This is a genomic window from Saccharopolyspora shandongensis, from assembly GCF_900106995.1.
Classification (GTDB): domain Bacteria; phylum Actinomycetota; class Actinomycetes; order Mycobacteriales; family Pseudonocardiaceae; genus Saccharopolyspora; species Saccharopolyspora shandongensis.
In genome coordinates this window covers 77,306-132,749 of sequence record NZ_FNOK01000020.1, presented here as the reverse complement: position 1 = coordinate 132,749, position 55,444 = coordinate 77,306, and the positions used below count along the sequence as shown (strand labels likewise).

The 55,444-nt window shown below is 70.6% G+C and carries 54 protein-coding genes, 1 tRNA gene and 1 pseudogene (1 of these 56 only partly in view); 38 read left to right on the top strand and 18 right to left on the bottom strand.

Features of this window, described 5'->3' with window-relative positions; translation table 11 throughout:
* The 8 genes from ssd to BLW84_RS22095 form a co-directional block, all read left to right on the top strand.
* A protein-coding gene (ssd, locus tag BLW84_RS22130) for a septum site-determining protein Ssd (protein WP_093268127.1) crosses the window boundary here: on the top strand, positions 1-469 show its 3' end. 617 nt of this gene lie to the left of the window's left edge; 469 of the gene's 1,086 nt are visible here — the last part of the coding sequence; the start codon falls outside the window, past its left edge; the stop codon is at positions 467-469.
* 154 nt (positions 470-623) lie between these two features.
* Positions 624-1,793 carry a TadA family conjugal transfer-associated ATPase gene (locus tag BLW84_RS22125; protein WP_093268178.1) on the top strand — a complete coding sequence of 390 codons (1,170 nt, stop codon included), beginning with the start codon at positions 624-626 and terminating at the stop codon, positions 1,791-1,793.
* A complete protein-coding gene (locus tag BLW84_RS22120; RefSeq protein WP_177226627.1) occupies positions 1,787-2,587 on the top strand; it encodes a type II secretion system F family protein in 801 nt (266 codons plus the stop codon). The genes BLW84_RS22125 and BLW84_RS22120 overlap by 7 nt, the downstream gene beginning before the upstream one ends.
* The gene (locus tag BLW84_RS22115; RefSeq protein WP_177226626.1) at positions 2,584-3,285 is read left to right on the top strand and encodes a type II secretion system F family protein; all 702 of its coding nucleotides are present in this window, start codon (positions 2,584-2,586) and stop codon (positions 3,283-3,285) included. The genes BLW84_RS22120 and BLW84_RS22115 overlap by 4 nt, the downstream gene beginning before the upstream one ends.
* Before the next feature lie 34 nt (positions 3,286-3,319).
* Positions 3,320-3,529 (top strand): DUF4244 domain-containing protein, encoded by a 210-nt coding sequence (locus tag BLW84_RS22110; RefSeq protein WP_093268172.1) that lies wholly within the window; start codon positions 3,320-3,322, stop codon positions 3,527-3,529.
* Positions 3,529-3,912 carry a TadE family type IV pilus minor pilin gene (locus tag BLW84_RS22105; protein WP_093268124.1) on the top strand — a complete coding sequence of 128 codons (384 nt, stop codon included), beginning with the start codon at positions 3,529-3,531 and terminating at the stop codon, positions 3,910-3,912. Before BLW84_RS22110 ends, BLW84_RS22105 begins: the two co-directional genes overlap by 1 nt.
* Positions 3,909-4,256 carry an Rv3654c family TadE-like protein gene (locus BLW84_RS22100; protein ID WP_093268121.1) on the top strand — a complete coding sequence of 116 codons (348 nt, stop codon included), beginning with the start codon at positions 3,909-3,911 and terminating at the stop codon, positions 4,254-4,256. Before BLW84_RS22105 ends, BLW84_RS22100 begins: the two co-directional genes overlap by 4 nt.
* A 329-nt stretch (positions 4,257-4,585) precedes the next feature.
* Complete coding sequence (locus tag BLW84_RS22095; protein WP_093268119.1) at positions 4,586-5,257, top strand: bifunctional DNA primase/polymerase; 672 nt, start codon at positions 4,586-4,588, stop codon at positions 5,255-5,257.
* A gap of 103 nt (positions 5,258-5,360) precedes the next feature.
* On the opposite strand, the gene BLW84_RS22090 is transcribed toward BLW84_RS22095, so the two are convergent.
* Positions 5,361-7,739, bottom strand: a complete 2,379-nt coding sequence (locus BLW84_RS22090; RefSeq protein ID WP_093268116.1) for a DEAD/DEAH box helicase — start codon at positions 7,737-7,739, stop codon at positions 5,361-5,363.
* A 443-nt stretch (positions 7,740-8,182) separates the two neighbouring features.
* Between BLW84_RS22090 and BLW84_RS22085 the strand changes: the two genes are divergently transcribed.
* From BLW84_RS22085 to BLW84_RS22065, 6 genes are all read left to right on the top strand, one after another.
* Positions 8,183-10,558 (top strand): sodium-translocating pyrophosphatase, encoded by a 2,376-nt coding sequence (locus BLW84_RS22085; RefSeq protein WP_093268114.1) that lies wholly within the window; start codon positions 8,183-8,185, stop codon positions 10,556-10,558.
* A gap of 239 nt (positions 10,559-10,797) precedes the next feature.
* Entirely contained in the window at positions 10,798-11,400 is a 603-nt protein-coding gene (locus BLW84_RS22080) for a hypothetical protein (protein ID WP_093268111.1), read from the top strand.
* Positions 11,401-11,498: 98 nt separating this feature from the next.
* Positions 11,499-12,092, top strand: coding sequence for a hypothetical protein (locus BLW84_RS22075; RefSeq protein ID WP_177226625.1), 594 nt, complete (start codon positions 11,499-11,501; stop codon positions 12,090-12,092).
* A 179-nt stretch (positions 12,093-12,271) separates the two neighbouring features.
* A complete protein-coding gene (gene topA / locus BLW84_RS22070) occupies positions 12,272-15,127 on the top strand; it encodes a type I DNA topoisomerase (protein ID WP_425441734.1) in 2,856 nt (951 codons plus the stop codon).
* Between the two features lie 63 nt (positions 15,128-15,190).
* Positions 15,191-15,523 carry a hypothetical protein gene (locus BLW84_RS46380; RefSeq protein WP_143061050.1) on the top strand — a complete coding sequence of 111 codons (333 nt, stop codon included), beginning with the start codon at positions 15,191-15,193 and terminating at the stop codon, positions 15,521-15,523.
* Between the two features lie 63 nt (positions 15,524-15,586).
* Positions 15,587-16,810, top strand: a complete 1,224-nt coding sequence (locus BLW84_RS22065; RefSeq protein ID WP_093268165.1) for a DNA polymerase III subunit delta' — start codon at positions 15,587-15,589, stop codon at positions 16,808-16,810.
* Positions 16,811-16,927: 117 nt separating this feature from the next.
* On the opposite strand, the gene BLW84_RS22060 is transcribed toward BLW84_RS22065, so the two are convergent.
* Positions 16,928-17,167 (bottom strand): hypothetical protein, encoded by a 240-nt coding sequence (locus BLW84_RS22060; protein WP_093268106.1) that lies wholly within the window; start codon positions 17,165-17,167, stop codon positions 16,928-16,930.
* 70 nt (positions 17,168-17,237) lie between these two features.
* Positions 17,238-18,305 carry an alpha/beta hydrolase gene (locus BLW84_RS22055; RefSeq protein ID WP_093268103.1) on the bottom strand — a complete coding sequence of 356 codons (1,068 nt, stop codon included), beginning with the start codon at positions 18,303-18,305 and terminating at the stop codon, positions 17,238-17,240.
* Between the two features lie 168 nt (positions 18,306-18,473).
* Between BLW84_RS22055 and BLW84_RS22050 the strand changes: the two genes are divergently transcribed.
* Positions 18,474-20,807, top strand: coding sequence for a helix-turn-helix domain-containing protein (locus BLW84_RS22050; protein WP_093268101.1), 2,334 nt, complete (start codon positions 18,474-18,476; stop codon positions 20,805-20,807).
* 115 nt (positions 20,808-20,922) lie between these two features.
* Here BLW84_RS22050 and BLW84_RS22045 read toward each other — a convergent pair whose 3' ends face one another.
* Positions 20,923-22,227, bottom strand: a complete 1,305-nt coding sequence (locus BLW84_RS22045) for a hypothetical protein (RefSeq protein ID WP_093268098.1) — start codon at positions 22,225-22,227, stop codon at positions 20,923-20,925.
* 266 nt (positions 22,228-22,493) lie between these two features.
* Between BLW84_RS22045 and BLW84_RS22040 the strand changes: the two genes are divergently transcribed.
* Positions 22,494-22,567, top strand: a tRNA-Thr gene (locus BLW84_RS22040).
* A 9-nt stretch (positions 22,568-22,576) separates the two neighbouring features.
* Here the strand turns inward: BLW84_RS22040 and BLW84_RS49225 are convergent.
* The gene (locus BLW84_RS49225) at positions 22,577-22,927 is read right to left on the bottom strand and encodes a tyrosine-type recombinase/integrase (RefSeq protein ID WP_342743168.1); all 351 of its coding nucleotides are present in this window, start codon (positions 22,925-22,927) and stop codon (positions 22,577-22,579) included.
* Between BLW84_RS49225 and BLW84_RS50145 the strand changes: the two genes are divergently transcribed.
* Both BLW84_RS50145 and BLW84_RS22030 read left to right on the top strand, forming a co-directional pair.
* Positions 22,838-23,041, top strand: coding sequence for a hypothetical protein (locus BLW84_RS50145; protein WP_342743167.1), 204 nt, complete (start codon positions 22,838-22,840; stop codon positions 23,039-23,041). The genes BLW84_RS49225 and BLW84_RS50145 overlap by 90 nt on opposite strands.
* A 47-nt stretch (positions 23,042-23,088) precedes the next feature.
* Complete coding sequence (locus BLW84_RS22030; RefSeq protein WP_093268096.1) at positions 23,089-23,295, top strand: phage terminase small subunit; 207 nt, start codon at positions 23,089-23,091, stop codon at positions 23,293-23,295.
* Between the two features lie 119 nt (positions 23,296-23,414).
* On the opposite strand, the gene BLW84_RS22025 is transcribed toward BLW84_RS22030, so the two are convergent.
* Entirely contained in the window at positions 23,415-23,798 is a 384-nt protein-coding gene (locus BLW84_RS22025; protein ID WP_143061049.1) for a hypothetical protein, read from the bottom strand.
* 200 nt (positions 23,799-23,998) lie between these two features.
* Here BLW84_RS22025 and BLW84_RS46375 point away from each other — a divergent pair, with 200 nt between their 5' ends.
* The 3 genes from BLW84_RS46375 (at position 23,999) to BLW84_RS22015 (ending at position 25,039) form a co-directional block, all read left to right on the top strand.
* Positions 23,999-24,196: a hypothetical protein gene (locus BLW84_RS46375; RefSeq protein ID WP_143061048.1), complete on the top strand. Its 198-nt coding sequence runs from the start codon at positions 23,999-24,001 to the stop codon at positions 24,194-24,196.
* 20 nt (positions 24,197-24,216) lie between these two features.
* The gene (locus tag BLW84_RS22020) at positions 24,217-24,447 is read left to right on the top strand and encodes a hypothetical protein (protein ID WP_143061047.1); all 231 of its coding nucleotides are present in this window, start codon (positions 24,217-24,219) and stop codon (positions 24,445-24,447) included.
* Positions 24,448-24,517: 70 nt separating this feature from the next.
* Positions 24,518-25,039, top strand: coding sequence for a hypothetical protein (locus BLW84_RS22015; RefSeq protein ID WP_093268088.1), 522 nt, complete (start codon positions 24,518-24,520; stop codon positions 25,037-25,039).
* Positions 25,040-25,180: 141 nt separating this feature from the next.
* Here the strand turns inward: BLW84_RS22015 and BLW84_RS22010 are convergent, their stop codons facing one another.
* Positions 25,181-25,669, bottom strand: coding sequence for a pyridoxamine 5'-phosphate oxidase family protein (locus tag BLW84_RS22010; RefSeq protein ID WP_093268085.1), 489 nt, complete (start codon positions 25,667-25,669; stop codon positions 25,181-25,183).
* Entirely contained in the window at positions 25,666-27,084 is a 1,419-nt protein-coding gene (locus tag BLW84_RS22005) for an MFS transporter (RefSeq protein ID WP_093268083.1), read from the bottom strand. Before BLW84_RS22005 ends, BLW84_RS22010 begins: the two co-directional genes overlap by 4 nt.
* 158 nt (positions 27,085-27,242) lie before the next feature.
* Between BLW84_RS22005 and BLW84_RS22000 the strand changes: the two genes are divergently transcribed.
* A complete protein-coding gene (locus BLW84_RS22000) occupies positions 27,243-27,443 on the top strand; it encodes a hypothetical protein (RefSeq protein WP_143061046.1) in 201 nt (66 codons plus the stop codon).
* 56 nt (positions 27,444-27,499) lie between these two features.
* Here BLW84_RS22000 and BLW84_RS21995 read toward each other — a convergent pair whose 3' ends face one another.
* Positions 27,500-27,934 carry an Lrp/AsnC family transcriptional regulator gene (locus tag BLW84_RS21995; protein WP_093268078.1) on the bottom strand — a complete coding sequence of 145 codons (435 nt, stop codon included), beginning with the start codon at positions 27,932-27,934 and terminating at the stop codon, positions 27,500-27,502.
* Positions 27,935-28,031: 97 nt separating this feature from the next.
* On the opposite strand from BLW84_RS21995, the gene BLW84_RS21990 reads away from it, so the two are divergent.
* Positions 28,032-28,958 carry an SMP-30/gluconolactonase/LRE family protein gene (locus BLW84_RS21990; protein WP_093268075.1) on the top strand — a complete coding sequence of 309 codons (927 nt, stop codon included), beginning with the start codon at positions 28,032-28,034 and terminating at the stop codon, positions 28,956-28,958.
* Between the two features lie 195 nt (positions 28,959-29,153).
* Positions 29,154-29,612, top strand: a complete 459-nt coding sequence (locus BLW84_RS21985; protein ID WP_093268163.1) for a DinB family protein — start codon at positions 29,154-29,156, stop codon at positions 29,610-29,612.
* A gap of 9 nt (positions 29,613-29,621) precedes the next feature.
* On the opposite strand, the gene BLW84_RS21980 is transcribed toward BLW84_RS21985, so the two are convergent.
* Both BLW84_RS21980 and BLW84_RS21975 read right to left on the bottom strand, forming a co-directional pair.
* Positions 29,622-30,539, bottom strand: a complete 918-nt coding sequence (locus BLW84_RS21980) for a LysR family transcriptional regulator (protein ID WP_093268073.1) — start codon at positions 30,537-30,539, stop codon at positions 29,622-29,624.
* A 145-nt stretch (positions 30,540-30,684) separates the two neighbouring features.
* Complete coding sequence (locus BLW84_RS21975) at positions 30,685-32,052, bottom strand: MFS transporter (RefSeq protein ID WP_093268070.1); 1,368 nt, start codon at positions 32,050-32,052, stop codon at positions 30,685-30,687.
* Between the two features lie 123 nt (positions 32,053-32,175).
* On the opposite strand from BLW84_RS21975, the gene BLW84_RS21970 reads away from it, so the two are divergent.
* Positions 32,176-33,075: a LysR family transcriptional regulator gene (locus tag BLW84_RS21970; RefSeq protein WP_093268067.1), complete on the top strand. Its 900-nt coding sequence runs from the start codon at positions 32,176-32,178 to the stop codon at positions 33,073-33,075.
* Here the strand turns inward: BLW84_RS21970 and BLW84_RS21965 are convergent.
* A complete protein-coding gene (locus BLW84_RS21965; RefSeq protein ID WP_093268065.1) occupies positions 33,072-33,956 on the bottom strand; it encodes a LysR family transcriptional regulator in 885 nt (294 codons plus the stop codon). The two genes, BLW84_RS21970 and BLW84_RS21965, sit on opposite strands and share 4 nt — an antisense overlap.
* 87 nt (positions 33,957-34,043) lie before the next feature.
* On the opposite strand from BLW84_RS21965, the gene BLW84_RS21960 reads away from it, so the two are divergent.
* The 4 genes from BLW84_RS21960 to BLW84_RS21945 all read left to right on the top strand — a co-directional run bounded on the left by BLW84_RS21960 (position 34,044) and on the right by BLW84_RS21945 (position 38,281).
* Positions 34,044-35,213 carry an MFS transporter gene (locus BLW84_RS21960; protein WP_093268062.1) on the top strand — a complete coding sequence of 390 codons (1,170 nt, stop codon included), beginning with the start codon at positions 34,044-34,046 and terminating at the stop codon, positions 35,211-35,213.
* 182 nt (positions 35,214-35,395) lie between these two features.
* Entirely contained in the window at positions 35,396-35,728 is a 333-nt protein-coding gene (locus BLW84_RS21955) for an ArsR/SmtB family transcription factor (RefSeq protein WP_093268060.1), read from the top strand.
* Positions 35,725-35,958 carry a hypothetical protein gene (locus BLW84_RS21950; RefSeq protein ID WP_093268057.1) on the top strand — a complete coding sequence of 78 codons (234 nt, stop codon included), beginning with the start codon at positions 35,725-35,727 and terminating at the stop codon, positions 35,956-35,958. Before BLW84_RS21955 ends, BLW84_RS21950 begins: the two co-directional genes overlap by 4 nt.
* 166 nt (positions 35,959-36,124) lie before the next feature.
* Positions 36,125-38,281, top strand: coding sequence for an MMPL family transporter (locus BLW84_RS21945; RefSeq protein ID WP_093268055.1), 2,157 nt, complete (start codon positions 36,125-36,127; stop codon positions 38,279-38,281).
* Between the two features lie 59 nt (positions 38,282-38,340).
* On the opposite strand, the gene BLW84_RS21940 is transcribed toward BLW84_RS21945, so the two are convergent.
* Positions 38,341-39,024 (bottom strand): FadR/GntR family transcriptional regulator, encoded by a 684-nt coding sequence (locus tag BLW84_RS21940; protein ID WP_245761296.1) that lies wholly within the window; start codon positions 39,022-39,024, stop codon positions 38,341-38,343.
* A gap of 175 nt (positions 39,025-39,199) precedes the next feature.
* Here BLW84_RS21940 and BLW84_RS21935 point away from each other — a divergent pair, with 175 nt between their 5' ends.
* Positions 39,200-40,915 carry a 2-isopropylmalate synthase gene (locus tag BLW84_RS21935; protein WP_093268051.1) on the top strand — a complete coding sequence of 572 codons (1,716 nt, stop codon included), beginning with the start codon at positions 39,200-39,202 and terminating at the stop codon, positions 40,913-40,915.
* 112 nt (positions 40,916-41,027) lie between these two features.
* On the opposite strand, the gene BLW84_RS21930 is transcribed toward BLW84_RS21935, so the two are convergent.
* Together BLW84_RS21930 and BLW84_RS21925 are read right to left on the bottom strand one after the other, a co-directional pair.
* Positions 41,028-42,206, bottom strand: a complete 1,179-nt coding sequence (locus BLW84_RS21930; protein WP_093268048.1) for an NAD(P)/FAD-dependent oxidoreductase — start codon at positions 42,204-42,206, stop codon at positions 41,028-41,030.
* Positions 42,207-42,226: 20 nt separating this feature from the next.
* On the bottom strand, positions 42,227-43,153 hold the full coding sequence (locus BLW84_RS21925) for a zinc-binding dehydrogenase (RefSeq protein WP_093268046.1): 927 nt from the start codon (positions 43,151-43,153) through the stop codon (positions 42,227-42,229).
* 89 nt (positions 43,154-43,242) lie between these two features.
* Between BLW84_RS21925 and BLW84_RS21920 the strand changes: the two genes are divergently transcribed.
* Positions 43,243-43,887 carry a TetR family transcriptional regulator gene (locus tag BLW84_RS21920; protein WP_093268043.1) on the top strand — a complete coding sequence of 215 codons (645 nt, stop codon included), beginning with the start codon at positions 43,243-43,245 and terminating at the stop codon, positions 43,885-43,887.
* Positions 43,888-43,988: 101 nt separating this feature from the next.
* Here BLW84_RS21920 and BLW84_RS21915 read toward each other — a convergent pair whose 3' ends face one another.
* Positions 43,989-44,843 (bottom strand): helix-turn-helix transcriptional regulator, encoded by an 855-nt coding sequence (locus BLW84_RS21915; protein WP_093268040.1) that lies wholly within the window; start codon positions 44,841-44,843, stop codon positions 43,989-43,991.
* A 101-nt stretch (positions 44,844-44,944) separates the two neighbouring features.
* On the opposite strand from BLW84_RS21915, the gene BLW84_RS21910 reads away from it, so the two are divergent.
* The 4 genes from BLW84_RS21910 (at position 44,945) to BLW84_RS47610 (ending at position 48,536) form a co-directional block, all read left to right on the top strand.
* Positions 44,945-45,487, top strand: coding sequence for a YceI family protein (locus BLW84_RS21910; protein WP_093268037.1), 543 nt, complete (start codon positions 44,945-44,947; stop codon positions 45,485-45,487).
* 479 nt (positions 45,488-45,966) lie between these two features.
* Positions 45,967-46,554 carry a M23 family metallopeptidase gene (locus BLW84_RS21905; RefSeq protein ID WP_245761295.1) on the top strand — a complete coding sequence of 196 codons (588 nt, stop codon included), beginning with the start codon at positions 45,967-45,969 and terminating at the stop codon, positions 46,552-46,554.
* A 272-nt stretch (positions 46,555-46,826) separates the two neighbouring features.
* Positions 46,827-47,639 carry an SLATT domain-containing protein gene (locus tag BLW84_RS21900; RefSeq protein WP_093268031.1) on the top strand — a complete coding sequence of 271 codons (813 nt, stop codon included), beginning with the start codon at positions 46,827-46,829 and terminating at the stop codon, positions 47,637-47,639.
* 162 nt (positions 47,640-47,801) lie between these two features.
* Positions 47,802-48,536, top strand: coding sequence for a hypothetical protein (locus tag BLW84_RS47610; protein ID WP_177226624.1), 735 nt, complete (start codon positions 47,802-47,804; stop codon positions 48,534-48,536).
* Between the two features lie 136 nt (positions 48,537-48,672).
* Here the strand turns inward: BLW84_RS47610 and BLW84_RS21890 are convergent, their stop codons facing one another.
* Complete coding sequence (locus BLW84_RS21890) at positions 48,673-51,288, bottom strand: PEP/pyruvate-binding domain-containing protein (RefSeq protein ID WP_093268028.1); 2,616 nt, start codon at positions 51,286-51,288, stop codon at positions 48,673-48,675.
* Positions 51,289-51,446: 158 nt separating this feature from the next.
* Between BLW84_RS21890 and BLW84_RS21885 the strand changes: the two genes are divergently transcribed.
* A complete protein-coding gene (locus tag BLW84_RS21885) occupies positions 51,447-51,698 on the top strand; it encodes a hypothetical protein (RefSeq protein WP_143061045.1) in 252 nt (83 codons plus the stop codon).
* 173 nt (positions 51,699-51,871) lie between these two features.
* On the top strand, positions 51,872-53,488 hold the full coding sequence (locus BLW84_RS21880; RefSeq protein ID WP_093268023.1) for an MDR family MFS transporter: 1,617 nt from the start codon (positions 51,872-51,874) through the stop codon (positions 53,486-53,488).
* Between the two features lie 206 nt (positions 53,489-53,694).
* On the opposite strand, the gene BLW84_RS21875 is transcribed toward BLW84_RS21880, so the two are convergent.
* Positions 53,695-54,183, bottom strand: a complete 489-nt coding sequence (locus BLW84_RS21875) for an inorganic diphosphatase (protein WP_010308085.1) — start codon at positions 54,181-54,183, stop codon at positions 53,695-53,697.
* Positions 54,184-54,329: 146 nt separating this feature from the next.
* Between BLW84_RS21875 and BLW84_RS21870 the strand changes: the two are divergent.
* Positions 54,330-55,444: pseudogene (locus BLW84_RS21870) on the top strand (hypothetical protein); the annotation flags it as partial.

Genomic DNA, 55,444 nt, shown 5'->3' with positions numbered 1-55,444 from the left:
CGATCGAGACGGGCCGCCGACCGGGCTGACGCCGGAGGCGGTGCGAGCCGTGCTCGGCGCGGGTCGTCGGGCCGGCGACACCGTGGTCTGCGATCTGCCGCGCACCCTTCCGGCTGCGGCGGCGGCCGGGCTGCGCGACGCGGACCTGGCGATCGTCGTCGTGCCTGCCGAGGTGCGCGCCTGCGCGGCGGCAGCACGCGCGGTGGCGAGCATCCGGGAACACGCGGCCGGTCCCGTCCGGCTGGTGGTCCGGGGGCCCGCGCCCGGTGGGCTGCGCACGGCCGACGTGGCGCGAGCTGTGGGCGCGGAGGTCCTGACGGTCATGCGGCCTCAGCCGCGTCTGCCCGCGGTCCTGGATCGCTGTGGCCTCGCCGCGGCAAGTCCGGTGCGGCGGGGCCCGGTGGCCCGGGCCGCGCGGGAGGTCCTGGCCGCGCTCGGCCGCTCGGAATTGCCCGCCGTGGCTGGTTGACGGCAGGGAAAGCGCGCCGGTCGGGCGGCGCGGGAATCAGCTCTTTCGGTGCTCCATCAGAACGGAAGTGAGTCGAGTCATGTCCATGAGTCGTGTCCTGGAAATCGACCCGATCCCCGGCGGATCGGCGGAATCGTCCACTGTGGCCGATTCGATCGACGGCGAGTTGCTGGAGCGGGTGCGCAACCGGCTGGTCGGCAGCGGCGCCACGCTGACCTCGGCCGCCGTCGCGTCCGCGGTGCGGGAGGAGTCGGGCGGACTGGTCGCCGACGCCGACGTGCTGGCCGCACTTCGCCTGGTGCAGCAGGAATTCCGCGGGGCCGGCGTGCTGGAGCCGCTGCTGCGCGATCCGGCGGTTTCCGACGTGCTCGTCACCGCGCCGAACAAGGTGTGGGTCGACCGCGGCGAAGGGCTCCAGCGGGCGGCGGTGCGCTTCGCCGGCGAAGACGCGGTGCGCCGCCTCGCGCAGCGGCTCGCGGTGGCCAGCGGCCGCAGGCTGGACGACGCCCAGCCGTGGGTCGATGCCTGGTTGCCGCAGGAGAGCGCGTCCGGGCCGGTCCGGCTGCACGCGGTACTCCCGCCGGTTGCGGGCGAGGGCACCTGCATCTCGCTGCGGGTGCTGCGCCCGGCCGCGCACGATCTCGACGCGCTGTGCGGTTCCGGTGCCTTCGACGGCCCGACCGCCGCGGTGCTGCGCGAAATCGTCGCCACCAGGCTGGCCTTCCTGGTCGTCGGCGGCACGGCCAGCGGCAAGACGACGTTGCTGGCGGCGATGCTGGGCGAGGTCGCGGAATCCGAGCGCATCGTGTGCGTCGAGGAGGCCGCCGAGCTCTACCCGCGTCATCCGCACGTGGTCCGGCTGCTCACCCGCCCGGCGAACGTCGAGGGAGCCGGCGAGATCCAGGTCCGCGACCTGGTCCGGCAGGCGCTGCGCATGCGGCCCGATCGGCTCGTCGTCGGCGAGGTGCGCGGCGGTGAGGTGCGCGAGTTGCTGGCCGCGCTGAACACCGGCCACGACGGAGGCGGAGGCACGCTGCACGCCAACTCGCCGCAAGAGGTTCCGGCCCGGATGGAGGCACTGGCGGCGCTCGGCGGGCTGCCGCGCGCAGCCCTGCACAGCCAGCTCGCCGCGGCAGTCCAGGTGGTGCTGCACGTTCGCCGGAGTGCTCGGCGCGGAAGGCATCTCGCCGGGATAGGCGTGCAGCGGCGCAACGGAGACCTGGTCGAGGTGCTCCCGGCCTGGCAGTCCGAGAGCGGGTGGGGGCCGGGCAAGGACGCGTTGGCGGCGCTGCTGGCCGCGAGGGGAGGCGCGTTGCCGTGTTGATCCACGCGTTGGTCGTGCTGGCCGTGGCCGTTCTCTGTTGGCCGGAGATCAAGGCGCGAAACCGGCTCCGCACCGAGCCGGTGCGCGTTGCCGGGCCCTCGTTCAGGGGTGCCGCTCGGCTGCTCGCGATTCCAGCCGGCGCCGTCGCGGGCTGGGGCTTCGCCGGTCCGGCCGGTTCTTGCGCGGCTGTTGCGTTGTCACTGCTCGGCGCGAAGTACTGGCGAACGCAGCGGGACTGGCGACATCGGCTGGACCGGGCCGACGAGCTGACCGCGGGGTTGCGGCTGCTGGTGGCGCAGCTGCGCGCCGGGGCCCACCCGGCCGCGGCGGCGGAGGGAGCGGCGGCAGAGGCTGGTCCTGCGGTGGCCGGGATGTTCCAGGACATGGCCACCACGGTCCGGCTCGGCGGCGATGTCGCAGCGGTTCTCGAAGCGCACGACGGGATCGCCGAGCTGCGCGAGCCGCAGGGCCGGATGGCCAGGGCCTGGGCGCTGGCGGAGCGGCATGGCGTAGCGCTGGCCGACCTGCTCGATGCGGTGCGGCGCGACGTCGAGCGGCGCGCCGCGTTCCGGCGGGACGTCGAGGCGAAGATGGCGGGCCCGCGGTCGACCGCCGCCGTGCTCACCGGGCTGCCGATCTTCGGGTTGTTGTTCGGCGAAGCCGTCGGGGCGGGGCCGATCACCGTCCTGACCGGCGGGTTGCTCGGACAACTCCTCCTGCTGGTCGGAGTGGCCCTGCTGTGCGCCGGGGTCGGCTGGACGTTGCGCCTGACCAGGGCGGTGGTGCAGCCGTGATCGAAGTGCTGCTCGCGGCCGCGGCTCTGCTGCTGGTGCCGCTGAGCTCGGCGCGAGCGAGGCTCCGGTCGCTCGGCCCGCGTTCGCCGGCTCGCGGGCGTCCCCGGAAGTCCATTGTGGTCTGGGCTTTGCCGCTGGCAGTCGGGGCTGGTGCGGTGCAGGCGCTGGGCCCGGTCGCCGGGATCTCGATGGGGTTGGCCGCCGCCTTCGCCGCGCGCCGATGGTCGGCGCTCGCGGACCGGCGCTGCGACCGGACGGATCCGCTCGCGCTGGCCGCCGGCTGGGACCTGCTGGCGGCCGGGATGCGCGCCGGGCTGCCGGTGCCGGTGATCGTGCGCGCGGTGGCCGACGAACTCACCGGTGCGGCGCACCGAACTCTGCGCGAGGTCGCCGACCACCTCGCGCTGGGCGCGGATGCCGCGACCGGCTGGGAACCGGCGCTGCGGAACCCGGACACCGCAGAACTCGCGCGGGCGGCTCGACGCACCGCCCGGACCGGCAGTGCGCTGGCAGACGTGGCGGGCGAAATCGCAGCCCATGCGCGAGCTGCGGTCGCCGGGCAGGCCGAAGCACGCGCGCAGCGCGCAACCGTGTGGATCTCGGCGCCGCTCGGCCTGTGCTTCCTGCCCGCGTTCCTGTGCCTCGGGGTGCTCCCCGTGGTGGTCGGCATGATGCACCGCCTCGCGGTGCCCTTGTGAGTCCATTGTGGATCTGAACTGGAGGTTGATGGAGATGAATGCCCGTTCGAACCGGTGGACGGCGACGCGCCGGCTGCGCGCACTGCTGCACGGAGACGGCGGCATGAGCACCGCCGAATACGCGGTGGGAACTGTCGCCGCGGTGGCGTTCGCCTCGCTTCTCTACGACGTCGTGACCGGAAACTCGGTCAAGGACGCGCTCGCCGGGCTCATCGCCCGCGGGCTCGAAGGCGGCGGTACCTGATGGCCGCGCAGGTGGTTCCGGCGTCGCCCGGCGCCGGAACGGCCTGCCGCGACGCCGGGGCGGTCACGGTCGAGGCGGCACTGGGCATCTGCTCGGTGATCGCGGTGTTCGCACTGATCCTGACCGGGATCGGCGCACTGATCGGCCAGCTCCGCTGCACCGATGCGGCGGTCGAGGCCGCGCGGCTGGTGGCGCGCGGCGATCGGCCCCGCGCGGACGAGGCGGTCGACCGCCTCGCGCCCGGCGGCGCGTCGCTTTCGGTGCTGGTCGAGGGCGACCAGGTCAGCACCGAGGTGAGCGCCCCGCTGCCCGGCGAGTTCCTGCCCGGCCGCTGGCTGAGCGCGCGGGCGGTGGCGGTGCTGGAACCGGGGGTGGCGTCATGAGCGGCGACAGGGGAGCTGCCACAGTGGTTGCGGCGGTGCTCTCGCTGGCGCTGGTGATCCTGCTGTCCGTCGTCCTGCAGCTGGGTGCGGTCACCGTCGCCCGCCACCGGGCCGAAGGGGCGGCGGATCTCGCCGCGCTGGCCGCCGCCGCGTACGCGCCGCACGGCCAGCAGGTCGCGTGCGAGCGCGCGAACCGGGTCGCGAACGGGATGCGAGCCGAGCTCGCGGAGTGCAGGATGAACGGCTGGGACGCCCTCGTGACGGTCCGAGCCGATCTTCCCGCGTTCGTCCCGGGTGGGCGAAAGGCCAGCGCACGGGCTCGTGCCGGGCCGGAGGGCGACTGAACGGCGACCGATCGCTCCGGCCGCGACGAACGGTCGACGAGCGGTCGGGTGACCGGGATTTCACCCGAGCGAGCGGTCGTTCCGGCGCCGCTCGCCAGGATGATCTTTCGGTGCACGTGTTCCGGGCGGGAGCGTTCGTCGCGGCTCAGCTACCGGTCGTCGACTGGGGGTGTACTCGCCCGGTTCGAATGACGTTGATTAGTGGTGTGAGCGCAAGACCCAAGGTTCACGACAACGAGGTCGAGAATCAGGCGGCTGCCGAAGGTTCTGCCGGAGGTCCCCCCGAGCCGCCGGTCCGGCGCCCACTGTGGAACAAGGAGGCGGAGCAAATGCAACGGTCAGCGGACAGGTCGCAAAGCGCCTTCCGCGGCATCCCGGCCCATCCGGCCGGGCTGACCAGCAGCCGGATCGAACTTCGCGTGCAGGCAATCGGATTCGCCTCGCGAGGTTGGCCGGTGCTACCCGGAACCTACCCCGAAGGAGACGGCTGGACCGGCCGTCGCGGACGCCAGGAGACCGGCCTGCGGCCGGTGTACCGAGACTGGCAGGACCGCCTCGGCACCAACCCCGACGAGGTCACGTCCTGGTGGACGGAGCGGCCTTACAGCCTGCTGATCGCCACCGGAACCACGGTCGACGCCATCGAGGTCGACTCGAACCTCGGCCACCGTGCCGCGTCGGTGCTGCGCGCACTCGGCTTCCCGGTGCCGATCGTGGCCACCCCGGACGGCCGCTGGTACTTCCTGATGGCCGGTGGCGGCGAGCTCTACCCCGAGCTGGCCGACCAAGGCGGAATCCTGTTGCGCAGCAGCGGAAGCTGGGTGCCGATGCCCCCATCGGCCTACCCCGGCGGTGCGGTGCACTGGCGGGTCAAGCCGGAGGTCTGCGCCTGGCGGCTGCCCACCCCCGACTTCGTGCAGGATGCGCTCTGCACGGGTCTCGAACTCCTTGACAACAGCAGTTCCGAGAACGTGGCGGAATTTCTCGCAGCGGGCAGGTGACCGCCTGCCGACCGCGCTGGCGTCGACCGGATCGGCATCCGCGCCCCGGGCTCCCCGACACGACCGAAAGCGTCTCCTCCGAGCACGCACCAGCCCTTCGTGCTCAGCTCTCTTGTGGACGGTCGTGCAGCCCAGCCGATCCGCCGGCGCCGCCCCCGAGCGCGGCCGACACCGCATCGAGAACAGTCACCGCCCCCGCCTTGTCCAGCGGCTCGTTGCCGTTCCCGCACTTCGGCGACTGGACGCAGGACGGGCATCCAGCCGGGCAGTCGCAGGAAGCGATCGCTTCCCGCGTCGCGGCCAACCATGGGACCAATGCGGCATGACCGCGATCGGCGAATCCGGCCCCTCCCGGATGACCGTCGTGCACGAACACCGTTGCCTCCCCGGTGTCGGCGTGCAGCGCGGTGGAAACCCCGCCGATGTCCCATCGATCGCAGGTCGCGAACAGCGGTAGCAGGCCGATCGCCGCGTGCTCGGCGGCATGCAGCGCGCCGGGGATGCGCGCCGGATCCAGCCCGGCGCCCCCCGGCGCGCTGCTCACCAGCAGCTCGTCGCCGACCGTGTACCAGACCGCGCGGGTCATCAGGGTCTGCGCGGGGAGGTCCAGCGGAACCTGGTCCAGCACCGCCCCGGAGGGTCGTTTCCGCAGGTAGCCGACGACCTGCGAGGTGACTTCCACCTCGCCGAGGCAGACCGTGACGCCGCGCCCGGTGTCGTGCCGCTCGATGGTCCGCAGCACCGAGATGTCCACCACGTTGCGCGGCGAGGTCGTCCAATCGGGGCTTTCCTCGTGCACCAGCGCGATCCCGGTCTCCAGGTCCAGCTCGTCCACCACGAACGATTCGCCGCGGTGCAGGTACACCGCTCCCGGGTGCACCGTCCCGCAGGCCGAGTCCGGGTCCACGGTGCCGAGCATCCGCCCGGATTCGCCTTCCACGACGGCGATCGGATGCCCGCCGGCGCCCCGCAGCTCGACGTTCCGATGTGGACGCTCGCGGGAGGTCCAGAACCAGCCGTGCGAGCGCTTGCGCAGCACCCCGTCCGCCGTGAGCGCTGCCACGGCCCGGCGCGCCGGTTCGCCGCCGAAGACGCCGAAGGAGTCCTCGTCGAGCGGCAGCTCGGCGGCGGCGCAGGCCAGGTGCGGTTCGAGCACGTACGGATTGGTCGGGTCGAGCACCGTCGCCTCGACCGGGCGGTCGAGCACCGCGGCCGGGTGGTGCACCAGGTAGGTGTCCAGCGGGTCGTCCCGCGCGACGAAGACGACCAGGGCGCCGTCGCCGTCCCGCCCGGCGCGTCCGGCCTGTTGCCAGAAGGACGCGAGGGTGCCGGGGTATCCGGCGACCACGACGGCGTCGAGCCCGGAGATGTCGACGCCGAGTTCCAGTGCGTTGGTGGTGGCCACCGCGCGGAGCTCCCCCGAGAGCAAGGAACGCTCCAGCTCGCGGCGATCCTCGGGCAGGTAACCGCCTCGGTAGGCGGCCACCTTCGCGGCGAGCGATTCGTCCACATCGGACAGCGCGCGCTGCGCGAACAGCGCCGCCAGCTCCACGCCGCGCCGCGACCGGATGAACGCCAGCGTCCGGGCGTCCTCGATGACCAGCTCGGTCATGATCCGCGCCGCCTCGGTGCCGACCGCCCGGCGCACCGGGGCGCCGTTCTCGCCGATCATCTCGTCGAGCAGCGGCGGCTCCCAGAACGCGACCGTCCGGGCTCCGCGCGGCGACCCGTCGTCGGTCACGGCGCGGCACGAGACGCCGGTCAGGCGCTCGGCCAGGGATTCCGGGTCGGACACGGTGGCCGAGGCGAGCACGAAGACCGGGTCCGCGCCGTAGTACTGCGCGACGCGGCGCAGGCGGCGCAGCAGCAGTGCGACGTGCGAGCCGAACACTCCGCGGTAGGTGTGGCACTCGTCGACCACGATGTGGCTGAGCCGCCGGAAGAACCGCGCCCAGCGGCTGTGCCCGGGCAGCACGCCGTAATGCAGCATGTCCGGGTTGGTGAAGATCCACCGGCCGTGCGCGCGCACCCAGTCCCGCTCGACCTGCGGCGTGTCGCCGTCGTAGCTCGCCGCCCGCACCTCCGCCATGCCGAGCTCACCGATGGTGCGCAGCTGATCGGCGCCGAGCGCCTTCGTGGGGGAGAGGTACAGCGCGGTCGCGCGGTCGTCCTCGAGCAGCCGCGAGAGCACCGGTAGCTGGTAGACCAGCGATTTCCCGGAGGCCGTGCCGGTCGCGACGACCACGTGCTCGCCCGCCCGGACCGCCTCGGCTCCCTCGATCTGGTGCACCCACGGCTCCCGCGCGCCGCGCTCGCGGAACGCGTCCACCAGCCGCGGCGGGACCCACACCGGCCAGTCGGCGGTGCGGGCCGGGCGGGTGGGCAGGTGCGCGACATGGCGCAACGGTGTTTCGTCGGCCGGAATGCCGGCTACCGCGCGGTCGAGTAACCGCCGCCCCTTGTCCTGGTCCGCTGCGCGCACGCTAGCGAGCCTCGCACAACGCCGATCGCGCACCGCGCACGCGTTCCCGGTTCCCGCATCCGTGTCGGTATCGCTCGATCGGTTGGTTCTTGCCCCGGGACGGGGCGGTGGCGCTGACTCCGGCGGTGACCAGGTGGACCGTCGAGGTCGTGCGTCATACCCCATGTAACCCGTTTGGGCCAAATCAACCTTTGCCCAATTGGGTGATCAAGTACCCATCTGTATCGATTCTTTAGTAACAGAATCCCACGTCGTGACGAGGTGCGTATCACACCGTGAGGTAAGCCACTTGTGGCCTGAATAGACTCCCGAGCCACGACGTCGCCACGGACGGCCAGCAACCGATCACCGGCCGTACCGGGCGGGGCCGCCTACCGCGCACCGGAGCCCGTCGAGCGTTGCGGGAACCCCGGTGCTGAACCGAGCACAACCCAGGAGGACGGATGTCCCTGCTCACCCCGGTCCAGCACGGCTGGGCCCAGGGCGCTGCACCACCGAGCTCGCAAACCCGGATGGACCTCGCCCAAAAAGCCACCGGTATCGAGCTCGGCGGCGCCGACTACGTCGTCGTCGGCGCGGTGATGGTGATCGCCCTGGCCGCCCTGGCCTTCGGCTACGTCCTGATCAAGGAGGTGCTGTCCGCCGGCCAAGGCACGGCCAAGATGCAGGACATCGCCAAGGGCGTGCAGGAAGGCGCCTCGGCCTATCTGAACCGGCAGTTCCGCACCCTGGCGATCTTCGCCGTGATCGTGTTCCTGGTGCTGTTCGCGCTGCCCTCGGAGAGCACCGGCGAGACGATCGGGCGATCGATCTTCTTCCTGTTCGGCGCCGCGTTCTCGGCCACCATCGGCTACCTCGGCATGTGGCTGTCCACCCGCGCGAACGTGCGCGTTGCGGCGGCCGCCCGCGAGGCAGGTGAGGGGCGCGAGAAGGCGATGCGGGTCGCGTTCCGCACCGGCGGCGTGGTCGGCATGATCACCGTCGGCCTCGGCCTGTTCGGCGCCGCGCTGGTGGTGCTGGTCTACGCCGGCGGCGCCCCGCGCGTGCTGGAGGGCTTCGGCTTCGGCGCGGCCCTGCTGGCGATGTTCATGCGGGTCGGCGGCGGCATCTTCACCAAGGCCGCCGACGTGGGCGCCGACCTGGTCGGCAAGGTCGAGCAGAACATCCCGGAGGACGACCCGCGCAACGCCGCCACGATCGCCGACAACGTCGGCGACAACGTCGGTGACTGCGCTGGCATGGCGGCCGACCTGTTCGAGTCCTACGCGGTCACCCTGGTCGCCTCGCTGATCCTGGGCACCGCCGCGTTCGGCCTGCACGGGCTGCTGTTCCCGCTGATCGTGCCCGCGCTGGGCGTGATCACCGCGGTGATCGGCGTCTACATCACCAAGGCCCGCGCCGGCGAGAGCGCGCTGACCGCGATCAACCGGTCGTTCTACATCTCGGCGGGCATCTCCGCGGTGCTCTGCGTGATCGCCGCGCTGCTGTACCTGCCGAGCTCGTTCGGCGAGCTCACCGGCGTCTCCGAGGAGATCCGCGCCACCGGCGGCAACCCGGCGGTGATCGCGCTGGTCGCGGTGATCATCGGCATCCTGCTCGCGGTGATCATCCTCAAGCTCACCGGGTACTTCACCGCCACCGAGCACCGCCCGGTGCGCGACGTCGGCAAGTCGTCGCTGACCGGTGCGGCCACGGTGATCCTCTCGGGCCTGTCGGTGGGCTTCGAGTCCGCCGTCTACACCGCGCTGATCATCGGCGCAGCGGTGTTCGGCGCGTTCCTGCTGTCCGGTTCGCTGCCGGTGGCGCTGTTCGCCATCGCACTGGCCGGCTGCGGCCTGCTGACCACCGTCGGCGTGATCGTCGCGATGGACACCTTCGGCCCGGTCAGCGACAACGCGCAGGGCATCGCCGAGATGTCCGGTGACGTCGAGGGCGAGGGCGCGAAGATCCTCACCGAGCTGGACGCCGTCGGCAACACCACCAAGGCGATCACCAAGGGCATCGCGATCGCGACGGCGGTGCTGGCCGCGACCGCGCTGTTCGGGTCCTACACGGACGCGATCGGCGTCGCGCTGGCCGATGTGGCTGGGCAGCTGAACGTCTCCGAGTTCTTCGTCTACGCACCCAACGTGCTGGTTGGCCTGATCATCGGGGCGGCCGTGGTGTTCCTGTTCACCGGGCTGGCGATCAACGCGGTGTCCCGCGCCGCCGGGGCCGTGGTCTACGAGGTGCGCCGGCAGTTCAAGGACAAGCCGGGGATCATGGACGGCTCGGAGCGTCCCGAGTACGGCAGGGTCGTCGACATCTGCACCCGCGACTCGCTGCGCGAGCTGACCACCCCGGGTCTGCTCGCGGTGCTGGCGCCGATCGCGGTCGGCTTCGGCCTGGGCGTCGGCCCGTTGGCCGGCTACCTCGCCGGTGCGATCGCGACGGGCACCCTGATGGCGATCTTCCTGGCCAACTCCGGTGGTGCCTGGGACAACTCGAAGAAGCTGGTCGAGGACGGCTACCACGGTGGCAAGGGTTCCGAGGCGCACGGCGCCACGGTCATCGGCGACACCGTCGGTGACCCGTTCAAGGACACCGCTGGGCCGGCGATCAACCCGCTGCTGAAGGTGATGAACCTCGTGTCGTTGCTGATCGCACCGGCCGTGGTGACCTTCTCCGTGGGCGCGGACGCGAACCCGGCGGTGCGGTACGGCATCGCGGTCGTCGCGGTCGTGGTGATCATCGCGGCGGTGGTGGTCTCCAAGCGCCGTTCCACGGCGATCGCGGAGTCATCCACCACGGACGACAAGGCGGTCAACGGCGCGGCCTGACGCGTCGGCGGTGCGGCGAACGGACCGTTCACCTCTGCTACCGAGGCGGGCAGTCCGTTCGCTCCGATCGCGATAGCGGTGCGGATCTGGAAGGGCGCTGTCCCCGAGCGGGGCGGCGCCCTTTTCGTGCGCTGGGGTTTCGCCGGATGGGTGACCCCGCCTTCGGGGGCGCGGTGGGCGGTGGGGGAGAGTCTGTCAGCGCACGCCGAAGGCAACTCCGATCTCTGCGAGGAGTGCGCATGAAGATCCGCTCGACGTCCATCGCGGTGCTCGCCGCCGTCCCCCTGGCGCTCGCCGGGTGCGCGGCAGGCCCGGCCCAGGCCCCGGCTCCCGCCCCACCGCCGAAGGCGGCCGCCCCGAGCCCGGAGGGAGTCGCGTGGGCGGGCCGGATGTGCGGGCTGGTGGGTGGCTTCGCCGCCTCCCAGCAGCAGCTGCCGGGTGTGGACAAGACGAACACGGCCACGGTCAAGAAGACGGTGATCGAACGCATCGACTCGGCGGTGCGCTCCGCCGACGACACCATCAACGGCCTGCGGGGCCTCGGGCCGGCGCCGATCGCGGGCGCGGACGCGGTCAACGACGGCTTCCAGCAGGGCTTCACGCAGGTCCGCGACCTGCTGGGGTCGGCGGCCGAGAAGGCGAAGCAGGTCGATCCGACCAACGAGAAGAGCTTCCAGGAGGGCATGGCCGCGATGCAGCAGGAGCTGCAGAAGGGCCAGCAGCTGGACCTCAAGGACGAGCTGGCGGCGCTGGAACAGAACGAGGAGCTCAAGGCGGCCTCGCGGCAGGCCCCGGAGTGCAAGCAGTTCTTCACCCCGCCCCAGCAGCAGCCCCCGCGCTGACCGGTCGAGGGCCGTGAGCGAGCGCTCACGGCCCTTCGCGCGCTCCTCGTGGCGCAAAAGGGTGGATGTGCTGGCCAAGGTCGAACTGCTGTTCTAGCATGCGGGCCGTGGACCAGCTGTCCTTCTACTCGGCCGAGGCGCGGCAGCCAGACGTCGCCGACCTCGCGGGCATGCTGTGCGGTCCAGGGCAGGCGGTCGGTTTCGGCCGCGGCACCGCGGCCCGGCTGTCCGTGGTGGTCGACGCCGAATGGCGCGCCCGCACCCTCGTCGCGGCCTGCGCCGAGCGCGGCGTGGAGGCCGAGCTCGGCCGCTCCGAAGAAGGCCGCCCGCTGATCCGCACCGCGTTCCGCGCCGACCTCACCGGCCTCGCCGCCCGCTGGCTGCGCGGCGCCGTGAAGTCGGTCCCGCCGGACTTCGTCCCGGACGGCGCCGCCCTCCGGCTCTGGGCGCTGACCGCCGGCTCCGCCGAGCCCGCCGGCTACCGCCTCGGCCTCGACCCGCACGCGCCCGACACGCATTCGCCGCTGGTCGCGGCGCTGCGCGGCTGCGGCCTCCCGGCGAAGCCGGTCGGCCCGCGAGCCGGCGGACCGGCGCTGCGCGTGACCGGTCGACGCGGGCTCGCCCGCCTCGCCGAGCTCGTCGGTCCGATGCCCGATGGTGCGATCGAGCGAACGTGGCCGCTGGTGTCCTGACCGGTTTGACGCACATCACGCCAGGTCACGCAACGGAACACCACAGTCACCCGATACGTTCGTAGAAGAAGACGTGGACGAGTCTCAGCGTGTTATGTGCAACCCTGTGCCTTCCCGGCGTGCTGCGAATCGGCGCATAAGGGGCACACTGAGGAACTTGTCGGGTAGCACCGGGTGCAATGGAAGCCTCCGGAAGAAGAGAGCAGGTAAGCGTGGCTGGGTCGACACGGACGAAGAAGGCCGGCGGGACCGGCCGGGCTTCGGGGTCCCCCAACGGGGCTGGCTCCGCGGGTCGGCGCTTGGTGATCGTCGAGTCGCCTGCGAAGGCCAAGAAGATCGCCTCCTATCTTGGCTCGAACTTCATCGTCGAGTCTTCCCGCGGCCACATCCGGGACCTGCCGAAGAACGCCAAGGACGTGCCGGAGAAGTACAAGGGCCAGGCGTGGGCCCGGCTGGGCGTCGACGTCGACAACGACTTCGAGCCGCTGTACCTGGTGAGCTCGGACAAGAAGGCGACGGTCACCGAGCTCAAGGACGCGCTCAAGCAGGTCGACGAGCTCTACCTCGCGACGGACGGTGACCGCGAGGGCGAGGCGATCGCCTGGCACCTGCTGGAGACGCTGAAGCCGAAGGTGCCGGTGCGCCGGATGGTGTTCCACGAGATCACCGAGTCGGCGATCCAGGCGGCCGCCGCGAACCCGCGCGACCTGGACCACGACCTGGTGGACGCGCAGGAGACGCGCCGCATCCTGGACCGGCTGTACGGCTACGAGGTCAGCCCGGTGCTGTGGAAGAAGGTCATGCCGAAGCTGTCGGCGGGCCGCGTGCAGTCGGTGGCGACCCGGATCGTGGTCGAGCGGGAGCGCGAGCGGATCAGGTTCGTCCCGGCCGAGTACTGGGACATCTCCGCGACGATGGACGCCGGCGCGGACGCCTCGCCGCGTCGCTTCGGCGCGCGCCTGGTCAACGTGGACGGCGCGAAGCTGGCCACCGGTCGCGACTTCGGCCCGGACGGACGGCTGAAGAACGCCGACACGAGGGTGCTGACCGAGCAGGAGGCGCGCAGCCTCGCCGCGGCGCTCGGCGACGTGGAGCTGCACGTCTCCAGCGTCGAGGAGAAGCCGTACACGCGGAAGCCGTACGCGCCGTTCATGACCTCCACGCTGCAGCAGGAGGCCAGCCGCAAGCTGCGGTTCTCGGCCGACCGCACGATGCGCACGGCGCAGCGGTTGTACGAGAACGGTTACATCACCTACATGCGTACCGACTCGACGACGCTGTCCGAGACGGCGATCAACGCGGCGCGCAACCAGGCCCGGGACCTCTACGGCGACCAGTACCTGTCGCCGCAGCCGCGGCAGTACACCCGCAAGGTCAAGAACGCCCAGGAGGCGCACGAGGCGATCCGCCCGGCGGGCGAGAGCTTCCGCACCCCGGGCGAGGTCGCGGGCGAGCTGCGCAACGACGTCGACGGCTACAAGCTCTACGAGCTGATCTGGCAGCGCACCATCGCCTCCCAGATGGCCGACGCGAAGGGCACCACGCTGTCGGTGCGCATCACCGGCACCGCGACCAGCGGCGAGGAGTGCACGTTCGCCGCGTCCGGTCGCACGATCACCTTCGCCGGGTTCCTGAAGGCCTACGTCGAGGCCGTCGACTCGGAGGCCGGCGGGGTCGCCGACGACGCCGAGTCGCGGCTGCCGCAGCTGGTGCAGGACCAGGCGATCACCGCGCCGGAGCTGTCGCCGGACGGGCACACCACCAACCCGCCGCCGCGCTTCACCGAGGCCAGCCTGGTGAAGACGATGGAAGAGCTGGGCATTGGGCGCCCGTCGACCTACGCGTCGATCATCAGCACCGTGCAGGAGCGCGGCTACGTGTGGAAGAAGGGCTCCGCCCTAGTCCCCTCGTGGATCGCCTTCGCCGTGGTCGGGCTGCTGGAGAAGCACTTCGGCCGGCTGGTGGACTACGACTTCACGGCCGCGCTGGAGGACGAGCTGGACCGCATCGCCGAGGGGCGCGAGGAGCGGACCAGCTGGCTGTCCGGTTTCTACTTCGGCGGCGACGTGGGGCCGGAGGGCTCCATCGGTCGCGCCGGCGGGCTGAAGAAGCTGGTCGGTTCCGGGGTCGAGGAGATCGACCCGCGGGAGATCAACTCCATCCCGATGTTCAACGACGACGAGGCCCGCACCGTCTACGTGCGGGTCGGCCGCTACGGCCCGTACCTGGAGCGCACGCTCGCCGACGCCTCGTCGCAGCGCGCGAACCTGCCGGACGACCTGCCGCCGGACGAGCTCACCGTGGAGATCGCGGAGAAGCTGTTCGCCACCCCGATGGAGGGCCGCAGCCTCGGCACCGACCCGGAGTCCGGGCACGAGGTCGTCGCGAAGGAAGGCCGGTTCGGGCCGTACGTCACCGAGGTGCTGCCCGAGGGCAACAAGAACAAGCCGCGCACCGGCAGCCTGTTCAAGCACATGTCGCTGGACACCGTGACGCTCGACGACGCGCTGAAGCTGCTGTCGCTGCCGCGGGTCGTGGGCAAGGATCCGGAGTCCGGCAACGAGATCACCGCGCAGAACGGCCGCTACGGCCCGTACCTGAAGAAGGGCACGGACTCGCGGTCGCTGGAGACCGAGGACCAGATCTTCTCGATCACGCTGGAAGCGGCGCTCAAGATCTACGAGCAGCCGAAGCAGCGCGGTCGGCGGGCGGCCGCGGCCCCGCTGCGGGAGCTCGGCGAGGAGCCGGACACCGGCAAGCCGCTGGTGATCAAGGACGGTCGCTTCGGCCCGTACGTCACCGACGGCGAGACGAACGCCTCGCTGCGCAAGGGCGATGACGTCGAGTCGTTGACCATGGATCGCGCGGTGGAGCTGCTCGCGGAGCGGCGCGCCAAGGCCCCGGCGAAGAAGAAGGCGCCGGCGAAGAAGGCCCCGGCCAAGAAGACCGCCGCGAAGTCGACGGCTTCGAAGACGACGGCCGCGAAGACGACGGCCGCGAAGAAGCGGGCGAGTTCCACTTCGAAGTCCTCCTGATCCTGGTGTTCCGCCGCCCCGAGGCGGAAACTTCCGGTTATCGGAAGCCCCGGGGAGGCGGACATGCGGGATGCCTTGCACGGTCTCGACGGCACGCAGCCGTTGCCGCCCTGGCCGGTTCGTCAGGATGCCCTGTTCGGCACGTTCGCGGTGCCACAGCAGCGGGCCGCGCCGCCGCAACCCTGGACGCCGCCTACAACGGCGGAGGACGTGCGCAGGCCGATTCGACGCCGTCGCGCTCCGACGGCCAGCCCCCAGACACCTCGTCTTGAGCCGCCGGGGGAGAGGCCGCGCCGCACGCCGGGTGCGGTCGTGGGCTTCCTGATCGTGTTGGCCGTCGCGGTGCTCGTCGCCCTGGCGGTGCTGCGCCGGGTTCTCGAAGGGTTCTCCGGTTGACCGCAGGCCGGTCGGTGCCGCCCCGTACAGTCTGGGTGTTCGCGAAGTACTGGAGGCGACGTGATGCAAACCGACGCTCCGGACGTGCCCGGCACCGGGGTGTGGGCGGAGGTCGTCGGACAGCCCGACGCGGTGCGGACGCTCTACACGGCCGCGCGCGCTGCTCATCGCCAGGTGCGGGGCGAGCCGGTTCCGCCGGGTTCGATGACCCACGCATGGCTGTTCACCGGGCCGCCCGGTTCGGGCCGGTCGATCGCGGCTCGCGCTTTCGCCGCCGCTTTGGAGTGCTCCGATACCGAGCAGCCGGGCTGCGGGCACTGCCCGGCGTGCCGGACGGTGCTGCACGGCACGCACGCCGACGTTCGGCTGGTGGCGCCCGAAGGACTGTCGATCTCGGTCGCGGAGATGCGGGCTCTCGTGCAGGCCGCGGCGCGGCGTCCGACCACCGGCCAGTGGCGCATCGTGCTGATCGAAGATTCCGACCGCCTCACCGAGGGTGCGGCGAACGCGCTGCTCAAGGCGGTGGAGGAGCCGCCGCCGAGGACCGTGTTCCTGTTGTGCGCGCCGTCCGATCACCCCGAAGACGTGTCCGTCACGATCCGCTCCCGGTGCCGCGTGGTGCAGCTGCGCACGCCGTTGGCCGGCGCGATCGCAGAGGTGCTGCACGAGCGCGACGGCGTGGACGCGGAGCTCGCGCAGTGGGCGTCGTCGGTGTGCGGCGGGCACATCGGCCGGGCGCGGCGGCTGGCGACCGACGAGGAGGCGCGGGAGCGGCGCGAATCGGTGCTGCGGATCCCGATGGGGCTGCGCCGGTTCTCGGACGTGTTCACGGCCGCCACCGGGCTGGTGAAGCTGGCCGAGACGGAAGCGGTCACCGCGAACGAGGACCGCAACGAGGCTGAGAAGGAAGAGCTGAAGACCGCGATGGGCGCGGGCGGCACCGGCAAGGGCACGGCGTCGGCGACCCGCGGCGCGAACGCGGCGCTGAAAGAGCTTGAGAAGCGCCAGAAATCCCGCGCCACCCGTTCCCAGCGCGACGCGCTGGACCTGGCGCTGGTCGACCTGGCGGGCTTCTACCGGGACGTGCTGGTGGTGCGCACGGGTTCGACGGCGCCGCTCAACCACCCGGATTTCGAGCGCTCGGTGGCGAAGGCGGCCGGGGAGTGGACGTCGGAATCGGCGCTGCACCGCCTCGACGCGGTCCTGGAATGCCGCCTCGCGCTGACCCAGAACGTGAAGCCCATCATCGCGGTGGAGGCCATGCTAGCCACCCTCTACACCGGCTGATTCCACAGTGGACGTTCCGGGTTCGATGCGGTCGAGTGCCTGGTAGAACCTGGTCAGGTGCGCGCTGCCCCGCCAGGACGGCTCGAAGGACGTGGCGCAGGACGAACGGCGGGCCCGTCATGGCCAGTACCGGAACGTGAACGTCGCCAGCAGGAGCAGGAACAGGATTCCCAGCACCACGAGGCATCCGGCACCGTCGGTCTTCTTCGCGCGGAGCTCGACGCGGCCGCCGGGCGGCGTGCCCGGATGGTGGTGGTCGTAGTGCTCGATCTGCTCCTCGGCTCCCGCCGACTCGGTGAGCCAGGGCGTCCGGTAGTCGCATTCCTCGCACCAGTAACGGAATTCGTCGTCGGCCATGCCGTTCCCCCCGTGATGCGCTGGTCGGTCGGACGCCTCCCCGCCGCCCGACCGACCAGACCCCCGGTCATCAGGGGTGCTGAAGGCGTTGCATGATCAGCGAGACGTAGTGGTCCATGTCCTTCTGCAGGCAGGGCACCGAGGCGTGCTTCCCGGTGCAGCCCGGCGCCCACGTGCTGCCGTCGCCGTAATCCGCGAAGTAGTGCGGGATTCCGGCGGTGTTCAGGTTCGCCGCGGTCACCAGGTTGGTGTCCCTGGCCACGCTCTCGACGATGGCTTGGGGCGGGTTGACGGTCAGGTCGCCGCCGTTGCCGGTGTACATGGCCACGCCCATGCCGCGCAGCGACTCGACGTGCTGGGCGGGGCTCTGCGCGTTCCACACCACGTCGAGGGGCCAGACCGGCGAGCCGAAGATCGCGTCGGCCGCGACGGTCGGCGTGCCCGAATCCGGCAGCAGCTCGGTGCCGATCACCGCCGCCCGCTGGGCCTGGTTGAGCAGGTCGAGGCCGCCGGAGAAGCTGCCGACGTAGCTGAACAGCTCCGGCCGGTGCTCGGCGTAGTGGAACGCGCCGAACCCGCCCATCGAGTGGCCGACGATGGCGCGGCCCTCCCTGTCGGGGATGGTCCGCAGGTTCGCGTCGATCAGCGGGATGACCTGGTCGAGGTGGAAGTTCTCCCAGTTCTGCGGGCCCAGCCCGCCGGGGTTCACCCAGTTCGAGTACCAGCTGCGAACCCCGTTGGGGTGCACCGTGATCAGCGGCGCGTCCTTGGTCGCCTGCTCGGTGATCTGCTGGTTGACCTGGGTGTTCGCCCGGTCGGGATTGCCGTGCAGCGAGTACAGCACCGGGTAGCGGTCGGCGTTGCCGCCGTAGCCCTCGGGCAGGGTGACCATGATGTCGTGTTGCCCCGCGGTCTGGCCCGGCAGCAGCGTGGGGTTCGGAACCTGGTCGGAGGTCACGGAGAAGACGAACGTCCGCTGGGCGTCGTCGACCCACTCGGGCTGGCGGACGACCGTCAGGCCGAAACCGTCGTCGAGGCGCGGCGGTTCGGTCTCGGCGGTGGCGATGGGAGTCGATGCCGCGGCCAGGCCGGCCGCCATCGCGACGGCCCACCACAGCGATTTCCGGAAACGGGTCATGCGGTTCCCCTGTCGAAGGCTGACCTCGCCGCCTCGGCGAGCGCCGGCCGCCAGGTTCCGGCCAGCACTGCAGATCATGTTGTTCGCGCTGGTCAGCGGGCCAGGGCACGAACCGGCCAAATACGGCCGGTCCGCCCGTTGTTCGCGCTAAGGTCCCCGAGCCAGGACATGCCCGACTCGAGAGGCGCCGAAGTGACGAGCCGGTTCGGTCCGCTACTGCGTCAGCTGCGACGTCAGGCGGGATTGACGCAGGAGCAGCTGGCGGAGCGATCCGGAGTCGGCGTGCGGACCATCCGCCGGCTGGAGAACAACTCGCCCACCGATCCCCGCATCGGCACCGTGAAGCTGTTGGCAGACGCACTGGACCTCGCGCCGGACAAGCGCCGGGAACTGCTGGCCGAAGTCGGCGACGTTCCGGCCGAGGACGCCGCCGAGACTCGGGAGGCGGCGGAGCCTCTCGTGCCGCGCGATGCGCTGACCGAAGCCGCCGATCAACTCGCGCAGGTGGTCGCCGCCCGCTGGCGGCGCGAGGAGGAGCAGCGCCGGATCCACGACCCGTTCCCACTGCCGGTGCGGTGGCAGCCGGTGTCCGCGGACCTGACCGACCATTCCGACAACATCCACCGCGTTCCGCCCGGATCCACGGCGGATCCGCTGGATCTGACCGGCGACCTGACCGAGATCGCGGACGTCTACCGGCGAATCCCGTCCGGCCGGTTGGTGGTGCTGGGGCGCGCCGGATCCGGGAAGACGATCCTGGCGCTGCGCTTCACCCTGGACTACCTGCGGACGCGCGACGGCGCCGACCCGGTGCCGGTGGTCTTCAGCGTCGGATCGTGGGACCCGGCGGTCACCGCGCTGCGGGACTGGCTGATCGACCAGCTCCTCCGCGACTACCCGGGCCTGGTCGCGAGCGCCCCCGGCGGGTCGACGCTGGCCGCCGCGCTGGTCGAAACCGGCCGTGTGCTGCCGGTTCTCGACGGGTTCGACGAGATCGCCCACGGCCTGCACCAGAGCGCGGTGGAAGCACTCAACACCACGTCGCTGCCGCTGCTGCTGACCAGCCGCCCCGGCGAGTTCGCCGCGGCCGTCGAGGCGACCGCCCTGGCCGGAGCCGCCGGCGTCGAGCTGGTCGAACTCGGCCGCGCCGACCTGATCAACTACCTGCCGCGCACCACGCGTCGGGGCACCGCCTGGGATTCCGTCCTGGACGAGCTGCGCGAACGCCCGGACAGCGAGGCGAGCGCCAACCTCGCCGCGGTGCTGAGCACGCCGCTGATGGTCGGCCTCGCCCGAACCGTCTACAGCGAGTCCGGAGCGGATCCGGCGATCCTGCTGGACACCACCCGGTTCCCGACGCCGGAGGCCCTCGAAGACCACCTGCTGGCCAGCTTCGTGCCCGCCGTCTACCGCCCGCGGCCGTCCACCGGGCGCCGGGACTGGGATCCGGACCGGGTCCGGCACTGGCTGGGCTACCTCGCCAACCACCTGGATCGTCTCGACACCGGCGATCTCAAGTGGTGGCTGCTCGGCACCTCGCTGCGTCGCTCGTCGCGCATCCTCGCCGTCGTGCTGGCGTCCGCGTTGGTCACCGCCGTCGTCGATGCGCTCGTCGTCCTGTCCTCCAACGCGATGCAGTACGGAATCGGGTTGGCGATGGTCGACGGACTGCTGACCGGGGCCGAACTCGGGCTGGCCTTCGGGCTGCTGTACGGGCTCCTGGTCGTGTACGGCGGGGTCGGATTCGAGCCGTCCCGGATGCAGGTGCGGTTGCTGGGCCGGAGCGGGCGAACCGGCCGACGCGCCCGCACCGCGGGCATCAGGTTCGGGGCCGGGCTGTTGGGCGGGTTCGTGGTGGCGCTCGGGTACGCGCCCGTGAGCACGTTCATGCGCACGGTCCGCAGCGAGTCACCGTTCCCGGACGACGTGGCGGTCAAGCTGACGCTCGTCAACTTCCTCGTGTTCGGGCTCATCTTCGGCCTGGCGCTCGGGACGGGGCTCGCGCTCGTGTCCGTGCTGGAGACGCCCCTCGACATCAACTCCGCCGCCACCCCGATGGGCATGCTGGCCGCGAACCGTTCGGCGGTGGTGCGCCAGACCGCGCTGTTCGCGCCCCTGGCCGTGCTCCTGATCGCCGTCGGCGGACGGCTGGTCGTCGATCTCCTCCAGGGTTCGCTGGGCCCGCTCAGCTGGCCGCTGCTCGACGGGCTCATCGTCGGCGCCGTGGGCGGGATCAGCGGAGCGATCGCCTACGCCGCGGCGTTCACCGCCTGGGGGCAGTGGGTTCTCCTGGCACGCGTCTGGCTGCCGGTGACGGGTCGGCTTCCCTGGCAGGTGACGGCTTTCCTGGAGGACGCGTACCGCCGAGGAGTGCTACGCCAGGCCGGCGCCGTCTACCAGTTCCGGCACGCCCGGCTCCAAGCCCACCTCGGCCGTGCCTACCGAGCCCAGCACGCCACGCCGGCGCGCCTCGGCCCAGCCACCGATCGCTCCGCTGTCTGAACCGTTCGTCGGGCCGGGCTGGGTGCCAGGCTGTCGGGCCTCATGCGTGCCCACGTCTGGTTCTGGAACGGACCCTGAAATCGGAGCTTCGGTCGCGTGAGCCGTCCAATTTCGCCTAAAATTGGGACTTCCGGCGTCGCTCAAGCGGGATCACGTAGTACGAGCTGCTGGTCAGGGCGAGCGGCGGAACGTCCGGGAGGTGGGCCGACGGGCCGGTCCCGGCCGGCGGCGCGACCGCCGCCGAGCCGTCGCAGTCCACGCCGCCGGCCGGAGCGCCGGCGCGGACGATCTGCTCGCCGAAGGTGATCTGCACCAGCGAAGTCGGCAGCCCCACCGGGTGGCCGCGCAGCAGCTGCAGGTCGAAGAGCTTCGCCGCCGCCCGGACCTCGGTTCCGACGACGTCGTGCCGGAGCTCCCCGACGCTCATCCGCAGCACACCGGCGTCCACGATCCGCCGGCCCAGCCCGGGCAGCGGTAGGTCCAGGTCCGGATGCGCCGCATCGAGCACGCCGAGTTCCTTGCCGCCCTGGCTGACCCGCAGCACCGGCGCCTGGTAGTCCACAGTGGACGTCGAGGGGGCGCCGGTGGCCGTGGCGATCAGTCGGGGCTCGCCGACGACGTCGACGCGGATCTCCTGGGAGGTTCCGGCGAACAGTCGAACGCTCGCAACCTGCAGCGTCGAGGTCGACTGCACGGCCTTACCGGTCTGCCCGGCGACGGACACCAGCTGCACGTTGGAATGCGCGTTGACGACGTCCGGCACGTGCAGCAAGGACCCGGTGCCGTCCGCGGTAGGTGCTCCGCTCAGGAGCCCGTCCAGCGACAGCCCGCCGGGCAGCGCGTTGACCGCCGAAGCGCTGCCCAGCGACATCTGGGCATCGGCGATCGGCGACACGCACGGCCCGACCTGCTCGTCCCAGCGCGCATGCACGCTGCCGTCCAAGCCGCCGAGCTTGACCAGCTGATCCGCCGGCGACGCGGGCATGGGGAGCCCGCCGCTGGTCGGCGCGGCGTGATCGGGCAGCGCGGTCTGCGCCAGCCCGGTCGGCAGCTGCGGCGTCTTGCCGAACAGCGCCACGCCGAACGGCGAGGCTTCGGCGATGGCCCGCTCGTGGGCGAAGAAAGCGGTGGAGTTCGCCTGCGCGATCGCCCGGCCCATCCCTGCCTCGGCCACGGACTGCTTGGGCAGCTGCTCCTCGAACTCGGGATCGTCGATGACGGAGTCGGTCGGCACGGTGTCCGGCAGGATGCGCACGATCCCGACCATGGTGCCGGCGTCGGCGACGATCGGACCGGGAACCGGGGTCGGCTCGGACGCCGGAGGCTGCCCGGGGTTCTCGGGCGCGGGGATCGGCGTGGTCGGCGGCGTGCTCTGCGCGAAGGCGGCAGGCAGGGACAACCCGGCCAGTGCCAACCCCACGGCGGAACACGTGCTGAAGCGGCGAAACGCCCGCATCCGGCGACCTCCCGGTCGAGTGACAGGAATCACTGCCGATCCAACGAGTCGAAGCCGACGAGGTGACGGAAGAAGTTGACGAGAGCGCCCGGCAAGAGGTGGCTTCCCGCCGAAGCCGGAGCATCGGAGCTGCCCAGCTAGGGCGCTGACCAGGGCAAACCTGGAGGGTGTGGACCGGTGGGGGTCGAGAACGCCCTCGGGTCCGGGCCAGCTACACTTGACCACGCAACGCCGCCTTAGCTCAGTCGGCTAGAGCGACGCACTCGTAATGCGTAGGTCAAGGGTTCGATTCCCTTAGGCGGCTCCGCAGCGGTCAACCCGCTGACCTGCGGCGGGAGAAGAGATCGATGATCTCGGCTCCCGCCGCAGTGTCGTTTTCGTGGAGCAGATATGGAGCAGGCTCCGGCTCCGATTTCGAGATCTCGGGTGGCTGGCCGAGGACGGCGCGCACCTGGTCCCACTGCGTGTCCGCCAGATGTGCGTAACGCTCCGTGGTCGCTACCGAGGCGTGGCCCAGCAGCACGGACAAGGTTTTGATCGACACTCCGTCCTGAACGAGCCAGGACGCGTAGGTGTGTCGCAGGTCGTGCGGTGTCACGCCTACAAGACCTGTCGCCTTGACGATCGGATTCCACGGGTCGCGGTCGTCGACTTCGACGTCCATCACGGCAACGGCACGCAGGACATCTTCTGCGCGGACCCGAACGTGCTGGCCGTCAGTCTGCATCAGGACCAGCTCTTCCCCGCGGACTCGGCTGCACGAGAACGGAACCGGTGAGGGGATCGGCGCCAACCTCAACATCCCGCTGCCCCCGGGTTCGGGCCATGGCGATGAACAGGTTCATCGAGTCGTCGCGGCCGAGTAGCCAGATGTTCGCTGCGCTGGTGTCGGCGATGAGCGATCTGCTTGTGACCGACGGCGCGCGGCGCCGGGTGCGAGTGGAGATCGAGCGGGAGCAGGCGGCGCCGAGCACGGGGGTGTCAGCGTTGGAGGAGTACCGCAAGCAGCTGGGCGGCTCTCCGAAGATGTGACGCACTCGATGGCAGGCATGACGAGCAGCGCTCATTTCGTGTGGGCACGCAGCAAAAGTCCTGTGACGCGGTGCGCCACAGGACTTTTATTGGTCTGATTCCCCGGCTGAGATTTTGGGTCAGACCTGCGGAGTCATCGCCCAGGCGTCGGCCGAGGACCCGTACGTGTGGACGTTTCCGCCCTTGGACGCACGGAAGCTGCCGCTCTGGATCCAGAACGTGGACGGGCCCTGGATGCCGAAAACGTTGATCTGCTCGACATTGTTGCTGGAGCCCAAGTTGTTGAAGTCGCGGCACTCACCAGCGTTCACGATGGTCGTTGTCATCCCGCCCCGCGAAGGGAACTCCACGTAGGACGCGTAGTTGCCCTTCGAGCACACGGTAAGTGAACCGGCGCCGGCGGCCGAAGCGGGCGCCGTGAGGCCCAGCGCGGCGCCCGATGCCAGGACTCCGACAGCCATAGCCGAAAGACTTGCTCGCTTGAGAATCTTCGCCAAAGCCATGACTTTCTCCGTTTCAGGTTTTCAATGTCGAGTCACTATTTGTGCGGCCGCATGGGAAGGGTATCCCGGCAAGATCAACTTCTCTACAGGTGTGTACGAATCTGCCCAAATGGGCACGAATGTGTTTCCTTCCAGGGTGTTGCCGGACTTTTCCAGGGTCGCGCTGTACGTGTCGTGATGGCGAGGGGAGGTGATTGCCCGTGACAGCTCTTGATGACTCTACGTTTGCGCCGGTTCTGATCGGCCTCCAGGAGGTGCCGGAACGCACGCTTGGCTGGGAACTTCTCGCCTGGACGGCGGACTTTCTGAGGCAGCCCGATGGGGAGAACGCCGGGCAGCCCTGGCGGTTCACCCGGGAGCAAGCGCCTTTTTCTTTTGAACTGGTTCGCCGTGGATGAGCGGGGTCGTTTCGCGGCGGTTGACGAAGTACGACCACATCGGCATCGGTAAGGAAACCCGCGACAGCAAAAGGAAAATCGACGCCGCGGTCACGGCGGTCCTTGCGTGGATGGCGCGCCAGGAGATCGTGAAGAACCGCGGTGTGGCCGCGGTCGGCCGGCCGTTCCCCACGATCCTGACTCTCCGGGCACCCGCGATGCCCGTTCAGGCAGTGGGTTTGGGGTGGGTGATCGTTTTTGCCGACCGCTGACAACCGTCGCGGTTCCGGCACGTCTGTGTGATCAAAGAGCCGAAAAACTACCTGGTTGCAGGAGAGACAGATGCGCAAGATCAGTCGTATGGCCGTTCTGATTCCCGGTGGGTTGCTGGCCGCGGCGGTGTTGGTGAGTGGGTGCACGTCCCTGGCTGGGCAGTCGGCATCGACCCCGCCCGGGCCGGCGGTGGGTGTCGCGAGTGCCGGGGGTGCGGCCAACTCCGAGATGGGTGTCGTGGCCTCGGGCATCCACGCCGTCGACATTGCTGTTGATCTGGAGTTCGCTGAGAACAATGGGGGCTGGATGGTCTCCTACGTCGAAGGCAAGTGGGATGACTCCTCCATGGGGGCACCTCATCCGGTGAGCGCTGGCGGGCCCACTCTGGTGGCTGCGTTGGCTGCGGATGTTGAGTTGCTCAGCCCGTTCGAAGGGGCTGAGCCGACCGCTGAGCCCCAGCTCGACTCGGAGGGGCTGGGGGTGGTGCCGATCGCCTTGGACGACTTCGTCCAGCAGGGCAACCAGTCGGCCAAGATCTGGTTCGATGAGAGCGGTCAGGTCATCAAGATCGTCGCGCGGTACCAGCCCTGACCCGGACTGCCGCCGAACGACGCCTAAGGGCGTTTCCGGTCAAGAAGCGCACTGATCTCTTTGGGCGGGCGGACCGGATAGCTCGACGCCCGTGGTCGGCTCGCCGGGTTCGGGCGAGCCGACCGTGCTTGGGCGCTTGGTTCAGCTGGTTTTCTCTGGTTGCCAGATCGTGCTGTGGAGGTCTGTTCCTCGGACCAGTTGGATTCGCCAGGGGGTTATTCGGATCACCGCGTACTCCGGGTCTTCCGGGCCTCCTCGCCAGTAGTGGATCGGGTCGTAGCCCACTCCTCGCGGGCCTCCTCCCACGTACACGTTCCAGGCGTGGAGCTTGGACTCCTCGTCGTCCGCCCAGGCCGACGTGCTGTCCACGAAGACCGCGTTCTGGCGCGGGTTCCAGTACGAGTACATCGTGTGCGGGTTGTTCGCGAGGTGCGCCGTTTTGATCGGGGTCTTGTAGGCCGCGAGCCAGCCGACCGGTTGCCCGTCGACGACTTCCCAGACCGGGAGCAGGACCCTGGCCCGGGGGCGGTGCCTGCTGTCGACGGTGATCATCGTGGCGTACTTGATGTCGCGGATGTAGCTGTTGAACGTGTCCTGGAGGTCCGCGAAGTCGCTGGTCCTGGTGGTCATGACGGGCTCCTGTGCGTGGCGAGGATCTTGTCGTCGCCCAGCTCGGTCGCCGGACGCTTGCGGGGCCGCAGCCCGAATGCGCTGATGAGGCCGGCGATCAGCGCGGCCGCGAGCGGAACGACGAGGGCCGCGTGGTAACCGTCGAGCATCGCGGCCGGAGTCCCGGAGGCCGTGGCGGCGATGTTGACGGCCGTCACGGTCGACAGCCCGAGCGCGGCACCGAACTGGAACGACGTGTAGAGGAGACCGCCCGCCAGGCCTTGGTCGGCCTCGTCGATCCCGTCGGTCGCGACGATGGTGAGCGGGCCGTACACCAGTGAGAACGCGAGGCTGAGCAGGATCAGGCCGGGGAGCATCATCAGGTACGTCCAGTCCGCGCCGACCGGCAGGAACAGCGCGTACGCCAGCGCCGCGAGCAGCAGCCCGCCGAAGGTCACCCGGGCATTGCCGAACCGGTTGACCAGCTTGGGGGTGAGCGTGGGCGATAGGACGGCGTCGAGGCCGATGACGATCATCGCGAAGCTGGTCTGCAACGTCGACCAGCCGCGCAGCTCCTGCAGGTACAGCACCACGAGGAACTGGAATCCGAAGAACGCGCCGACGAAGAGCACCCCGATGGCGTTGGCGCGGACCACCGCCCCGGAGCGGAAGATGCCCAGCCGGACGAGCGGCGCGGCGACTCGGCGTTCGATGGCGATGAAGGCGGCGAGGAAGGCCAGCCCCGCGGCGAACGTGCCCAGCGTCCAGCCGATTCCGGTGTGCGTGGCGCGTTCGACGCCGAGGACGAGCAGCACGATGGCGGCGGTGATGGTGATGCCGCCGGCCAGGTCGATGCGCTGGCCGGTCCGTTCGGGGCGCCGTGACTTGGGCACCAGGGTGAGCGCGGCAATGAGGATCAGCAACGACATCGCGACCGGGGCGAAGAACACCCACCGCCAGTGGATGGAGGTGAGCAGTCCGCCGACGACCAGGCCGATGGAGAAACCACCGGCCGCGGTGCCGGAGTAGATCAGCAGGGCTTTGTTGCGTTGCGGGCCTTCTTCGAAGCTGGTGGTGATGATGGACAGCCCGGCCGGGGTCATGAAGGCCGCCGCGACGCCGGTGACGAATCGGGCGACGATCAGCATCCAGCCTTCGGAGGCGAGTCCGCCGAGGCCGGAGAAGAGCAGGAAGACGGCCAGCCAGAAGACGAACATCTGCCGCCGTCCGAAGAGGTCGGCGGCCCGGCCGCCGACCAGCATGAATCCGCCGTAGCCGAGGACGTAGGCGCTCATCACCCACTGCAGTTCGCCGGTGGACATCCCGAGTTCGGCCCTGATGGCGGGGAGGGCCACGTTGAGCATCGCCACGTCGATGCCTTCCAGGAAGATCGCCCCGCACATGGCGAAGAGCACTCCCCAGTCACGCGCACGCATCTGAATTCCTCGTTCTCGTTGGAAAAAACCTGGTATCACCACGATCTGCCGCGGCGTGCGGGCGAACAACGGCGAAGATCTCGACGTTCGTTCAACCGGGCTTACCGGTCTCCGGCTATCGCTTCCTCGCGCCAGGTGCCTGACACGTGGCGGCGAGCATGTGCACTGGCAGCGGCCGGAAGGCAGATGATGACGGCGAAGATCCCGCCCGGCAGGGCTTCGTGGTGGTTTCCGCGGGCGTGAACGGGATCAACGCGACCGGCTGCCACCTCCTGGACGACCGGTCTGCGGGCGCGCTCCTGACCGGCCGGCAGCGGCTTCCGGACGTGGTGCGGGCGGAGTTCGCGCGGCCGCGCTGAGCCGCCCGAAGAACCGCAGGACGGCTCACCGGACTGCGGTTCTCCGACGAACCGTGCTACGGGGCGACGGGGCGCTCGAAGAAGGTCTCGAGCACGACGGTGGCCTGCGTGCCGCTGACTCCTTCGATCGCGTACATGCGACGCAGCACGTCCTGGAGTTGCTCCGTCGTCGAAGTCCTGACCTTGACCAGGATCGAGGCGCTGCCCGCGATGACGTGCGCTTCCTGGATCTCCGGAATGGCCGAGAACTGGTCGCCGGAGTCGCCCACCCACTTCGTCGAGTCCACCATCACGAAGGCGAGCACGCCCCGCCCGATCGCTGCGGGATCGACTTCGATGGTCGTCCGGCGAATGACGCCTCGCTCACGCAGCTTGCGCACGCGTTCGTGCGTTGCCCCTGCGGACAGCCCAACGGCCTGCCCGAGCTCCGCATACGGCCTCAAGGCGTCCTGCTGGAGGATGGCGAGCAACTGCCGATCGACGTCGTCCAATGGATCTCCTTCAGTGAACATCTTGATATGCCGAATCTCATTCTGCATAGTCTGAGTCAGTCAGATCAACATTCGGTTCGATGGTGAGGGTGGCAGCATGCTCGGCGAGCGACCGCAGTTGTACGAGATCCTCGATGACCGGTTCCGCACGGGCATGTGTCACGCGGGCGACTCGAAGCTGGAGACCCTCTTCGAAGGCTGTCGCTGGGCCGAGGGGCCCGTCTACGTCCCGGCCGGGCGGTACCTGGTGTGGAGCGACATCCCCAACGATCGCCTGCTCCGCTGGGACGAGACCACCGGCGAAGTCGGCGTCTTCCGCTCGCCCGCCGGTCACCCCAACGGCAACACCTTGGACGGCGAGGGCCGCCTCGTCACCTGCGAGCAGGGCAACCGCCGCGTCACCCGCACCGAGCACGACGGCTCGATCACCGTGATCGCCGACCGCTTCCAGGGCAAGAGGTTCAACAGCCCGAACGACGCCGCCGTGAAGTCCGACGGCTCGATCTGGTTCTCCGACCCCGACTTCGGGATCATCACCGACTACGAGGGGCACCGCGCCGAGAGCGAGATAGGCGCGTGCAACGTCTACCGCGCAGACACCGCGAGCGGCGAGGTGCGCCTGGTCGCCGACGGCTTCCGCGGACCCAACGGCCTGGTCTTCTCCCCCGACGAGAGCCGGCTGTTCGTCTCGGACAGCCGGGCCAACCACATCCGGGTCTTCGACGTCCACGACAACGGCACCCTCACCGGCGGCGACGTCTTCACCGAGTGCACGATCGGCAACTTCGACAACATCCGCTTCGACGACGGCGGCCGGCTCTGGGCCGCCGCCATGGACGGCGGCGTGCACTGCTACGACCCGGACGGCACGCTCGTCGGCCGCCTCCTGGTCCCCGACGTCGTCGCCAACATCCGCTTCGGCGGCGCCAAGCGGAACCGCATGTTCATCGCCGCCGACACCGCGCTCTACTCCGTCGTCATGTCCGTCACCGGCACGCCACCGCTGCCGATGGCACGCCCGTGAGGCGACAGGCGGAGCGTTCCTGCTCGTGAGCGGTTTGGAGCGCTACGGCAGTCCAAAGCGCTCACGAGTGCCGGCGAGCCCGGTTATTCGTTCGACTTCGCCCGTCGGGGCGGGAAAGCTGGGGACGTTCGGCGAACGGAGGGGGTTGCGGTGGTGGAGCGGATCGATCCGCCGGTTGTCGGTGGTGAGCGGGAGATGTTGCGGGCCTACCTCGACTTCCACCGGGCCACCCTGGCCGTGAAGTGCGAGGGGCTGTCCGACGCCGACCTGCGGCGGCAGTCGATGCCGCCTTCGACGCTCTCGCTGCTCGGCCTGGTGCGGCACATGGCCGAGGTGGAGCGCACCTGGTTCCGGCGGGTGATCAACCGGGAGGACATTCCCCTGGTGTGGTCGGACGACGGCGACTTCCAGGCCGCCTACGACGCGAGCGCGGCCACGCGCTCGGAGGCGTTCGACGCGTGGCAGGAGGAGGTTGAGCACTCGCGCCGGATCGAGGCCGCCGCCGATTCGCTCGACGTGACCGCGCCCCAGCCGAGGTGGGGCAAAGACGTGTCGCTGCGGTTGGTGATGCTGCACCTCATCCACGAGTACGCCAGGCACAACGGCCACGCCGATTTCCTGCGGGAGGGCATCGACGGGGTCGTCGGGGCCTGAGCACGACCGTCAACCGCACGTGCGGGACAGGACCGCCCGCGCCGCCTTCCGCAGGGCGGCGACGAACGGCTTGTCGTGGTTGGCGGGCATCCAGACCAGCGCGGACGTCCACGGCTCCAGGTCGGTGACCTCCACATAGGACACTCCCGGTCGCGGGTACAGCTCCCGGCCGACCGCCGGTGGGAAGAGCAGCCCGCCGCCCATGGCGATCACCTGCAGGCCGCTCTCGAAGTCGCCCATCGCGTGCGAGCTGTACCGGGCGGGACCGCCGCCCGGGCGCGGGTCGACGGCCCAGAAGTCCTGGTACACCTTGGGAATCCGGTCCGACCAGCCGATGTGCTCCCGGTCGGCGAGGTCGGCCAGCGCCAGCGGACCCTCGGCGGCCAGCGGGTCGTCGGCGGGCATCGCCGCGCACCGCGGGCCGCTGTCCAGCGGAAGCGCCCGGATGCCGTTCGGGACCGGCAGGAACAGGAACGCCGCGTCCACGTCGCCGCGCGAAACGGCTTCGGTGGCATCGAATCCGGTGCGCAACACCTGGACGTCCAGCCGCGGCAGGCGGCGCCGGAGTTCGTCCAGGATCGCCGGAATCGGCGGCAGCGAGGTGATCGCCTCGAACGAGCCGATCACGATCCGCCCGGAGCCGGCCTGCGCGTCGGCCTCTCGGCGCAGCTCCTGCATCGCGCCCACGACCGCCCGCATCCGTTCCAGCATCGCCTCCCCGGCGGCGCTCAGCGCCACTCGGGGGGAGGTCCGGTCGACCAGGGCCACCCCGAGGTCGCGTTCCAGCGTCTTGATGTGCCGGGAGAACGTGGGCTGGGCCATGAACGCGCGGGTCGCGGCGCGGCCGAAGTGCAGTTCTTCCGCCAGGAGCAAGAACAACCGGATCTGCTGGATGCTCGGGTACTCCGAACCGCCCAGCCTCGCCATAGCCGTGAGGCTATCAATCCGTCGCGAAGCCGCATCGAAGATCTCTTCCGCCGCCGGCCTCGCACGCGAAAGACTCCACCTGCCACTTGGGGGGAAGGTGCGGGGGCCCCGGTCGGACACCTGCTGACCGGGGCGCCGTCGCTGCTCACGCCGGGATCGGTTCCCGGCGCCTGCCGGTCCTGAGGCTGAAGGCGCTGATCGAGGTGGCGATCAGGGCCGCGGCGAAGGGGACGGCGAGCGCCGCGCGGAAGCCGTCGAGCGGCGTTCCGGGCGCGGCGACGTTGACTGCGGCGGCCCCGGCGAGGCCGAGCGCCGCGCCGAACTGGAACGAGGTGTAGAGCAGGCCGCCGGCGAGGCCCTGCTCGGAGTCTTCGACGCCGTCGGTGGCGACGATCGTCAGCGGGCCGTACACGAGCGCCAAACCCACGCCGAGCATGATCAGGCTCGGCGCCATCGCGGCGTACGTCCAGTCCACGCCGAGCGGCAGGAACATCGCGTACCCGAGCGCGGAGAGCAGCATGCCGCCGAAGATCAGCCGGGCGTTGCCGAACCGCCGGACCAGCCAGGGCGTGAGGGTGGGCGCGAGCACCGCGTCGAGGCCGAGCGCGATCAGCGCGAAGCTGGTCTGCAGCGTCGACCAGCCGCGCAGCTCCTGCAGGTACAGCACCACCATGAACTGGAAGCCAAAGAATCCGCTGAACAGCAGCATTCCGATGGCGTTGGTGCGCAGCAGAGAAGCGCTGCGGAAGATGCCCAGCCGCACCAGCGGCGCGGTGGCGCGGCGTTCGACGGCGACGAACGCGGCCAGCAGGGCGCCGCCCGCCGCGAATGTGATCAGCGTCGATTCGATGCTGGTGTGCGTGGCGCGTTCGACGCCGAGGACGAGCAGCACGATGGCGGCGGTGATGGCGACGCCGCCGGCCACGTCGACGCGTCCGGCGCGACGCTCCGGCTGCGGTGACTCGGGCACCAGGGTGAGCGCGCCGACGAGGATGAGGAACGACATCGCGACCGGCGCGAAGAACACCCACCGCCAGCCGATCGCGGTGAGCAGTCCGCCGACGACCAGGCCGATGGAGAACCCGCCCGCCGCCGTACCGGAGTAGACGAGCAGGGCTCTGTTGCGTTGCGGGCCTTCCTCGAAGCTCGTGGTGATGATGGACAGCCCGGCGGGCGTCATGAAGGCGGCGGCGACACCCGTCACGAATCGGGCGACGATCAACATCCAGCCATCGGAGGCGAGCCCGCCCAGGCCGGAGAAGAGCAGGAAGACGGCGAGCCAGCCGATGAACATCCGGCGACGCCCGAACAGGTCCGCCGCCCGGCCGCCCACCAGCATGAACCCGCCGTAGCCGAGGACGTAGGCGCTCATCACCCACTGCAGTTCACCGGTGGACATGCCGAGTTCGGCGCGGATGGCGGGCAGCGCGACGTTGAGCATCGCGACGTCGATGCCTTCCAAGAAGATCGCCCCGCACAGGACCATCAGCACGCCCCAGTTGCGCGCAGTCATCTGCGATTCCTCAAAGGTGTGGGGAATTTCGGATGACACCAGCCTCGATCCGCCGCGCGCCGGGAACAACGGCGAAGAACTCGACGTTCGTTCAACCAGGCTTACCGATAGGGAGGGTGGCGCATGGAGCGCGATGAACTGGAGTGCTTCCTGATCCTCGCAGAGGAGCTGCACTTCGGTCGGACCGCCGACCGGATGCGCCTGTCGCGGGCCAGGGTGAGCCAGCTCGTGCAGCGCCTCGAACGCCGCGTCGGCGCGCCGCTGTTCGCCCGGACGAGCCGCCGCGTCGCGCTCACCCCGCTCGGCCGCCAGCTCCGCGACGACCTCGAACCGCACCACCGCGCGATCGACGCCGCCCTGGCGCGTGCCGTGTCGAAGGCGCGGAGCATCAACGGCGTGCTGCACGTCGGCTTCTCCAACCCGCTGGCCGGCGAGATCGTGTTGAAGGCTGCGGAGGCCATGCACACCGAGCACCCGGAGCTGGCCGTGGAGATCTGCGAGGTGCCGATGGCGGACCCGTACGGCCAGCTGCGCAGGGGCGAGTTCGACGTGCAGCTGACGGAGTTCCCGGTGCGCGAGGACGATCTGAGCGGGAGCCCGGGCCTGTTCACGGAGCCGCGCACGCTGGCGATCGCGGCCGATCACCCGCTGGCCGACAAGGACGCCGTGTCGGTGGAGGACCTCGCCGAGGTGCCGCTGCTGACCATCGACGGCGCGCTGCCGGACTACCTGCTGGAACACCACGTGCCGACGCACACGCCGAGCGGCCACCCGATCGGCCGCGGCCCGGCGGTCACCAACATGCAGGAAGCGCTGATGCTCGTCGCGGCGGGCAAGGGCGCCTTGCTGTGTGCGGCGCACACCGCCACCTACTTCGCCAGGCCCGGCGTCTCGTACGTGCGGTTCATGGACGCCGATCCGGTCGGCTACGGCCTGGTCTGGCGAGCGGCCGACAACAGCGGAGCGGTGCAAGCCTTCGCTCGCACCGCCAACGCGGTCGCGCGGGAGCTGGCGAGCCGCTAGGCGTCGGCGAGGACGTCGGCGAACGCCAGGACGCGGGCGGTCGCCGCGGCGCGCGGCCAGACCAGGCCGAGGACGGAGTCCGGCAGGCCGGTGACCGGGACGAACGCGATGTCCCGGCGGCCGTGGGAGATCGCGCACGGGCGGCAGAGCAGCATCGCGCCGCGGTTGGCGGCGGCGCGGGTGATGCCTTCCTGCAGGGTGGTGATCGTGCTCGCGCGCGGGATCGGGCGGCCACTCGGCGTGCGCGGCGGCGTTTGGGCGTCGCGCCAGTAGGGCGGCGCCGGTTCGGCGGGCGCGATGAGCTCGGACTCGGCGAGCTCTTCGGCCGAAACCGAGTCCAGGGCGGCGAAGCGGTGCCGCAGCGAGACCGCGATGTTCGGCTGCTGGCGCGAGAACGTCGGGCCCACCACGAGATCCGGCTCCTGCACCGGCAGCAGCACGATCGCCGCGTCGACCTCGCCGCGGCGCAGTGCGCCGAACGGATCGCTCAGCGGGATCTCGGAGATTTCGGTGGCGCAGCCGGGAAATCGCGACTCGAAGGCGTCGATCCGGGCCATCACTGGCTCGGAGACCTGGCCCTGGAAGCCGAGGCGCAGCACGCCCTGCACGCCTCGGGCCTCGGCTCGGGTCCTCTCGACGACGTCCTTGAGGCCGTCGTACGCCGGGCGGAGCTCGGCGCGGAAGCGCTCGCCGAGCGCGGTGAGGCGGACTCTGCGGTTGGTGCGGTCGATCAGCCGCGCGCCGAGCCGGTTCTCCAGCGAGCGCAGCAGCTGGCTGACCCGGCTCTGCGACACGTAGAGGCGTTCGCCGGCGCGGCCGAAGTGCAGTTCCTCGGCGAGCACCAGGAAGCACTCCAGCTCCCGCACCTCCAAGCCGCCCATGTCCCTCCTCCGCTCGATGAGCACAGCTAATCCAAGGATGAGGACTTCGGCGTTGTTCCCGGTGAGCGGGCCGCCGAGGCTGTGACCATGACAACGACCGACACCTCGACCCCGCCCGTGGTGCGGGGCTGGCCCGCCGTCGCGGCGGTCGCCGCGGCGACGTTCTCCGTGGTCACCACCGAGATGCTGCCGGTCGGCCTGCTCACGTCGCTCGCCGCGGAGCTCGGCGCGTCGGAAGGCGCGGCGGGCCTGACGATGACGGTGCCCGGCCTGATCGCGGCGTTCGCCGCGCCGCTGCTCACCGTCGCCGCCGGGCGGCTGGACCGGCGGTGGGTGCTGGTCGCGCTGATGGCCTTGCTGGCCTCGGCGAACCTGCTCTCGGCGATGACACCGAACCTGCCGCTGCTCGTCGCGCTTCGGGTGCTCGTCGGCGTGTCCATCGGCGGGGTGTGGGCGATCGCGGCGGGGCTGGCCGTGCGGCTGGTGCCGGAGCGGTCGGTGGGCGCTGCGACGTCGCTGATCTTCAGCGGGATCGCGGTGGCCTCGGTGCTCGGCGTTCCGGCGGGGACGTTCATCGGCGAGCTCGGCGGCTGGCGCGCGTCGTTCGCCGTCATGGGCGTTGTGTCGCTGGTGGTGGCGGTTGCGCTCGCGGCGCTGCTGCCGCCGTTGCCCGCCGAGAAGCCGATGCGCTTCAGCGTCGTGCCGCAGTTGCTGCGCAGCGGCGCGGTGCGGGTCGGGCTGTTCGTCATCCTGCTGCTGGTGTCCGGGCATTTCGCGGCCTATACCTACGTGCGGCCCGTGCTGGAACAAGTGTCCGCTGTGGACGCTGGATTGATCAGTGCGCTCCTGCTGGCGTACGGATTGGCCGGAGTGGCGGGGAATTTCGCAGGTGGTGCGGCGTCGGCCCGCGATCCGCGTCGCACGCTGCTGCTGATCTCGGCGGTGCTCGCGGCGGCGGTGTTCGCGCTCGGCCTGCCGCTCGGCGTCGCCGGTGCGACAGCGGCGCTGCTGGTCTGGGGCGTCGCCTACGGTGGTGTTTCGGTGAGCACGCAGAACTGGCTGCTCGCCGCGGCGCCGCACGCCAGGGAAGCGGCATCGTCGCTGTTCGTGGCGGTCTTCAACATCGCGATCGCCCTGGGAGCCCTGCTGGGCGGCCGGATGGTCGACGCGGTCTCCCCGCCCAGCGCCTTCTTCCTCGCCACCGCCCTGGCCCTGGCCGCGCTGCTCGTGACCGCCGCCGGACGCACGGCCCGGTGACCCTGACCGGGCCCGGAGGCGCTCTGAGCTCCTGATGGCGTTTTCGCGCGAAGACGTCATCCGCAGGCGTGGCGAACGCCGTTTTCGCGCGAAAGCGGCGACCGCCCTGGTGACCCGGCCCTGGTTGCATGACAGTCCCACCTGCCATGCGAAAGTATCCGCTGACGGATCGGGGTGGGTTGATGGACAGCGAGGAGCTGCTGGCGTTCCTCGGTGCCGTGGGGCATGCGCAGCGCCTGCGGATCATCGCCGAGCTCGCCGACGGGCGGCTGTACGTGAGCGAGCTCGCGCGTCGGCTCGGCATGTCCCGGCCGCTGCTCTACATGCACCTGGAGCGCCTGGAGAAGGCCGATCTCGTCGCGGGACACCTGGAGCTGTCCGCCGACGGCAAGGCGCTCAAGTACTTCGAACTGCGTCCCTTCGAATTTCGCCTCGACGTGGCCACCATCCGCGCGGCGGTGCGGGAGTCGGGCGACGAAGCGGGCTCGAACGACGGGAAGGGGACCCGGAAATGACCAACGCCGTGGTCGGCATCGCGATCGTCCTGATCATCGTCGCCGGCATCACGATCGGCTTCATCGCCTACTTCCGGATGCTGCGCCACCGGGCCGACGCCGAGGCGATGGCCGAGTACCGCGAGTTCGCGGCACGGGCGACCGCCGAGCAGCAGGAGTTGCGCCAGGAGATCGCCGAGATGAACGGGCGACTCAAGGAGGTCGAGTCGCTGCTGCGCAGCGTCGGCTGACGGGCAGCTTTTCCCAGCGGGAGGGCCGTTTTCGGTCCTTCCGCTTTTTGCTGTGCCCGGTTCGGAACGGCTCGTTTGACCTCGCTATCTTCCACCTGTAAGTCTGCTCTTACAGGCGTAAGGATTCGAGGAGCTGGGGCGAGTGGGGAAGTCGAGGACCGTCAGGGTGGCGAGGTGGAGCGCGGAGCATCCGGTGCGCGCCCTGATCGGCTGGTTCGTGTTCGTGGCCCTCTGCCTCGGCGCGGGCTCGCTGGCCGGCACGAACAGCGCGACGGTGGCCGACCACTGGGTCGGCGAGGCAGGGCGCGCCGACGCGATGGCCGCGGCCGGCGGTCTGCAGCGCAAACCGATCGAGCAGATCACCATCGCCGCCCGCTCCGGCCCGCTGGACCAGGCCCGCGCCGAGGCGGCGGCCGCTGAGGTGGCGAGCCGGATGGAGGCGTTGCCCGCGGTGGAAACCGTTGCGCCGCCGGTGCGTTCGGCGGACGGCTCGATGCTGCGGGTCGAAGTGACCATGAAGGGGCCCGACGAGGCGGCCGACGAGCAGATCGATTCGCTGCTCGCGTTGACCGAGCAGGTGCAGCAGCGCCACCCGTTGTTGCTCGTTGCGGAGACCGGCAACGTCTCCACCAGCGCGGGGGTCGATCAGCAGCGCGGCGACGACCTGGCGCTGTCCGAGGCGATCACCTTGCCGGTCACGCTGATCACGCTGCTGGTCGTCTTCGGCTCGGTCCTGATGGCCGGGGTGCCGCTGCTGCTCGCCCTCTCGTCGATCGCGGCGGCCATGGGCTTGTCGATGCTGGTGTCGCACGTGGTGCCGGACGTGGGCGTGGGCAACAACATCATCCTGCTGATCGGCATGGCGGTCGGCGTCGACTACGCGCTGTTCTACCTCAAGCGGGAGCGGGAAGAACGTGAGCGGGCGGACGGCCGACTGGGTTCGGCCGCGATCGTCGGCCTGGCTGCCGAGACCGCCGGGCGGACCGTGGTCGTCTCCGGCATCGCGGTGATCGTCTCCGCCGCGACGCTCTACCTGGCCGCCGACGTGATCTTCTCGTCGCTGGCCACCGGCACGATCACCGTAGTGCTGGTCTCGGTGGTCAGCTCGGTCACCGCGCTGCCCGCGCTGCTGGTGGTCCTAAGCCGGCGCGCCGAGCGCCGCGCCAAGCCCGCGAAGCTTAAGAAGGTCCGAAGTGGACGGATCTGGGACGCGATGCTGCGCCCGGCGGCGAAGCGCCCGGTGCTCACGCTGTGCGTCTCGGTGGGAATCCTGCTGCTGCTCTCGCTACCGGTGCTCGGCATGCAGATGCGGGTGCTCAACCAGGACAGCCACTCCCGGGAGATCCCCGCGATGCGGACCTTCGACCGGATGACGGCAGCCTTCCCCGAGCTGCGGACCCGGCACGGCGTCGTCGTCCGCGCCGCACCGGCCGATGCCGGGGCGGTGCGCGCCGCGCTGGCGGATCTCGGCCGGCGCGTCCAGGGCGATCCGCTGTTCATGGCACCTGCGCAGCCGCAGGCCTCGTGGGACGGGCGGGTGAGCATGCTGCAGATCCCGGTGCCGTTCAAGACGAGCTCGGCGGAGGCGGCCCGGTCGTTGACGCACCTGCGGTCCGACTACGTGCCCGCGGCCTTCCGCGCGCTGCCCGGGGTCGAGGTCGCGGTCAGCGGGGACGTCGCGCACGACGTCGACTACCTGGCCCACCAGAACGGCAAGCTGCCGCTGGTGATCACCGCGTTGCTGGTGCTGACGTTCGTGGTGTCGGTGGTCGTGTTCCGCTCGGTGGTGATCGGGCTGGTCGGGGTCGCGCTGAACCTGCTGTCCGCGGCGGCGTCGATGGGGCTGCTGGTGATCTTCTTCCAGTTCGGGCTGGCCTCGACGCTGTTCGGCTTCGATCCCAGCGCCACCAGCGCGATCGGTTCGCGGGTGCCGCTGTTCCTGTTCGTCATCCTCTTCGGGCTGTCGATGGACTACCAGATGTTCGTGGTGAGCCGGATCAGGGAGGCCGCGCTGCGCGGCGTCCCCACCCGGCAGGCGGTCCTGCAGGGCGTCGGGCAGTCGGCGAAGGTCGTGACCAGCGCGGCGATCGTGATGGTCACGGTGTTCGCCACCTTCATGTTCCTGCACCTGGCGGAGATGAAGCAGATCGGCTTCAGCCTGGCGGTCGCGGTCCTGCTGGACGCCTTCGTGATCCGAGTCCTGATCCTCCCGGCCGCCCTGTCCCTCCTGGGCCGGGCGACCTGGTGGCCGTCCCGGTTGATGCACCGCACCGACCCGCCGACCACCCCGATCCCGGTCCGGCAGACCGATCCGGTCGGGTAGCGAAGGCTCGTGAGCACTTTGGAGCGCTATGACGCTCCAAAGTGCTCACGAGCCGGTGCTCACGGTTCCGGGCGGACGTAGGAGAGGATCTTCGCGAGGTGGTTCCGGGCTGCCCGGCCCGCGGCCTCGGGGTCGCCTGCCCGGATCGCATCGGCGATCTCCTGGTGCTCGTGCTGGTCCACCGGCCGTTGCGCGTCGGATTCCCGCATCAGGCCCAGCATGTCGAGCATCGCCTCGCGGACGCGCTCGGCCAGGGAATCGAACAGGCCGGTGATGATCGTGTTGTGCGCCGCCCCGGCGATCGCGCGGTGGAACTCGAGGTCGGCGTCCACGAACTCCTCCGGCGTCGCGTGCTGGAGCGCCTCGCGCCGGGTGGCCGCCGCCGTGATCGCGGCGAGGTCCTCGTCGGTGCGCTTCGCGGCCGCGAGGCGGGCGGCCTCCACCTCCACCGCGATGCGGCCCTCCGCCACGTCCGAGATCACCGCCTTGCGGACGGTCGTCGCCCAGTCCTCGACGGGATCGATCCGGATGACGTAGACGCCGGAGCCGTGGCGGGATTCGAGCAGCCCGCGGCCGGCGAGCTCGCGGACCGCCTCCCGGACCGTCGACCGGCCAACTCCGAACTCGGCGGCGAGGGAGGTCTCGCTGGGGATCTTCTCGCCGATCGGCCAGTCGCCGGAACCGATGCGCCGCAACATCGCCTCGGTGGCCTGCTCCGACAGCGGGTATCGACGCAGCGACACGAACAGCCTCCCGAATTATCAGGTTGTCTGAGGACCTGACGTATTGTACGTTGCCTGTCATGTGGTTGGGAGCTCGCGGCCTTAGCGGCCGCGACAGGGGCTGACCGGACCGGCGCCCCCTGTCGCGGGGTGTTGCCGCGCGCCGGTGGAGACCGTCCGAACCCGGAAGGCAGACATGACCTCCCACCACATCCCCGCGCGCTGGAACCCGCAGCAGCCGTCGGGAATGCCCCACCACCGCTACCGGAGCGCGTTCGACCGCGTCGCCGTCCCCGAGATCGACCGGACCTGGCCGCGGAACCGCATCACGCAGGCGCCGCTGTGGGTTCCCGTCGACCTGCGCGACGGCAACCAGGCGCTGGCCGAACCGATGGATCCGGCGCGCAAGCGGCGCTTCTACGAGATGATGCTCTCGATCGGGTACAAGGAGATCGAGGTCGGATATCCGTCCGCGTCCCAGACCGACTTCGATTTCGTCCGGCTGCTGGCGGAAGCGGACCTGGTGCCGGACGACGTCACCGTCGCGGTGTTCACCCCGGCTCGCCGGGATCTGATCGAGCGCACCTTCGAATCGATCGCCGGTCTGGACCGGGTCGTCGTTCACATGTACACCCCGACCGCGCCGCTGTGGCGGGACGCGGTGCTGCGCGCCGGCCGGGACGACCTGCGCGAGCTGATCCGGAAGGCCGGCGAGGACGTGCTCCGCTGCGGTGGGGACCGGCCGGGGATCCGGTACGAGTTCTCCCCGGAGGTCTTCAACCTGACCGAGCCGGACTTCGCGATCGAGGTCTGCAACATGATGATCGACCTGTGGGACGCGAGCGCCGACCGCCCGGTGATCATCAACCTGCCCGCGACGGTCGAGGTCGCGACGCCGAACGTGTACGCCGACCAGATCGAGCACCTGAGCGGCAACCTCGACCGGCGCGACGACGTGATCCTGTCGGTGCACCCGCACAACGACCGGGGCACCGGGGTCGCGTGCGCGGAGCTGGCGGTGCTCGCCGGTGCGCAGCGCGTCGAGGGCTGCCTGTTCGGCAACGGCGAGCGGACCGGGAACGTCGACCTGATCACGCTCGCGTTGAACCTGTACTCGCAGGGCGTCGACCCGATGATCGACCTGTCGGACATCGATTCGGTCCGGGACACCGTCGTGCACTGCAACCGGATGGGCGTCCACGAACGGCACCCGTACGTCGGCGAGTACGTCTACACCGCGTTCTCGGGGACGCACCAGGACGCGATCCGGAAGGGGTTCCAGCGGCACGCGCTGGGCGCGCGGGAGAGCGGAGTCCCGGAATCCCAGGTGCGCTGGGAGGTTCCGTACCTGCCGATCGATCCGCACGACGTCGGCCGGGACTACGAGGCGGTGATCCGGGTGAACAGCCAGTCCGGCAAGGGCGGCATCGCCTACCTCATGCAGACCGAGCACGGGCTGGACCTGCCGCGCGGGTTGCAGGCGGAATTCGCGCAAGTGGTCCAGCGGCACACCGACGGGACCGGAGCGGAGGCGGACGCGGCCACGCTGTGGAAGCTGTTCTCCGCGACCTACCTGGAGAACCCGGATCCGTCGATCGCGCTGACGGGCTGGTCGGTGGGCCACGGGCCGTCGGGTGACCGACTGACCGCGACGCTGGAGATCGGCGGCGAGGCCACGACGCACGAGGTGACCGCGGAAGGTGCCGTGTCCGCGCTGGTGCAGGTGCTGGAGGAGCACGATCGGACGGTGGACATCGTGAACCTCGTCCAGCAGTCGATCGAGCCGGGACGCGCGGCGCGCGCCGCGACGTACCTGGAGTACCGCACGGCGGAGGGCACCGCGTGGGCGGTCGGGATCGATGTCTCGGTCATCGCGTCGAGCTTGCGCGCCGTGATGACCGCCGCGGGTTGAAGCCTTGCATCGTGAGCACTTCGGGCCGCTATGGCAGCCCGAAGTGCTCACGAGCCGGTGCGGGGGCCCGTGTGTGTTTTGTGCTGCCATAGCAGCACAAAACACACACGACTCACAGGCTGGCGTAGATGTCGCGGTACAGCCGCAGCGCTCGGGCTTCGAGGTCCGCCGGGTCCTGGCCGGCGAAGCGGTCCGGGCGGAGGCGGTCCACGTCGGGGAAGCTCGACGGCTTGTCGCACATGAGCTCCACCAGGCCGCGCGCCGCGCCGCCGGCGCTGGTCACCCAGATCGCCACCGCCGACCAGAGCCCGGTGATGTCCGGGAAGGCGCCGAGGAGCGGGAGGTTGTCGGGCGTCATCGAGAACACCCCGTTGAGCCGCTCGGCGATGGGGAAGCGGTTCGCCTCCGGCAGCAGTGCCATCGCGCGTCCGACGGCATCGTCGAACAGCTCGCCGGGCCACGGCTGTTCCGCGGTCCGGCCGAGCCTGTCGAGCGGGACCGGCTGCGGGGCGTGGTCGTAGGTGCCGAGGCCGAAGCGATCGCCGTGGTCGCGCGCGTAGACGTGCTGCTCGGGCCAGCGCACGAACGGCGTCCGCGCCGCGGATTCCGCCCGCTTCGGGCCGTAGACGTAGGGATGCGCGACGGGCGTCAGCGGAATCCGCTGGTCCACCAGCGACGCCACCAGCGAACCCCAGATGCCGGAGGCCAGCACGACGTCGTCCGCCGGGAACGACTCCGTCGCGGTCCGCACCGCCGACACGCGGTTGCCGCGGAGCTCGATGCCGACGACCGCGGCGTCGTCGACGAACCGGGCGCGGCTGCGCTTCCGCAACGCCCCGGTGATGACACCGGCACGCGCGGTGCCGTCCTGGGCGTAGTGCAGGCCGGCGAGGCACTGGGCCGGATCGATCAGATCCGGCGCCAGTGCCGCGGTCCCGGCGGCGTCGAGCAGCCGGTGCGGAAGTCCGGCCCGCACCGCCAGTTCCGCCCGTTCTTCCAGCTTGGCGGCGGTTTCCGGCGTGCTGGCGACCTCTACGCCGCCGACCCGGTCGAAGCCCTGCACGCCGTCGAGTTCGAGGTCGTCGTACAGCTCGGCGCTCGCCCGCGCCAGCTCGGTCAACACCGGTACTTCGTTGAGCAGGCCCACGTAACCGGGCGCGTGCCCGGTCGAACCCCGCAGCCGACCGGACGGGCCCTGGTCGAGCACCGTCACCGACACGTCCTCAGGCAGCTGCGCCGCGATCGACGCCCCGACGATGCCCGCCCCGATAACCACGATCTTCCTTGCCATGCAACGAACTTACGTGGTCCTCAGCCGATTTCGAGGACCGCCTTGCCGTGCAGGGTCCGGCCGAGCAGCGCCTCGATCGCTTCCGGGGCGCGGTCCCAGGCGCCGCGCCAGGACACCTGCGGGTCGAGATCGCCGGTCGCGATGCGCTCGGCCAGCCAGGTCAGGTCCGGCGCCAGGCCGGTGCAGCGGAGCAGGAAGAACGTGGCGATCGTGCGGTCGTGCCGCTCCGGAGCGCCGAAGAGCGCGCCGAACGGGAAGTTCTCGCCCTCGCCGGTGAGGTGCCCGACCGCCACCAGCGTGCCGCCCTCGGCGAGCCGGTCGTGGGCGGCCACCAGCTGCCCGCCGCCGACCAGGTCGACCACACCGTCCACTGTGGCCGATTCGGCCGGGTCGGACACCACCTCGTGCGCGCCGAGCGCGCGCAACCCGTCGCCGTGCGCGGCCGGATTCCCGGTGGACGCGGTGACGTGCGCGCCGCCCATCCGCGCCAGCTGCACGGCGTATCGCCCGGTCCCGCCGGTGGCGCCGGTGACCAGCACTCGCTTGCCGAGGATCGGGCCCATCCGGTGCAGCGCGCGCAACGCGCTCGCGCCGGCTACCGGAACGGTGCTGATCGCGCCGGGGTCGGCGCCCTGCGGGACGGTGCCGATCCGGTGGGTGTCGACGGCTCGGAGTTCGGCCCACGCGCCGTCCGGGGCCAGGGTGACGACCGGCGTGCCTTCGGCCGGGCCGGAGCCGTCGGCCGCCGCGCGCTCGACGACTCCCGCCGCGTCCCAGCCGAGGACGCTGCCGTCCGGGGATTCCTCGATGATGTGCCGCACTTCGCCGTAGTTCAGGGAGGTCGCCGTGACCCGCACCAGCGCCTGGTTCGGCGCGGGAGCGGGGTCCGGGGCCTGGCCGAGGCGGAGGCCGCCGGGTGCCGAGCGGTCGACGAGCAGTGCGCGCATGGTTCCTCGCATGAAAGTGATTCAGTAACTTATGTAACTGAGTACCATAAGTTTCTGAGTCGCACTAGGGCTCGGGTAATCTGTCCGCGATGAGCGCCCCGTCCCGCCCCGTCTCGCTGCGCGAGCGCAAGAAGCTGCGCACCCGGCAGGCGATGATCGACACCGCCCTGGCGAAGTTCACCGAGCAGGGCTTCGACGCCACGACGGTCGACGAGCTGTGCGAGGCGGTCGAGGTCTCCAAGACCACGTTCTTCCGCTACTTCGGCTGCAAGGAAGACGTGGTGCTGGCGCCGACCGAAGACCTCTGGACGGAGTTCCTGGCCGATCTGGAAACCCGCGAGCCGGACGACCGCCCGCTGCTGGAGGTCGCGCAGGACGCGGTGCTCGCGTCCCTGCGGCGGATGCCCGACGACGGCTGGGCGGAGCGGGTGCGGCTCAGCAGGAGCCTGGCCGCCGCGAAGCCGTCGATCGACGCGCACGGCCTGCAGTTCTGCGCCCGGACCACCCGTTCCGCGATGGAGACCCTGCACCGCCGCTTCGGGCTGCCCGATCAGGCCGACGTGCGCGCCCGCCTGGTGATGGACCTGCTGGTCGCCGCGTTCCACCGTGCGCTGGAGATGTGGCTGGCGCGGGAGGATTCGCACACCCGCGACGACCTGGTCGACTGCGCCCGGCGTGCGTTCGCCGCGATCCCGGGCGCCCTAACGCTGTCGCCGAGCGAGTGGCACTCGTGAGTGCCGAGTCCGGTTAGAGGCGGATTCAGCGCTCACGACTCGGGGCGTGCAGTCGTGAGTGCCGAGTCCGGTAAGAGGCGGATTCAGCGCTCGCGAGCGGGTCAGCCGGAGACCGCCCGGAGGGCGCCGGGCTGGCGGCCGTCGAGGCGGTCGAGCGCCGCGGAGGTCGCTTCGTCGCCCGGTAGATAGATGATCATCCGCTGGTCGACGTCCGGCAGTTCCACGATCTCGAAGTCCAGCAGCAGCTCGCCGACCTCGGGGTGCACCCAGCGCTCCGCGCCGGTGCGTTGGAGCACGACGGGAGGCGTCTCGAACCGGCTGGTGAAGGACGCCCCCGCGGCGTCGGTCAGCTCCGCGACGAGGCCCGCGGAGTGCGGGTCGTCGGAGCGGAACCCGTGCTTCAGGAAGTTGGCGCGGCCGTCGGCGATGCGCGCCCACTCGGGATGCGCGGTGCGGGCGCGGTCGTCGGCGAACACGTAGCGCAGCAGGTTCGGCGGATCGGCGTCCAGGACGCCGAGCGGTCCCGCCAGCCGCCGGTAGCCGCCGGTGCACGCGAGCACGTCGCCGACCCGGTTGATCACCAGCGCCGGGCCGGGTTCGAGCCGGTCGAGGATCGCCTGCACGCTCGGGCGCACAGCCTGGCCGGGCGGCTCGGCCACCCGCGGGCACAGCGCGGTCGGCTTGTCGAGGCCGAGGATCAGCCACAGCTGCTCGCGCTCCTCGGCGGACAGCCGCAGGGCGTCGACGATGGCGCCCAGCACCTCGGGGGACGGGTGGCGGTCCCGGCCCTGCTCCAGCCTGGTGAGGTATTCGACGCTGATCCCGGCGATCGTGGCCAGTTCGGCGCGCCGCAGCCCGGGCGTCCGCCGGCGGGGCCCGGTGGGCAGGCCCACCTCGGCTGGCGTGATGGCCTCCCGGCGGGCGCGCAGGAAGGCCCCGAACTCGTTGTCGCGCACGACCGGAACCTACCTGCTTGTGGCGTGCCGGGGGTGGCCCTGGGAGGGACAGTCTCAGCACGGTCTCCCTCCGCGGCGGCGAGCCGGGCAGGCTTTGAGCCATGACGACTGAAACGCCCGCACTGCCCCTGAAGACCGGCCGCTGGGAGCTGGACCCGCTGCACTCCTCGGTCGGCTTCGCGATCCGCCACCTGGGGGTGTCGAAGGTGCGGGGCCGCTTCGCCGAGATCGACGCCGAGCTGGTGGTCGGCGGGACGCTCGACGGCAGCGCGATCAACGCCACAGTCGCCGTCGCGTCCATCGACACCGGCAACGCCGACCGCGACGCGCACGTCCTCGCCCCCGACCTGCTCGACGTCGCGAAGCGCCCGACGCTGGCCTTCCGCTCCACCCGGCTTAGCGGCGCAGGCGAGGACTGGACCCTCGAAGGGGAGCTGACCATCGGCGAGGTGACCCGGCCGATCGCCTTCGACGTCGAGTTCGGCGGCGTGCAGGACCTCCCCGACGGCAGCCGGCACGCCGGCTTCGAGGCCAACGGCGAGATCCGCCGCCGCGACTACGGCATCAACTTCGGCCCCGGCGAGGCGCTGCTCGGCGACGTGGTGAAGATCCAGCTCGACGTCCAGTTCGTCGAGCCGAAGTGACCGGGCGCGAGCCTCCCGGGGAGGCCCGGGAGGCTCGCTGTCGCGCACCCGGCGGCCGGGTCGCTACCCGCACCGCCGCGCGGACCCGTTTCTTAACTAGATCGAGTGACTGCCGGACGGGTGGTGTGCCGACCGGGGAGGTGACGGGGCGGAACGGACGCGCCCGGCACCCTCCGTGGTCGGGTGAAGGGGCTTCGGGTTCGGGCCGCGCGCCGTTCACCGGTACTTGCGACCACTGTGGACGCTCGGTGTCGGTGGCGATTCCTTGTGGTGGATTCGCCGACACCTGTGCGCGGGACACCGCGAATTGCCGTACTTCATGCCATTGAGCCAGTTCCGAAATGCATTGCCAGCGCAGTTCGGCTCCAATCTTGCCCGGAACCGACCGCATGCCGGATTCGAATGACCGGCGACCAGGTGCGGAATTCGGCCCGGCCGCCGCGTGAATGACAGCGGGCGGCGGGAGGAGTGAAAGCGCAATGGCAATGCGAAAAAAGACCGCGGCCGCCGTGTTGACCGGCCTGCTCCTCGGCGGCGCGCTTTGCACCGCAGGAGCCCTCGCCGCCCCGGTTGTGCACGATGCCCACCGGCAGCCTCCGGCGCCCGAGGCCGACCATGTCGCCTACTTCGCCGCGCGATCGGCCGGCGAGCCCGCGCCAGCTGACGAGTCGGCCGATGCGTGGGTGTCGCCGGCGGAAGGCGAGATCAGCAGCGGCTTCGGCGACCGCTGGGGCAGCGTGCACAACGGCGTGGACATCGCCAACGACATCGGCACGCCGATCCGCGCCGCCGCTCGGGGCACCGTCATCGATTCCGGCCCGGCTTCCGGATACGGCATGTGGATCCGAATTGCGCACAGCAGCGACGTCGTTTCGATTTACGGCCACATCGACGAGGATTTCGTCGAGGTCGGGGAACAGGTGCGCGCCGGGCAGCAGATCGCGACCATGGGAGATCGGGGCGAATCCACCGGGCCGCACTTGCACTTCCAGCTCGAGGTGGCCGGGAAACCGGTGGATCCGAAGCAGTTCTACCGCGCCGCGGACGCCGAGCTGACGCACCCGTAGCGCGCGCATTCCGCGACCCCTGGTCGACCGGCGCGCCGGGGCCGCTGTCAAAGCGGCAGGTCTCGGAAATCGCCCACGGCGTTGGGCGTGACAGCACTCGCTGTTATTAATGCGCGTTATCGATCGTGCAGCATCGTGCGAATTCAGCGACGATCACTCGGCACATCCGGGAGTGGACCGTTCGGCCGAATGGATCATCACCCTCCTGGCCGATTGTCGTGGTGCTCCGGGAGCTACTTCGATCGCACTAACGCGCTGGAAGGATCGATGTGATGGAGCGAGTGGATGCGGCCGGGATCGTCGGCGGTGGAGTGCTCGCCGGGGACGACAGGCCGGCGGACTGGGAACGCCGGATCGCTCAGCGGTCCGAGGAGCACTACCGGGCGCGGCTGGTGCAGCGGCTGCTGCTGATCTGGGCGATGCCGGGAACCCTGTTGCTGATCGGCGCGGCTGCGGCCGCGCTGTTGTTATGGATGTCCGCACTGCCGGCCGCGATCGTGTTCGCGCTGGCGCTGGCCTCGCTGGCGGTGTCGGCGAAATTCGTCTACCAGCAGCACTTTAAGGTTCGCGCGGTGGAATCAGAACTACGCACGCTGGAGTACGCGCACCGCGAGCACCTGCTGGACGAACTGGGGCCTGGGGATCTGCTGGGGGCGCACAAGCGCTACCGGGCGCAGCTGCCGGAGCTCATCGAGCGCTACCGGGGCGAGGCCCGGCGGGACCGCTGGAAGGACAACGGCCTGCAGACGGTGATCATCGGCGGCTCGATCGTCGCCGCGACCGCGACGGCGGCATCGATGTCCGCCGTGGAATTCCAGTGGGGCGCGGTGGCGTTGTGCCTGCTGGTGGCGGTGTCGGCGGCGTTCGCCGGGCATGCCAAGTACCGCGACCGGTCGGCCTCGTGCCAGCAGGCCGCCGACGCGCTGGAGCGCGAGTACGAGTCGGTGGAGCTGCGGGTGGGCCGGTACCGGCGGTTCGTCGGCGAGAGCGAGGCTTACGCGGAGTTCGCCGACGCGGTGGAGTCGCTGCGGTCCGAGCGGGCGCGCCGGTTGCCGTCGGCATCGACGGAGGGGATCGGTCAGTAGTCACTTCCGCGTCATTTACACGAAAGTGGAGAAATTTAGCGGGAATTGATCACTGGCCGTTCGCATTTCCCACTTATGTGATCGCTGAATGGTGGTGAGTGATCCTTCCGTAATCTCCGGCCCGGCGCACAGGAATCGGCCTGTGCAGAGAGGAGCATTGCGATGAAGCGCACCCTTACCGCAGCGGCCGCTGTGTTGGTCGGCGGCGCCGGCGCTGTCGGCTTCGCAGCTACCGCGAACGCGGCCGAGACCCCGCAGCTGCCGGCGGAGCTGCCCACGGACAACAACCTCGCGCAGACGGCGTACCACTTCGCGGGCACGCTGCAGTCCGCGCAGCAGACCGTGGGCGACGTCGTTCCGGTCGAGGAGCGCATCGCTGGCCGCAGCGGCGGCGGCGAGGCGCTCGGCGGTCTCACCGGAGCGCTCGGCAGCACCCCGGCCGGCTCGCTGCTCGGCGGCGTGACCGGCGGCAAGAGCCTCGACCCGAGCAGCGCGCTCGGCGCCGTGCCGGTCGGTGACGTCGTCCCGGCGCTGTCGGTCTCGCCCGTGGCCCGCACCGACGGCCCGACCAACGACCTGCTGCCGATCGGCGTGGACTCGGCGCTGCCGGGCACGCCGCAGACCAAGCCCGCGCAGCTGCCGCCCGCGCAGCAGGACGTCGACGTGGTCGGCGAGGCGGTCCACGGCGTGGCGTCCAGCACTCCGCTCGCCGGTACCCAGCTGCCGTTGTCCCGCAGCGGCGACGCGCTCGGCGGCATCACCGGCCCGCAGGGTCCGCTGGGCGGCCTGACCGGCGAACTCCCGGTCGGCAAAACCGACCCGACCACGGCGCTGGACAAGATCAACGACGTGGTCAGCCACGGCCCGCTCGGCGGCGTCAACCAGCTCGGCTCCTGATTGCGCCCGCCACATCGGAAGTCGGCAACCGAAGAACGCGATCGACCGCACCGCTGCACCGGCGGACGCTTCCGCCGACGGCGCCCCCGAAGACGACTCGATGGCCCCCGCCGAGAACCGGCGGGGGCCATCGCCGTCAGGCGAGTTCGACGGTTCCGGCCGAACCGTGCACGGTGATCCGCTGGCCGTCGGCGATGCGGGTGGTGGCCTCGGGAACGCCCACCACCGCGGGGATTCCGTACTCCCGGGCCACCGTCGCGCCGTGCGAGTTCGGCCCGCCCATCTCCATCACCAGGCCGCCCGCGGTCAGGAACAGCGGCGTCCAGCCCGGATCGGTGGACGGCGCGACCAGGATCTCGCCGGGCGCGAGCTGCGCGCGGACCGGATCGTGCACCACGCGCGCCGTCCCGGTCACGGTGCCCGCCGAAGCCGACGTCCCGGCCAGCCGGCCGTCGACCGTCGCCACCGGCAGCGCCGCCTCGGGTTCGGTGCCGTCCGAGAGCAGCACGCGTGGCGGGTTCCGGCGCCGCAGCTCCCTCTCGTGCGTTTCGCGGCGCCGGGCCACCAGATCCCGGTGGTCGGCGCCGGAGATGGCGGTGTCGATCTCCTCGTATTCCAGGAAGAACACGTCGTCCGCGCGTTCCAGGCGGCCGTTCGAGGCGAGTTCCTCGCCCGCAGCCAGCAGGTGGCGGCGGGCGTTCGCGATCGCCAGCACGATGCAGTACTTCGGCAGTTCGCGGAGCCCCGCGAGCTGCCGCACCCGGTCCACCACGAAAGCGGCGACCCGTGCGCGCAGCGGGTTCCGGCGCCGCAGCCGGGACACGATCTCGGCGGCCGTCCGCTCCGCCTCGGCCACGCCGCGCCGGTACTGCTCGTCGGCGTCGTGCCCGCTCTCACCCGTCCGCACGTAGTTCGCGACGAGGCCGAGCACGTGCGTCGGGTCCTCCGCCCAGCGCGGCACGCCGGCGTCGATCTCCGCCACCGTCCGGTGCCCGTTGCGCGCCAGGAAGTCATCGAGTCCACTTTGGACATCGGTGGGCAGCGTTCGGTTCCGGTAGCGCGCGGCGAGCTCGTCGGGGGAGGATTCGCCGAACAGCCGGGCGGTTCCGGGATCCCGGCGGGCGAGCTGCGCGATGCCCCACAGCTCCAGGTCCATCTCGGTGGTGACGTTGTGCGGGATGCCGCGCAGCACGATCTGCACCTCCTCGGCGGTGGCGGCCCGGCCCACCAGCTTCGGCAGCAGCCGGCTGAGGAAGAGGACGGGCAGCAGCCGCGCCGGGATCCGCGCGATGCGCGGGACCGCGACCTCCGCGATGCCCCGCCACGCCGCGGCCAGTCGCTCGCGCGCGGACGACGGCTCGTCGCCGGCGAGGGCCGCCCGGATCTCCGGCACCATGCCGAAGAGCTGCTCGCGGGTGCGCGCGGGATCGCGCAGCGTGCGTGCCAGTTGGATGGGTGCCTTGGTGTGCAACAGGATTCCGCCGATCCGGCGCAGCAGCGGCCACGGGATCTTCGGACTCAGGGGGAGTCGCGGATCGTCGAGCAGCGAATCGAAGACCTTGCCGGTGCGGGCCTCGGCCATCGCGAACACCCGGGGGCCGATGGCGCGGCCGAACCTGCTGCGGGTCATGCCGGTGATGTCGGCGAACAGCCAGCCGTCGGCCTGCCGCCACAGCTTCGGGCGGTGGCCCTCGGCCGGGACGCCGATGTTGCGCATCAGGTTGGTGAGCATCAGCGCCAGCGTCGCCGCGCCCAGCGGCGTGATCGGCCGGTAGACGCCCTGCACCACGTTGATCGACAGGTAGACATGCAGCCCGCCGAGCGGCTCGTCGGGCAGCGGGAACAGCGTGGTGACCGGCCGCGACTGGGTCAGCCAGGTCGTGCCGTCGCCGTCGATGGCCCACTCGATGTCCTGCGGCGCGCCGTAGTGCCGCGCGACCTCCGCGCCCACGGCGGCGAGGGTCCTGGCCTGGTCGTCCGTGATCGACGGCAGATCGGCTTGCTGCGCAACGGATTCCGTGCCGCCGCCGGGCTTCGGCCGGATGCTGGCGGGCTTGTCGCCGAGCCGCTTCGCGGTGACCCGGCCGGACTCCACCACGAAGTGGTCCGGGGTGACCGCGCCGGACACCACCGATTCGCCGAGCCCGGTGTTCGCGTCGATCACGGCCTCGGACCGCCGCCCGGTGACCGGGTTCGCGGTGAACAGCACGCCGGCCGCGGTCGCGTCGACCATGCGCTGCACGACGACGGCCAGCCGCACCGCGCGGTGGTCGATGCCGTTGGCGGTGCGGTAGGCCACGGCCCGGTCCGTCCACAGCGAACCCCAGCAGCGCCGCACCGCGTCCAGCAGCGCGGCCTCGCCGACGACGTTCAGGTAGGTGTCCTGCTGGCCGGCGAAGCTGGCGTGCGGCAGGTCCTCGGCGGTCGCGGAGGAGCGCACCGCCACCGGCGCGTCCGGGCCGAGTTCCGCGTAGGCGGCGGTGATCGCGGCGGCCAGCCCGGCCGGGAGTTCGGCGCCGGCCAGGCGGGAGCGGATCTCGGCGGCCGAGCCGGGCAGCCGGTCCAGCAGGTCTTCGGCCGGTTCCCGGCACACCTCGTCGTAGGCGAGCGTGCTGATGCAGAAGCCGGGTGGCACCCGGAAACCGGCCGCCGAAAGCTCGCCCAGGTTCGCGGCCTTGCCGCCGACGAGCTCGCCGTCCCCGGCACCGATCTCGCCGAGGTCGAGCAGGGTTCTGGTCTCCAAGGTGCTCATCGCGAACCTCTCTCGCCGTTGGGAAGCAAGGTAGCTCGCGGATGACCAAAAAATCAACATGTGTTGAATTTTTCGCTGGGCCATTCGGGGGATCTCGACGGCCGCCGCATCACGAGCCGGGCCGAGCTCAATTCCTCCTCCCGAGGAAGGGAGCGGGGATGTATTGGTGGATGGCGGTAGCGACGATGTCCGGCCTGGTGGTGCTCGCCCCGGCGATCCGCAGGCAGTTGCGCCGGCGGCGCGCGGTGGCGCGGGCGCGGACCGAGCTCGCCTGGTTCTACCAACCGCGCTCGCCGCGCGAGCGGTTCACGCCGGGCAGCGGCAAGCACGCCGCGACGGCTCCGGTCGTCGTGCTCCGCCGGGCCGACGGCACGACGCTGGGGATGGGCCGGTCGTCGCGGCGGCGCTGACGTGGCCCAAGGCACAGGAAACGAAGTTGCTTCGCTTTTGATCCGAGGCCATGCTTGACCGCGCCAACTAGTTGAGTGCTGCAAGCAAATTTCTGGGGATGTTCGTGCGGCAGCGCTCCTGCCGGCCTCGCGCGCCGGCCCATCCCGATGAGCAACCCCTGGAAGGGAAGACCATGTCGGAAACGGCTGTGCCCCCGGCGCAGGCCCCGGCACCCGCACTGACCCACCGCCAGATCCTGACCGTGCTCACCGGTCTGATGCTGGGCATGGGCCTGGGCGCGCTCGACCAGACCATCGTCGGCTCGGCGATCCGGGTCATCGCCGACCAGCTGCACGGGCAGACCGCGCAGGCCTGGGTGACCACGGCTTACCTGATCACGGCCACGATCACCACGCCGCTGTACGGCAAGCTTTCCGACATCTACGGCCGCAAGCCCCTCTACCTGACCGCGATCTCGCTGTTCCTGGTCGGCTCGCTGCTGTGCGGGATGGCGAACTCGATCTACGAGCTCGCCGCGTTCCGCGCCATCCAGGGACTCGGCGGCGGCGGGCTGATGTCGCTGGCGCTGACGATCATCGCCGACATGGTCCCCGCCCGGCAGCGCAGCCGCTACCAGGGCTACTTCATGGCGGTGTTCGGCACCGCCAGCGTGATCGGCCCGGTGATCGGCGGCCTGTTCGCCGGCCTGGACAGCTTCCTCGGCATCGACGGCTGGCGCTGGGTGTTCCTGGTGAACCTGCCGGTCGGGCTGGCGGCGCTGGCCGTCGTCGCCAAGGTCCTCAACGTGGCCACCGAACGGGTCCGGCACCGCATCGACTACCTGGGCGCGATGGCGCTGGTCGTGCTGCTGGTGCCGCTGCTGACCGTCGCCGAGCAGGGCCGCGAGTGGGGCTGGCTGTCGTCGACCTCGCTGACCATGTACGGCATCGGCGCGGTCGGGCTGCTGCTGTTCGTGTTCGCCGAGAACCGGATGGGCGCCGAAGCCCTGCTGCCGCTGCGGATGTTCCGGCAGTCGTCGTTCCGGATGGGCAACCTGCTGAACTTCCTGGTCGGCATCGGCATGTTCGGCGGGCTGAGCTCCGTGCCGCTGTACCTGCAGATCGTCAAGGGCCTGAACCCGACCGAGGCCGGGATGATGCTGCTGCCGATGACCGCCGGGATCATGGTGTCGACCGGCGTCGTCGGCAAGCTGATCTCCAAGACCGGCCGGCTGAAGGTCTCGATCGTCGGCGCCGCCTTCATGGCCACCGCGCTGTTCCTGTTCAGCCTGATCGGCGTGGACACCTCGCTGGTCCAGGTGGGGCTGACGGCGGTTGTCATGGGCGGCGGCCTGGGCATGCTGATGCAGACCCTGACGCTCGTCGTGCAGACCGGCGCCACCCCGCGCGACATGGGCGTGGCGACCGCGTCGGTGAACCTGTTCCGGCAGACCGGCGGCACCGTCGGCGCGGCGGCATTCCTGTCGGTGCTGTTCAGCACGGTCGGCGGGCGGATCGCGGACTCGACGAGCGCGGCGTTCGCCACGCCGGAGTTCACCGCGGCGCTGCGCGACCCGGAGGTGCTGGCGGACCCGGTGAACCGGAGGTTCGTCGAGGCGCTGCAGTCGGGTGGCGCGGCGGGGATCGACATCAACGACACGTCGTTCCTGTACGGCCTGGACCCGCGCCTGTCGCGGCCGATCCTGGAGGGCTTCGCCAGCTCGATGGACACGGTGTTCTTCGTCGGCGGCTGCGTGGTGCTGGTGGCCTTCGCGCTCACCTGGTTCCTGCGCGACATCCGCCTGGACTGACCGGCGACTTATCCACAGGATCAGCACTTATCCACAACTCTGTGGACAAGTACGTGGAACTGCAGGTCAGGGCCTGTGCGCGGGGTGGGGTGCCAGAGCGCTCCACCCCACTCGCGGGCGATCACCTGTGGAGCGTTCCACCCCGAACACGAAGAAGGGCCCTCACCGCATCCAGCGCGGTAAGGGCCCTTCTGCGGGGCGGTGGTTCAGTGCCCCTGTTCTTTGGCTCGCTCGTACGAGCGCTTGATCTCCGCTTCGGCCTCGGTGCGGCCGACCCACGTCGCGCCCTCCACGCTCTTGCCCGGCTCCAGGTCCTTGTACACCTCGAAGAAGTGCTGGATCTCCAGCCTGTAGAACTCGGCGAGGTGGTGGATGTCGCGCAGGTGCTCCTGCCGCGGGTCATCCGAGGGCACGCAGATGACCTTGTCGTCGCCGCCCTTCTCGTCGCGCATCCGGAACATGCCGATGGCGCGCGACTTGATCAGGCAGCCGGGGAACGTGGGCTCCTGCACCAGGACCAGCGCGTCCAACGGGTCGCCGTCCTCACCCAGGGTGTCCTCGACGAACCCGTAGTCCGCCGGGTACTGGGTGGCGGTGAACAGCGTCCGGTCGAGACGGATGCGTCCGGTCTCGTGGTCCACCTCGTACTTGTTCCGGTTCCCCTTGGGGATCTCGATCGTGACGTCGAAGTCCACGCGGTTCCTCACTCGTCTTGCGTCGGATGCGGCCGCCCGCTCTCGCGCGCGACCACGTCTAGTGTGGACCACGGTGGCTCACCGGGCCCCACCGCAGTGTGGGAGCTCGCAATCTGGCAGGCTGGCGATCCGTCGAGGAGGAGCACGTGCCCGAACCCCAGAACACCGGGGGTGAGGTGTCCGAAACCGACGTCCGTGCGTCAACACCGGATAGCGAGAGCCCGACCCGAACCGCTGCGTCGTCCCCGGACGGCACGCCGCCGGACCGGCCAGCCGACGCCGCGGAGCCGTCGACGAGCACCCCGCCCCGGAACGACCCGAACCCGGCGACCTCGCCGGACGCCGCGGATCCCGAGCAATCCGCAGGTGATGAGATCAACAACACATCGGCCGAGCAGTCCGCGACCGCGTCGAAGCGGGTCGCGGGCAGCCTCGAAGAGCCTGACGAGGACGACGCCGCGGCGGAGACCGCGCGGCTGAAGACCGCCGCCGGGAGCGAGGAGAAGCCTCCTCAGGAGGTGGAAACGGCGCGGCTGAAGACCGTCGATCGCGACGAGCCGGACAGCGGTTCGCAGGCGGAGGCTTCGGACGACGAGGCCGCCGCGCAGCAGACCGCGAAGATGAAGACCGTCGCCGCTGATGGGTCTTCGCAGGCCGAAGAGGATGACGCGGTCCAGGAGACCATGCCGATCACCGCGGGCGAGGTCGGCGGGTCGGCGAAAGAGGCTGCGAGCTCGACGAAGCGCGTTGCCGGAAACCTCGGCGAAGAACCCGCGCCGGATGCGGCAGCGCAGACCGACGACGCGGCGGAAGCCGACGAGGATGCGGCCTCCGAGCCCGGATCGAAGCCCGAACCGGCGGCCGAGGAAAGTGCTGCGGGCGAGGAATCCGGTGCTGCCGAGTCCGACGCGCCGCCCGGTGACGAAGCCGAGCCGGTCTTCCCCAGCGCCGACGCCGAAGCAGAAGCCGACGCCAAGCCCGACGAAGCTGCGACTGAAGCCGAACCCGCTGCCGAAGCGGAGCGGCCGGCGGGCCAGGAATCCGCCGCCGGATCGGAGAAGCCGGCAGGCGCGGAAACCGCTGCCGAATCCGGCGATGCGGCGGATGAGGGCGAGGCGGCTGTATCCGCTGATGAGCCCGAAGCCGAGACCGACGCCGAATCCAGCGAGGCCGAATCCGCTCCGGAATCGGGAGCCGAGGGCGAGACCGCCGGTACTGACGCTGCGGTGGAATCGGGAGCCGAGGGCGAGACCGCCGGTAC

Bases quoted from the DNA above. Each gene is read 5' to 3' on its own strand.
- BLW84_RS22110 (WP_093268172.1), top strand. From the start codon at position 3,320: ATGAATGCCCGTTCGAACCGGTGGACGGCGACGCGCCGGCTGCGCGCA.
- BLW84_RS22105 (WP_093268124.1), top strand. From the start codon at position 3,529: ATGGCCGCGCAGGTGGTTCCGGCGTCGCCCGGCGCCGGAACGGCCTGC.
- BLW84_RS22100 (WP_093268121.1), top strand. From the start codon at position 3,909: ATGAGCGGCGACAGGGGAGCTGCCACAGTGGTTGCGGCGGTGCTCTCG.
- BLW84_RS22095 (WP_093268119.1), top strand. From the start codon at position 4,586: ATGCAACGGTCAGCGGACAGGTCGCAAAGCGCCTTCCGCGGCATCCCG.
- BLW84_RS22085 (WP_093268114.1), top strand. From the start codon at position 8,183: ATGTCCCTGCTCACCCCGGTCCAGCACGGCTGGGCCCAGGGCGCTGCA.
- BLW84_RS22080 (WP_093268111.1), top strand. From the start codon at position 10,798: ATGAAGATCCGCTCGACGTCCATCGCGGTGCTCGCCGCCGTCCCCCTG.
- BLW84_RS22075 (WP_177226625.1), top strand. From the start codon at position 11,499: ATGCGGGCCGTGGACCAGCTGTCCTTCTACTCGGCCGAGGCGCGGCAG.
- topA (WP_425441734.1), top strand. From the start codon at position 12,272: ATGGAAGCCTCCGGAAGAAGAGAGCAGGTAAGCGTGGCTGGGTCGACA.
- BLW84_RS46380 (WP_143061050.1), top strand. From the start codon at position 15,191: ATGCGGGATGCCTTGCACGGTCTCGACGGCACGCAGCCGTTGCCGCCC.
- BLW84_RS22065 (WP_093268165.1), top strand. From the start codon at position 15,587: ATGCAAACCGACGCTCCGGACGTGCCCGGCACCGGGGTGTGGGCGGAG.
- BLW84_RS22060 (WP_093268106.1), bottom strand. From the start codon at position 17,167: ATGGCCGACGACGAATTCCGTTACTGGTGCGAGGAATGCGACTACCGG.
- BLW84_RS22055 (WP_093268103.1), bottom strand. From the start codon at position 18,305: ATGACCCGTTTCCGGAAATCGCTGTGGTGGGCCGTCGCGATGGCGGCC.
- BLW84_RS22050 (WP_093268101.1), top strand. From the start codon at position 18,474: ATGCCCGACTCGAGAGGCGCCGAAGTGACGAGCCGGTTCGGTCCGCTA.
- BLW84_RS49225 (WP_342743168.1), bottom strand. From the start codon at position 22,927: ATGGACGTCGAAGTCGACGACCGCGACCCGTGGAATCCGATCGTCAAG.
- BLW84_RS22030 (WP_093268096.1), top strand. From the start codon at position 23,089: ATGGCGATGAACAGGTTCATCGAGTCGTCGCGGCCGAGTAGCCAGATG.
- BLW84_RS22025 (WP_143061049.1), bottom strand. From the start codon at position 23,798: ATGGCTTTGGCGAAGATTCTCAAGCGAGCAAGTCTTTCGGCTATGGCT.
- BLW84_RS22015 (WP_093268088.1), top strand. From the start codon at position 24,518: ATGCGCAAGATCAGTCGTATGGCCGTTCTGATTCCCGGTGGGTTGCTG.
- BLW84_RS22010 (WP_093268085.1), bottom strand. From the start codon at position 25,669: ATGACCACCAGGACCAGCGACTTCGCGGACCTCCAGGACACGTTCAAC.
- BLW84_RS22005 (WP_093268083.1), bottom strand. From the start codon at position 27,084: ATGCGTGCGCGTGACTGGGGAGTGCTCTTCGCCATGTGCGGGGCGATC.
- BLW84_RS22000 (WP_143061046.1), top strand. From the start codon at position 27,243: ATGTGCACTGGCAGCGGCCGGAAGGCAGATGATGACGGCGAAGATCCC.
- BLW84_RS21990 (WP_093268075.1), top strand. From the start codon at position 28,032: ATGCTCGGCGAGCGACCGCAGTTGTACGAGATCCTCGATGACCGGTTC.
- BLW84_RS21985 (WP_093268163.1), top strand. From the start codon at position 29,154: ATGTTGCGGGCCTACCTCGACTTCCACCGGGCCACCCTGGCCGTGAAG.
- BLW84_RS21980 (WP_093268073.1), bottom strand. From the start codon at position 30,539: ATGGCGAGGCTGGGCGGTTCGGAGTACCCGAGCATCCAGCAGATCCGG.
- BLW84_RS21975 (WP_093268070.1), bottom strand. From the start codon at position 32,052: ATGACTGCGCGCAACTGGGGCGTGCTGATGGTCCTGTGCGGGGCGATC.
- BLW84_RS21970 (WP_093268067.1), top strand. From the start codon at position 32,176: ATGGAGCGCGATGAACTGGAGTGCTTCCTGATCCTCGCAGAGGAGCTG.
- BLW84_RS21965 (WP_093268065.1), bottom strand. From the start codon at position 33,956: ATGGGCGGCTTGGAGGTGCGGGAGCTGGAGTGCTTCCTGGTGCTCGCC.
- BLW84_RS21960 (WP_093268062.1), top strand. From the start codon at position 34,044: ATGACAACGACCGACACCTCGACCCCGCCCGTGGTGCGGGGCTGGCCC.
- BLW84_RS21955 (WP_093268060.1), top strand. From the start codon at position 35,396: ATGGACAGCGAGGAGCTGCTGGCGTTCCTCGGTGCCGTGGGGCATGCG.
- BLW84_RS21950 (WP_093268057.1), top strand. From the start codon at position 35,725: ATGACCAACGCCGTGGTCGGCATCGCGATCGTCCTGATCATCGTCGCC.
- BLW84_RS21935 (WP_093268051.1), top strand. From the start codon at position 39,200: ATGACCTCCCACCACATCCCCGCGCGCTGGAACCCGCAGCAGCCGTCG.
- BLW84_RS21930 (WP_093268048.1), bottom strand. From the start codon at position 42,206: ATGGCAAGGAAGATCGTGGTTATCGGGGCGGGCATCGTCGGGGCGTCG.
- BLW84_RS21925 (WP_093268046.1), bottom strand. From the start codon at position 43,153: ATGCGCGCACTGCTCGTCGACCGCTCGGCACCCGGCGGCCTCCGCCTC.
- BLW84_RS21920 (WP_093268043.1), top strand. From the start codon at position 43,243: ATGAGCGCCCCGTCCCGCCCCGTCTCGCTGCGCGAGCGCAAGAAGCTG.
- BLW84_RS21910 (WP_093268037.1), top strand. From the start codon at position 44,945: ATGACGACTGAAACGCCCGCACTGCCCCTGAAGACCGGCCGCTGGGAG.
- BLW84_RS21905 (WP_245761295.1), top strand. From the start codon at position 45,967: ATGGCAATGCGAAAAAAGACCGCGGCCGCCGTGTTGACCGGCCTGCTC.
- BLW84_RS21900 (WP_093268031.1), top strand. From the start codon at position 46,827: ATGGAGCGAGTGGATGCGGCCGGGATCGTCGGCGGTGGAGTGCTCGCC.
- BLW84_RS47610 (WP_177226624.1), top strand. From the start codon at position 47,802: ATGAAGCGCACCCTTACCGCAGCGGCCGCTGTGTTGGTCGGCGGCGCC.
- BLW84_RS21890 (WP_093268028.1), bottom strand. From the start codon at position 51,288: ATGAGCACCTTGGAGACCAGAACCCTGCTCGACCTCGGCGAGATCGGT.
- BLW84_RS21885 (WP_143061045.1), top strand. From the start codon at position 51,447: ATGTATTGGTGGATGGCGGTAGCGACGATGTCCGGCCTGGTGGTGCTC.
- BLW84_RS21880 (WP_093268023.1), top strand. From the start codon at position 51,872: ATGTCGGAAACGGCTGTGCCCCCGGCGCAGGCCCCGGCACCCGCACTG.